Annotated in this window: 59 protein-coding genes (1 of these 59 running past the window's edge); 27 read left to right on the top strand and 32 right to left on the bottom strand. The window is 61.8% G+C overall.

Annotation, left to right across the window (positions count from 1 at the left end; genetic code table 11):
• Together ACTJJN_RS04810 and tldD are read left to right on the top strand one after the other, a co-directional pair.
• On the top strand, window positions 1-840 hold the 3' portion of the coding sequence (locus tag ACTJJN_RS04810; protein ID WP_012051308.1) for a carbon-nitrogen hydrolase family protein. The gene continues 12 nt to the left of window position 1, outside the view; 840 of the gene's 852 nt are visible here — the last part of the coding sequence; its start codon lies off the left edge, out of view; its stop codon occupies window positions 838-840.
• 2 nt (window positions 841-842) lie between these two features.
• Window positions 843-2,282: a metalloprotease TldD gene (gene tldD, locus ACTJJN_RS04805; protein ID WP_003255154.1), complete on the top strand. Its 1,440-nt coding sequence runs from the start codon at window positions 843-845 to the stop codon at window positions 2,280-2,282.
• Window positions 2,283-2,339: 57 nt separating this feature from the next.
• On the opposite strand, the gene yjgA is transcribed toward tldD, so the two are convergent.
• Entirely contained in the window at window positions 2,340-2,861 is a 522-nt protein-coding gene (gene yjgA, locus ACTJJN_RS04800) for a ribosome biogenesis factor YjgA (protein ID WP_003255152.1), read from the bottom strand.
• 109 nt (window positions 2,862-2,970) lie between these two features.
• On the opposite strand from yjgA, the gene pmbA reads away from it, so the two are divergent.
• The 6 genes from pmbA (at window position 2,971) to ACTJJN_RS04770 (ending at window position 8,340) form a co-directional block, all read left to right on the top strand.
• Window positions 2,971-4,317, top strand: coding sequence for a metalloprotease PmbA (gene pmbA / locus ACTJJN_RS04795; protein ID WP_012051309.1), 1,347 nt, complete (start codon window positions 2,971-2,973; stop codon window positions 4,315-4,317).
• Window positions 4,318-4,562: 245 nt separating this feature from the next.
• The gene (locus tag ACTJJN_RS04790; RefSeq protein ID WP_012051310.1) at window positions 4,563-4,964 is read left to right on the top strand and encodes a hypothetical protein; all 402 of its coding nucleotides are present in this window, start codon (window positions 4,563-4,565) and stop codon (window positions 4,962-4,964) included.
• On the top strand, window positions 4,957-6,333 hold the full coding sequence (locus ACTJJN_RS04785; protein WP_014755434.1) for a class II fumarate hydratase: 1,377 nt from the start codon (window positions 4,957-4,959) through the stop codon (window positions 6,331-6,333). The genes ACTJJN_RS04790 and ACTJJN_RS04785 overlap by 8 nt, the downstream gene beginning before the upstream one ends.
• A 27-nt stretch (window positions 6,334-6,360) precedes the next feature.
• Entirely contained in the window at window positions 6,361-6,822 is a 462-nt protein-coding gene (locus ACTJJN_RS04780) for a hypothetical protein (protein ID WP_019750558.1), read from the top strand.
• 1 nt (window position 6,823) lies between these two features.
• Window positions 6,824-7,435, top strand: a complete 612-nt coding sequence (locus tag ACTJJN_RS04775; RefSeq protein ID WP_003255144.1) for a superoxide dismutase — start codon at window positions 6,824-6,826, stop codon at window positions 7,433-7,435.
• 11 nt (window positions 7,436-7,446) lie between these two features.
• Entirely contained in the window at window positions 7,447-8,340 is an 894-nt protein-coding gene (locus ACTJJN_RS04770; protein WP_003255142.1) for a ZIP family metal transporter, read from the top strand.
• A 27-nt stretch (window positions 8,341-8,367) separates the two neighbouring features.
• Here ACTJJN_RS04770 and ACTJJN_RS04765 read toward each other — a convergent pair whose 3' ends face one another.
• The 10 genes from ACTJJN_RS04765 to ACTJJN_RS04720 form a co-directional block, all read right to left on the bottom strand.
• A complete protein-coding gene (locus tag ACTJJN_RS04765) occupies window positions 8,368-8,640 on the bottom strand; it encodes an HPr family phosphocarrier protein (protein WP_003255140.1) in 273 nt (90 codons plus the stop codon).
• 18 nt (window positions 8,641-8,658) lie between these two features.
• A complete protein-coding gene (gene rapZ / locus ACTJJN_RS04760) occupies window positions 8,659-9,513 on the bottom strand; it encodes an RNase adapter RapZ (RefSeq protein ID WP_003255139.1) in 855 nt (284 codons plus the stop codon).
• Between the two features lie 2 nt (window positions 9,514-9,515).
• Entirely contained in the window at window positions 9,516-9,980 is a 465-nt protein-coding gene (ptsN, locus tag ACTJJN_RS04755) for a PTS IIA-like nitrogen regulatory protein PtsN (RefSeq protein WP_003255137.1), read from the bottom strand.
• Window positions 9,981-9,992: 12 nt separating this feature from the next.
• Window positions 9,993-10,301, bottom strand: coding sequence for a ribosome hibernation-promoting factor, HPF/YfiA family (hpf, locus tag ACTJJN_RS04750; protein ID WP_003255135.1), 309 nt, complete (start codon window positions 10,299-10,301; stop codon window positions 9,993-9,995).
• A 79-nt stretch (window positions 10,302-10,380) separates the two neighbouring features.
• Window positions 10,381-11,874 carry an RNA polymerase factor sigma-54 gene (locus ACTJJN_RS04745; protein WP_003255133.1) on the bottom strand — a complete coding sequence of 498 codons (1,494 nt, stop codon included), beginning with the start codon at window positions 11,872-11,874 and terminating at the stop codon, window positions 10,381-10,383.
• 175 nt (window positions 11,875-12,049) lie between these two features.
• Window positions 12,050-12,775 carry an LPS export ABC transporter ATP-binding protein gene (gene lptB / locus ACTJJN_RS04740; protein ID WP_003255132.1) on the bottom strand — a complete coding sequence of 242 codons (726 nt, stop codon included), beginning with the start codon at window positions 12,773-12,775 and terminating at the stop codon, window positions 12,050-12,052.
• Window positions 12,776-13,300, bottom strand: coding sequence for a lipopolysaccharide transport periplasmic protein LptA (lptA, locus tag ACTJJN_RS04735; RefSeq protein ID WP_003255131.1), 525 nt, complete (start codon window positions 13,298-13,300; stop codon window positions 12,776-12,778).
• Window positions 13,287-13,859 (bottom strand): LPS export ABC transporter periplasmic protein LptC, encoded by a 573-nt coding sequence (gene lptC, locus ACTJJN_RS04730; RefSeq protein WP_012051313.1) that lies wholly within the window; start codon window positions 13,857-13,859, stop codon window positions 13,287-13,289. The genes lptA and lptC overlap by 14 nt, the downstream gene beginning before the upstream one ends.
• An 8-nt stretch (window positions 13,860-13,867) precedes the next feature.
• A complete protein-coding gene (locus tag ACTJJN_RS04725) occupies window positions 13,868-14,392 on the bottom strand; it encodes a KdsC family phosphatase (protein WP_161773543.1) in 525 nt (174 codons plus the stop codon).
• Window positions 14,393-14,404: 12 nt separating this feature from the next.
• Complete coding sequence (locus ACTJJN_RS04720; RefSeq protein WP_088512971.1) at window positions 14,405-15,379, bottom strand: KpsF/GutQ family sugar-phosphate isomerase; 975 nt, start codon at window positions 15,377-15,379, stop codon at window positions 14,405-14,407.
• Between the two features lie 248 nt (window positions 15,380-15,627).
• Between ACTJJN_RS04720 and ACTJJN_RS04715 the strand changes: the two genes are divergently transcribed.
• The 10 genes from ACTJJN_RS04715 to hisC all read left to right on the top strand — a co-directional run bounded on the left by ACTJJN_RS04715 (window position 15,628) and on the right by hisC (window position 23,709).
• Window positions 15,628-16,437, top strand: a complete 810-nt coding sequence (locus ACTJJN_RS04715) for an ATP-binding cassette domain-containing protein (protein WP_003255127.1) — start codon at window positions 15,628-15,630, stop codon at window positions 16,435-16,437.
• On the top strand, window positions 16,437-17,234 hold the full coding sequence (mlaE, locus tag ACTJJN_RS04710; protein ID WP_003255125.1) for a lipid asymmetry maintenance ABC transporter permease subunit MlaE: 798 nt from the start codon (window positions 16,437-16,439) through the stop codon (window positions 17,232-17,234). Before ACTJJN_RS04715 ends, mlaE begins: the two co-directional genes overlap by 1 nt.
• The gene (mlaD, locus tag ACTJJN_RS04705) at window positions 17,234-17,719 is read left to right on the top strand and encodes an outer membrane lipid asymmetry maintenance protein MlaD (protein ID WP_014755441.1); all 486 of its coding nucleotides are present in this window, start codon (window positions 17,234-17,236) and stop codon (window positions 17,717-17,719) included. The genes mlaE and mlaD overlap by 1 nt, the downstream gene beginning before the upstream one ends.
• Before the next feature lie 9 nt (window positions 17,720-17,728).
• Window positions 17,729-18,376, top strand: coding sequence for an MlaC/ttg2D family ABC transporter substrate-binding protein (locus tag ACTJJN_RS04700; protein ID WP_003255123.1), 648 nt, complete (start codon window positions 17,729-17,731; stop codon window positions 18,374-18,376).
• The gene (locus ACTJJN_RS04695) at window positions 18,373-18,675 is read left to right on the top strand and encodes an STAS domain-containing protein (protein WP_003255122.1); all 303 of its coding nucleotides are present in this window, start codon (window positions 18,373-18,375) and stop codon (window positions 18,673-18,675) included. The genes ACTJJN_RS04700 and ACTJJN_RS04695 overlap by 4 nt, the downstream gene beginning before the upstream one ends.
• Window positions 18,676-18,792: 117 nt before the next feature.
• On the top strand, window positions 18,793-19,032 hold the full coding sequence (locus tag ACTJJN_RS04690) for a BolA family protein (protein WP_003255121.1): 240 nt from the start codon (window positions 18,793-18,795) through the stop codon (window positions 19,030-19,032).
• A 23-nt stretch (window positions 19,033-19,055) separates the two neighbouring features.
• Window positions 19,056-20,321 carry a UDP-N-acetylglucosamine 1-carboxyvinyltransferase gene (gene murA / locus ACTJJN_RS04685; RefSeq protein ID WP_003255119.1) on the top strand — a complete coding sequence of 422 codons (1,266 nt, stop codon included), beginning with the start codon at window positions 19,056-19,058 and terminating at the stop codon, window positions 20,319-20,321.
• 91 nt (window positions 20,322-20,412) lie between these two features.
• Window positions 20,413-21,048 carry an ATP phosphoribosyltransferase gene (hisG, locus tag ACTJJN_RS04680; RefSeq protein WP_003255118.1) on the top strand — a complete coding sequence of 212 codons (636 nt, stop codon included), beginning with the start codon at window positions 20,413-20,415 and terminating at the stop codon, window positions 21,046-21,048.
• A gap of 286 nt (window positions 21,049-21,334) precedes the next feature.
• The gene (gene hisD / locus ACTJJN_RS04675) at window positions 21,335-22,660 is read left to right on the top strand and encodes a histidinol dehydrogenase (protein ID WP_003255117.1); all 1,326 of its coding nucleotides are present in this window, start codon (window positions 21,335-21,337) and stop codon (window positions 22,658-22,660) included.
• A 2-nt stretch (window positions 22,661-22,662) separates the two neighbouring features.
• A complete protein-coding gene (gene hisC, locus ACTJJN_RS04670) occupies window positions 22,663-23,709 on the top strand; it encodes a histidinol-phosphate transaminase (RefSeq protein ID WP_004574500.1) in 1,047 nt (348 codons plus the stop codon).
• Between the two features lie 283 nt (window positions 23,710-23,992).
• Here hisC and ACTJJN_RS04665 read toward each other — a convergent pair whose 3' ends face one another.
• Complete coding sequence (locus ACTJJN_RS04665; protein ID WP_014755444.1) at window positions 23,993-25,177, bottom strand: alkaline phosphatase family protein; 1,185 nt, start codon at window positions 25,175-25,177, stop codon at window positions 23,993-23,995.
• Between the two features lie 139 nt (window positions 25,178-25,316).
• Between ACTJJN_RS04665 and ACTJJN_RS04660 the strand changes: the two genes are divergently transcribed.
• The 4 genes from ACTJJN_RS04660 (at window position 25,317) to ACTJJN_RS04645 (ending at window position 28,181) form a co-directional block, all read left to right on the top strand.
• Complete coding sequence (locus ACTJJN_RS04660) at window positions 25,317-25,967, top strand: FadR/GntR family transcriptional regulator (protein ID WP_004575660.1); 651 nt, start codon at window positions 25,317-25,319, stop codon at window positions 25,965-25,967.
• 13 nt (window positions 25,968-25,980) lie between these two features.
• Window positions 25,981-27,261, top strand: a complete 1,281-nt coding sequence (locus tag ACTJJN_RS04655) for a CynX/NimT family MFS transporter (protein WP_088512970.1) — start codon at window positions 25,981-25,983, stop codon at window positions 27,259-27,261.
• 109 nt (window positions 27,262-27,370) lie between these two features.
• Window positions 27,371-27,847: a nuclear transport factor 2 family protein gene (locus tag ACTJJN_RS04650; protein ID WP_012051322.1), complete on the top strand. Its 477-nt coding sequence runs from the start codon at window positions 27,371-27,373 to the stop codon at window positions 27,845-27,847.
• Window positions 27,840-28,181, top strand: coding sequence for a GIY-YIG nuclease family protein (locus ACTJJN_RS04645; RefSeq protein ID WP_012051323.1), 342 nt, complete (start codon window positions 27,840-27,842; stop codon window positions 28,179-28,181). The genes ACTJJN_RS04650 and ACTJJN_RS04645 overlap by 8 nt, the downstream gene beginning before the upstream one ends.
• Here ACTJJN_RS04645 and yejK read toward each other — a convergent pair.
• Complete coding sequence (gene yejK, locus ACTJJN_RS04640) at window positions 28,129-29,136, bottom strand: nucleoid-associated protein YejK (protein WP_012270676.1); 1,008 nt, start codon at window positions 29,134-29,136, stop codon at window positions 28,129-28,131. The two genes, ACTJJN_RS04645 and yejK, sit on opposite strands and share 53 nt — an antisense overlap.
• A gap of 369 nt (window positions 29,137-29,505) precedes the next feature.
• Here yejK and ACTJJN_RS04635 point away from each other — a divergent pair, with 369 nt between their 5' ends.
• Window positions 29,506-29,787 (top strand): HU family DNA-binding protein, encoded by a 282-nt coding sequence (locus tag ACTJJN_RS04635; protein WP_003255106.1) that lies wholly within the window; start codon window positions 29,506-29,508, stop codon window positions 29,785-29,787.
• Between the two features lie 26 nt (window positions 29,788-29,813).
• Here ACTJJN_RS04635 and rlmF read toward each other — a convergent pair whose 3' ends face one another.
• The 5 genes from rlmF to ACTJJN_RS04610 all read right to left on the bottom strand — a co-directional run bounded on the left by rlmF (window position 29,814) and on the right by ACTJJN_RS04610 (window position 36,249).
• Window positions 29,814-30,767, bottom strand: a complete 954-nt coding sequence (gene rlmF, locus ACTJJN_RS04630; RefSeq protein WP_012051325.1) for a 23S rRNA (adenine(1618)-N(6))-methyltransferase RlmF — start codon at window positions 30,765-30,767, stop codon at window positions 29,814-29,816.
• A gap of 120 nt (window positions 30,768-30,887) precedes the next feature.
• Window positions 30,888-33,734, bottom strand: coding sequence for a valine--tRNA ligase (locus tag ACTJJN_RS04625; protein WP_003255103.1), 2,847 nt, complete (start codon window positions 33,732-33,734; stop codon window positions 30,888-30,890).
• Window positions 33,735-33,905: 171 nt separating this feature from the next.
• Entirely contained in the window at window positions 33,906-34,271 is a 366-nt protein-coding gene (locus tag ACTJJN_RS04620; RefSeq protein WP_003255102.1) for a hypothetical protein, read from the bottom strand.
• Window positions 34,272-34,276: 5 nt separating this feature from the next.
• A complete protein-coding gene (locus tag ACTJJN_RS04615; protein WP_010952168.1) occupies window positions 34,277-34,705 on the bottom strand; it encodes a DNA polymerase III subunit chi in 429 nt (142 codons plus the stop codon).
• Between the two features lie 50 nt (window positions 34,706-34,755).
• A complete protein-coding gene (locus tag ACTJJN_RS04610; RefSeq protein WP_012051326.1) occupies window positions 34,756-36,249 on the bottom strand; it encodes a leucyl aminopeptidase in 1,494 nt (497 codons plus the stop codon).
• Window positions 36,250-36,550: 301 nt separating this feature from the next.
• Between ACTJJN_RS04610 and lptF the strand changes: the two genes are divergently transcribed.
• Both lptF and lptG read left to right on the top strand, forming a co-directional pair.
• Complete coding sequence (gene lptF / locus ACTJJN_RS04605; RefSeq protein WP_004575655.1) at window positions 36,551-37,666, top strand: LPS export ABC transporter permease LptF; 1,116 nt, start codon at window positions 36,551-36,553, stop codon at window positions 37,664-37,666.
• Window positions 37,659-38,720, top strand: coding sequence for an LPS export ABC transporter permease LptG (gene lptG / locus ACTJJN_RS04600; RefSeq protein ID WP_012051328.1), 1,062 nt, complete (start codon window positions 37,659-37,661; stop codon window positions 38,718-38,720). The genes lptF and lptG overlap by 8 nt, the downstream gene beginning before the upstream one ends.
• Before the next feature lie 148 nt (window positions 38,721-38,868).
• Here the strand turns inward: lptG and ACTJJN_RS04595 are convergent, their stop codons facing one another.
• The 10 genes from ACTJJN_RS04595 to ACTJJN_RS04550 form a co-directional block, all read right to left on the bottom strand.
• Window positions 38,869-39,357 (bottom strand): RDD family protein, encoded by a 489-nt coding sequence (locus ACTJJN_RS04595; RefSeq protein ID WP_012051329.1) that lies wholly within the window; start codon window positions 39,355-39,357, stop codon window positions 38,869-38,871.
• Between the two features lie 90 nt (window positions 39,358-39,447).
• Window positions 39,448-39,657 (bottom strand): cold-shock protein, encoded by a 210-nt coding sequence (locus ACTJJN_RS04590; RefSeq protein ID WP_003255093.1) that lies wholly within the window; start codon window positions 39,655-39,657, stop codon window positions 39,448-39,450.
• A 357-nt stretch (window positions 39,658-40,014) separates the two neighbouring features.
• Window positions 40,015-41,136: a glycine cleavage system aminomethyltransferase GcvT gene (gcvT, locus tag ACTJJN_RS04585; protein WP_012051330.1), complete on the bottom strand. Its 1,122-nt coding sequence runs from the start codon at window positions 41,134-41,136 to the stop codon at window positions 40,015-40,017.
• 27 nt (window positions 41,137-41,163) lie between these two features.
• The gene (locus ACTJJN_RS04580) at window positions 41,164-42,540 is read right to left on the bottom strand and encodes an L-serine ammonia-lyase (RefSeq protein ID WP_004575653.1); all 1,377 of its coding nucleotides are present in this window, start codon (window positions 42,538-42,540) and stop codon (window positions 41,164-41,166) included.
• Between the two features lie 106 nt (window positions 42,541-42,646).
• A complete protein-coding gene (gcvP, locus tag ACTJJN_RS04575; RefSeq protein WP_012051331.1) occupies window positions 42,647-45,502 on the bottom strand; it encodes an aminomethyl-transferring glycine dehydrogenase in 2,856 nt (951 codons plus the stop codon).
• Window positions 45,503-45,513: 11 nt separating this feature from the next.
• The gene (gene gcvH / locus ACTJJN_RS04570; protein ID WP_003255087.1) at window positions 45,514-45,897 is read right to left on the bottom strand and encodes a glycine cleavage system protein GcvH; all 384 of its coding nucleotides are present in this window, start codon (window positions 45,895-45,897) and stop codon (window positions 45,514-45,516) included.
• Between the two features lie 305 nt (window positions 45,898-46,202).
• Complete coding sequence (locus ACTJJN_RS04565) at window positions 46,203-46,670, bottom strand: DoxX family protein (protein WP_012051332.1); 468 nt, start codon at window positions 46,668-46,670, stop codon at window positions 46,203-46,205.
• The gene (locus ACTJJN_RS04560; protein WP_012051333.1) at window positions 46,663-47,436 is read right to left on the bottom strand and encodes an HvfC/BufC N-terminal domain-containing protein; all 774 of its coding nucleotides are present in this window, start codon (window positions 47,434-47,436) and stop codon (window positions 46,663-46,665) included. Before ACTJJN_RS04560 ends, ACTJJN_RS04565 begins: the two co-directional genes overlap by 8 nt.
• Window positions 47,433-48,266, bottom strand: coding sequence for an MNIO family bufferin maturase (gene bufB / locus ACTJJN_RS04555; protein WP_012051334.1), 834 nt, complete (start codon window positions 48,264-48,266; stop codon window positions 47,433-47,435). The genes ACTJJN_RS04560 and bufB overlap by 4 nt, the downstream gene beginning before the upstream one ends.
• A gap of 16 nt (window positions 48,267-48,282) precedes the next feature.
• Complete coding sequence (locus ACTJJN_RS04550; RefSeq protein ID WP_012051335.1) at window positions 48,283-48,570, bottom strand: BufA1 family periplasmic bufferin-type metallophore; 288 nt, start codon at window positions 48,568-48,570, stop codon at window positions 48,283-48,285.
• Window positions 48,571-48,794: 224 nt separating this feature from the next.
• Here ACTJJN_RS04550 and ACTJJN_RS04545 point away from each other — a divergent pair, with 224 nt between their 5' ends.
• Complete coding sequence (locus ACTJJN_RS04545; RefSeq protein ID WP_012051336.1) at window positions 48,795-49,379, top strand: sigma-70 family RNA polymerase sigma factor; 585 nt, start codon at window positions 48,795-48,797, stop codon at window positions 49,377-49,379.
• Window positions 49,369-50,010, top strand: a complete 642-nt coding sequence (locus ACTJJN_RS04540; protein ID WP_012051337.1) for a DUF1109 domain-containing protein — start codon at window positions 49,369-49,371, stop codon at window positions 50,008-50,010. The genes ACTJJN_RS04545 and ACTJJN_RS04540 overlap by 11 nt, the downstream gene beginning before the upstream one ends.
• 61 nt (window positions 50,011-50,071) lie before the next feature.
• Here ACTJJN_RS04540 and gltS read toward each other — a convergent pair whose 3' ends face one another.
• The 4 genes from gltS to arcC form a co-directional block, all read right to left on the bottom strand.
• The gene (gene gltS / locus ACTJJN_RS04535; RefSeq protein WP_012051338.1) at window positions 50,072-51,277 is read right to left on the bottom strand and encodes a sodium/glutamate symporter; all 1,206 of its coding nucleotides are present in this window, start codon (window positions 51,275-51,277) and stop codon (window positions 50,072-50,074) included.
• A 127-nt stretch (window positions 51,278-51,404) separates the two neighbouring features.
• Window positions 51,405-52,913 (bottom strand): sigma-54-dependent transcriptional regulator, encoded by a 1,509-nt coding sequence (locus ACTJJN_RS04530; protein ID WP_012051339.1) that lies wholly within the window; start codon window positions 52,911-52,913, stop codon window positions 51,405-51,407.
• Window positions 52,914-53,065: 152 nt separating this feature from the next.
• Window positions 53,066-53,434, bottom strand: coding sequence for a DUF5064 family protein (locus ACTJJN_RS04525; protein WP_012051340.1), 369 nt, complete (start codon window positions 53,432-53,434; stop codon window positions 53,066-53,068).
• Window positions 53,435-53,490: 56 nt separating this feature from the next.
• Window positions 53,491-54,420, bottom strand: a complete 930-nt coding sequence (arcC, locus tag ACTJJN_RS04520) for a carbamate kinase (RefSeq protein ID WP_012051341.1) — start codon at window positions 54,418-54,420, stop codon at window positions 53,491-53,493.
• Window positions 54,421-54,472 lie beyond the last annotated feature (52 nt).

The following is a 54,472-nucleotide window of genomic DNA, read 5'->3' as shown; positions in this document are numbered from 1 at the left end:
GTAATCCAGATGGTCAGCCAGGACGACGTGCAGACCAACCTGCAGCGTGCCGGTGCCCTGTTGGAGCAGGCCGCATTGGGCGGCGCACGGTTGGCGGTGCTGCCGGAAAACTTTGCCGCCATGGGGCGCAAGGACGCTGCTGCCATCGGCCGTGCCGAAGCCTTGGGGGAAGGGCCCATTCTGCCGTGGTTGAAACGCACCGCCCGCGACCTCAAGTTATGGATTGTTGCCGGTACTTTGCCCTTGCCACCGTTCGGCCAGCCCGATGCCAAGGCCCATGCGTGCTCGCTGCTGGTCGATGAACACGGCGAGGTGGCGGCAAGGTATGACAAGCTGCACTTGTTTGATGTGGACGTGGCCGACAACCGGGGCCGTTACCGCGAGTCGGATGACTACGCGCAGGGTGCTCAGGTGGTGGTGGCTGATACGCCGGTCGGGCGGCTGGGGCTGAGCGTGTGTTACGACCTGCGCTTTCCCGAACTGTACAGCGCGCTGCGCGCTGCCGGCGCGGAGCTGATCACAGCGCCAGCAGCTTTTACCGCTGTGACCGGTGCAGCACATTGGGAGGTGCTGGTGCGTGCGCGGGCCATCGAAACCCAGTGTTACCTGCTGGCTGCGGCACAGGGCGGCGCCCATCCTGGCCCACGGGAAACCCATGGCCATGCGGCGATCGTCGACCCTTGGGGACGCATTCTCGCAGAACAGGCGCAAGGTGAAGCGGTACTGCTTGCCGAGCGCGACATTGAAGAACAAGCGTCCATTCGGGCGCGCATGCCGGTGGTATCGCACCGGCGCTTTTTTTCGCAGGGCGCGTTGCGACCTGCGCATACCTCGGAGTGACTATGAGCCAGATGTTATCCACCGTCAGTGAGCAGCTCCTGGCCCCAGGCGGCTTGACCCTGGACAGCCTGCAGAGCGTGCTGGGTGAGTTGGCTGGCCCCGGCATCGACGCCGCCGACCTGTATTTCCAGGGCCAGATCTCGGAAACCTGGGCGCTGGAAGACGGTATCGTCAAAGAGGGCAGCTTCAACCTCGACCAGGGCGTGGGCGTGCGTGCCCAGTCCGGCGAAAAAACCGGCTTCGCCTACAGCAACGCGATCAACCTTGAAGCGCTGACCTCGGCAGCCCGTGCCGCCCGTTCGATTTCCCGTGCCGGGCAAAACGGCACGGTGCAAGCCTTCCGCAGCCAGGAGGTGGCCGCTCTGTATACCGCGGACAACCCGCTGGACGTGCTCAGCCGTGCCGAAAAGGTCGAGCTGCTTAAGCGTGTCGATGCCGCCACCCGTGCCCTGGACCCGCGCATTCAGCAAGTCAGCGTGAGCATGGCCGGGGTCTGGGAACGCATTCTGATTGCCGCGGCCGATGGCAGCCTGGCTGCCGACGTACGCCCGCTGGTGCGCTTCAATGTCAGCGTCATCGTCGAGCAGAACGGCCGTCGTGAACGCGGTGGGCAGGGCGGTGGCGGGCGTACCGATTACCGCTACTTCACCGAAGAGCGGGTGATGGGCTATGCCCGCGAGGCCCTGCGCCAGGCCCTGGTGAATCTGGAAGCGATCCCGGCACCGGCCGGAACCTTGCCGGTAGTGCTGGGCTCGGGCTGGTCGGGCGTGCTGTTGCACGAAGCGGTCGGCCATGGCCTGGAAGGCGACTTCAACCGCAAGGGCAGTTCGGCGTTCAGTGGCCGCATTGGCGAGAAAGTGGCGTCGAGCCTGTGCACCATCGTTGACGATGGCACCCTTGAAGGCCGCCGCGGCTCGTTGAGCGTGGACGACGAAGGTACCCCGACCGAGTGCACCACGCTGATCGAGAATGGCGTGCTCAAGGGTTACATGCAGGACAAGCTGAACGCGCGCCTGATGGGCATGGCCGTGACCGGCAACGGCCGCCGTGAATCCTACGCGCACCTGCCGATGCCACGCATGACCAACACCTACATGCGAGCCGGCGAAAGCGACCCACAGGAGATTATCGCGTCGGTGAAGAAGGGTATCTACTGCGCCAACCTCGGTGGTGGGCAGGTGGATATCACCAGCGGCAAGTTCGTGTTCTCCACCAGTGAGGCCTACCTGATCGAAGACGGCAAGATTACCGCACCAGTGAAGGGCGCAACCCTGATCGGCAATGGTCCCGAGGCGATGAGCCGGGTTTCGATGGTCGGTAACGACCTGGCACTGGACAGCGGAGTAGGGACGTGCGGCAAGGACGGGCAGTCGGTGCCGGTTGGGGTGGGGCAGCCTACCTTGAAACTGGATGCGATTACCGTGGGCGGTACCGGGGCTTGATGGCTTCGGGAGCCATTGTAGGAGCGGGCACGCCCGCTCCCACAAGGCCCCGGTCCGTCAGCGCAACCCGCGCTGCAACTCGTCGAGGTCGCGGATGTACTTGAACACCTTGCGCGCGGCGGCAGGCGGCTTGTTCCGCGCCTTCTCGTGCTGGGCATGGCGCACCAGCGAGCGTAGCTGCTGGCGGTCGGTGTCGGGGTACTCGTTGACGAAGCGCTCGAGGTCTTCGTCGTTACCGTCGATCAACCGGTCACGCCAGCGCTCCAGGCTGTGGAAACGTTCGTTGTACTGGCGAGTCGAGCTGTCCATCTGTTCGAGCAAGGCGTGGATGGCATCGAGGTCTTGCACGCGCATGAGCTTGCCGACGAACGACATGTGGCGTTTACGGGCGCCATGAGCAGTGTGCTTGCTGGCCTCGGCCAGTGCCTTGCGCAGCTCGTCGGTCAAAGGCAGGCGCGCCAAGGTATCGGCCTTGAGGGTGGTAAGCCGCTCGCCGAGTTCGACCAGCGCATGCAGTTCGCGCTTGATCTGGGTTTTGCTTTTTTCGCCGTCGAAGGCGTCGTCGTTTGAATCAACCATGGTGGCAGTCCGCTAGAAATCGCCGCCATGATAACCAGTCGGGGGCCGCTTGTCCGGCCCGGTCGTAGAATGACCCCAAGCCGTACGCAGAATTTGAGTGGAGAGAACCATGAGTGCAGTCCAGAGCGTAGGTCCGAAAGACCTGCCAGCATTGCAGGAACAGGTCGAGGCGATCATCGCCGAGGCGCGTCGTCAGGGGGCCAGTGCCTGCGAAGTGGCGGTGTCGCTGGAGCAAGGGCTGTCCACCACCGTGCGCCAGCGTGAGGTCGAAACGGTCGAGTTCAACCGCGACCAAGGCTTTGGTATCACCCTTTATGTTGGCCAGCGCAAAGGTTCGGCCAGCACCTCGGCCAGTGGACCGGAGGCGATTCGCGAGACCGTCGCCGCAGCGTTGGCAATTGCCAGGCATACCTCCGAGGATGAATGCTCGGGCTTGGCCGACGCAGCGCTGATGGCGCGTGAAATCCCGGATCTGGACCTGTACCACGACTGGGATATCGAGCCCGAGAAGGCCATCGAAATGGCCCTGGCCTGCGAGGCAGCGGCGTTCGACGCCGACCCGCGCATCCTCAACGCCGATGGCACCACCCTCAATACCCACCAAGGCTGCCGCGTGTATGGCAACAGCCATGGATTCATCGGTGGTTACGCCTCGACCCGGCACAGCCTGAGCTGCGTGATGATTGCCGAAGGCGACGGGCAGATGCAGCGTGACTATTGGTACGACGTGAACCGCCAGGGCAACCTGCTGGCCGACCCGAGCAGCATCGGCATGCGCGCTGCCCAGCGTGCCGCTAGCCGCCTTGGCGCCCGACCGGTGCCGACTTGCGAGGTACCGGTGCTGTTCTCGGCCGAATTGGCCGGTGGCCTGTTCGGCAGCTTCCTGTCGGCTATTTCCGGCGGCAACCTGTACCGCAAGTCGTCGTTCCTGGAGGGTACCATTGGCCAGCGCCTGTTCCCTTCCTGGCTGACCCTCGACGAACGCCCGCATATTCCGCGCGCGTTGGGCAGCGCCGCCTTCGACGGTGATGGCCTGGCCACCTATGCCAAACCGTTTGTCGACAAAGGCGAGCTGGTGTCGTACTTGCTGGGTACCTATTCGGGGCGCAAGCTGGGTTTGCCGAGTACGGCCAATTCGGGTGGTGTGCACAACCTGTTCGTCAGCCACGGTGTCGAAGATCAGGCCGCGCTGATTCGCCGCATGGGGCGCGGGCTGCTGGTGACCGAACTGATGGGGCATGGCTTGAACATGGTGACGGGGGACTATTCCCGTGGTGCGGCGGGGTTCTGGGTCGAGAATGGCGAGATTCAGCATGCCGTACAGGAAGTCACCATCGCCGGAAACATGAAGGACATGTTCCAACAGATTGTCGCGATTGGCAGCGATCTTGAAACCCGTAGCAATATTCATACGGGCTCGGTGTTGATCGAGCGGATGACCGTTGCTGGTAGCTGATCTTTAGCCTGCGCCGGCCCTAGCGCGGATCCATCCGCTCCTACACGGTGGTAGACGCACATCGGGGCGGGGACACAGGCCGTTGTAGGAGCGGGTTTACCCGCGAAGAGGCCTACACAGCACTACACCTTTCTCTGCAAATCCGAAGACCCGGCCCTCGCGCCGGGTTTTTATTTCATCACCTTTTTCTTGAAGTGATTCTATTTATCACTTAATAATGAATATCATTATCCAGTAACCCGGCGATGATGTTCATGAAATCCGTCCTCCGCGAACTGCCCTACCTGGAAAACTGGCGCTGGCTCAGCCGGCGCATTCGCTGTGCGCTCGACCCCGACGAGCCGCGCCTGATCGAGCATTACCTGGCCGAAGGCCGCTATCTGGTGTGCTGCACCGAAACCTCGCCATGGACGGTGGCGCTGACAGCGTTTCGCCTGCTGCTGGATACCGCCTGCGATCGCATGCTCCCCTGGCATTGGCGTTGTCTGTGCCTGGACCAGGCCTGGCGTCCTCTGCTGGACCTGCGCAACCTCGACCGCCAGGAACAGAACCAACGCTGGCAACCCTATGCCCTGCAGTTGGCCAATTGCCGTCTGCTGCCTTCGATTTCTCCCGATGAACTGATGCAAGGATTTGATGATGAGTGATACCCGTATCGAGCGTGACAGCATGGGTGAGCTGCAGGTGCCGGCCCAGGCCCTCTACGGCGCCCAGACCCAGCGCGCGGTCGACAACTTCCCGATCAGCGGCCAACGTATGCCGGCCCAGTTCATTCGTGCCTTGTTGCTGGCCAAGGCCGCTGCGGCCAAGGCCAACGTCGAACTGGAGCAACTGTCTGCCGGGCGGGGCCAGGCTATCGTCAAGGCTGTCGAGCAATTGCTGGCCGAGGACTTCATCCAGCACTTCCCGGTGGATGTGTTCCAGACAGGCTCTGGCACCAGTTCGAACATGAACGCCAATGAGGTGATCGCCACCTTGGCTACCCATGTACTGGGTGAGGCGGTCAACGCCAATGACCACGTCAACTGTGGCCAGAGCAGCAATGACATCATTCCGACCACCATCCACGTCAGCGCCGCGCTGGCCCTGCACGAGCAGTTGCTGCCAGCCCTGGCGCACCTGGTACAGGTGATCGAGGTCAAGTCGGCACAAGTACATCAATTCGTGAAGACCGGTCGTACTCACCTGATGGACGCGATGCCCGTGCGTATGAGTCAGGTGCTGGATGGCTGGGCAGCGCAAATCAATGCTGCCAAGGCGCACATCGAAGGTGTGCTGCCGCGCTTGCAGGCGCTGGCCCAGGGCGGAACCGCCGTGGGTACCGGCATCAATGCCCATCCGCAGTTCGCTGTCGGTTTCGCTCGCCAGCTCAGTGGCCTGACCAAGATCGAGTTCACGCCCGGCCAGAACCTGTTCGCACTGATCGGCTCGCAGGACACTGCCGTGGCTTTGTCTGGCCAGCTCAAGACCACCGCGGTGGCGTTGATGAAAATCGCCAACGATCTGCGCTGGATGAACTCCGGCCCGCTGGCCGGTCTGGGCGAAATCGAGCTGCAAGCTCTGCAGCCGGGCTCTTCGATCATGCCAGGCAAGGTCAACCCGGTGATCCCGGAGGCCACTGCCATGGTCGCCGCCCAAGTGATTGGCAACGACGCGACCATCGCCGTCGCAGGCCAAGCCGGTAACTTCGAGCTGAACGTGATGCTGCCGGTGATCGCCCGCAACCTGCTGGAAAGCATCGAGCTGATGGCCAATGTCAGCCGCTTGCTGGCCGACAAAGCCATCGCCAGCTTCAAGGTCAACGAAGACAAACTCAAGGAAGCGCTCGCGCGCAACCCGATTCTGGTCACGGCGTTGAATCCGATCATCGGCTACCTCAAGGCCGCCGAAATCGCCAAGACCGCCTACAAGCAGGGTCGTCCAATCATCGATGTGGCGCTGGAGCACACCGACCTGTCCCGCGACCAGCTTGAAGCGCTGCTGGACCCGGAAAAACTCACCGCCGGCGGTATCTGACACTGCGTCACCGCCCAGGAGACAACCATGCAGCACTGGAAACGCACCACGGAAACCGCCAACCGCCTATTCGAACAAGGCGAACTGGTGGACGCCCGGGAACACTACCTGCAAGCCTTGGCGTTGGCCCAGGTGCTGTTCGAGCGCTGGCATGACGTGGATGAAGCGGTGGCTGCATTCGTCATCGCCCACCACAACCTGGCTGACCTGCACCTGCGCCTTAACCAGCCGCATGAAAGTGCCGACTACCTGTGCGCGGCTCATCAGCGACTGCTGCAGGCCTGCCAGGAAGCGCGCCTGCCTCAGGCACTGCGTGATGCCGCCTTGCGCCACAGTGCGCGCACTTACACCGAGCTGCTGAGTTTCATTGCCGAGTATGGCCAGTACCCGCGTACCGAGCGCTTGCTCAACCGCCACAGCGCCGGGGCCAGCGAGCTCGCTGCCCAGCCGGATGTGGCACCCAGAACCCATGCCTACGGAATTCACTGACATGCCCCATACCTTGCCTGCATTGCCATACGCCTACGATGCGCTGGAACCACACATTGATGCCCAGACAATGGAAATCCACCACACCAAGCATCACCAGACCTACGTGAACGGCCTCAATGCCGCCCTCGAAGGTACCGAGTGGGCCGAATGGCCGGTGGAAAAACTGGTCGCTGCCGTCAAGCAACTGCCGGAGAACCTGCGTGGCGCTGTGACCAACCACGGCGGCGGTCACGCCAACCACAGCCTGTTCTGGACTGTCATGTCACCTCAGGGCGGTGGCGAGCCTGTGGGCCAGCTGGCGCAAGCCGTCACAGCACAACTTGGCGGCTTCGAGGCTTTCAAGGAGGCTTTCACCAAAGCCGCGTTGACCCGCTTCGGCAGCGGTTGGGCCTGGCTCAGCGTCACGCCGCAAAAAACGTTGGTGGTGGAGAGTAGCGGCAACCAGGACAGCCCGCTGATGCACGGCAATGCGCCGATCCTGGGCCTGGACGTGTGGGAGCACGCTTACTACCTCAAGTACCAGAACCGTCGTCCGGAATACATCGGTGCCTTCTACAACGTCATTGACTGGGTGGAAGTTGAACGTCGTTACCTTGAAGCCCTGAAGTGAGTCGGACCGGTATGCGCTCTGAGGTGATGTCTGTCAGCAGTGTGCGCCTGTTCCGCCTGGCGCTTGGGACTTTGCTTTTGCTGGCTGGCGCCGCGTTACTGGTGGCACGGGGCCTCGCCTGGCTAGACCTCGACCCGCGCATGCTGCGCGCCCTGGAGGGCGGTGCTTTATGCGCGCTGGGTACGGCACTGGGCGCAGTACCGGTACTGGTCATTCGCAATATGCCCGTGGCGCTGGCGGATACGCTGCTGGGCTTCGGTGCTGGCGTGATGCTGGCGGCCACCGCGTTTTCCCTGATCATGCCGGGCCTGGCGGCGGCTCAGTCGATTGGCTTCAGCCCTTGGGGGGCAGGTGGCCTGGTCAGTTTTGGCCTGATGTTCGGGGCGTTGTGCCTGTTCCTGGTCGACCTCAAGGTATCCTGGGCTTCGCCTGAAGCGTTGGTGGGCACAGCAAACCAGCCGGTGATTGCAGCGCGCATCTGGCTGTTCGTGATTGCCATCATTGCCCACAACATCCCCGAAGGTATGGCCATTGGTGTGTCGGCCGGGGGAGGTATGGCCGACGCCGACAGCCTGGCCATGGGCATTGCCTTGCAGGATGTGCCTGAGGGGCTGGTGATCGCGCTGGTGCTGGCAGGGGCGGGCATGCCGCGCTTCAAGGCCTTCCTGATCGGCGCAGCCTCAGGCTTGGTCGAGCCGGTAGCGGCGTTGATCTGTGCCTGGCTGGTGAATGTTGCCGAACTGCTGCTGCCGCTGGGGCTGGCCTGTGCAGCAGGGGCGATGTTGCTGGTGGTCACCCAGGAAATCATCCCCGAATCGCGCAGCAACGGCCATCATCGTCTGGCCAGCCTTGGGCTGTGTACAGGCTTCTGTCTGATGATGGTGATGGATACCGCGATGTCCTGATCTTGTGCAAGCGCAGGTTTGCGAGGCCTATTCGCCTTCGTCAAAGAAATTGTTGATCAGTTCGACCAGTGCATCCATGGCGTCGTTGTCCTGCTCACCCTCGGTATGCAGGTGCACCTGGGTGCCTTTGCCTGCGGCCAGCATCATCACCGCCATGATGCTCTTGCCATCCACCAGCTTGTCCGGGGCGCGACCCACCCGTACCTGGCAGGGGAAGCGGCCGGCCACACCGACGAACTTGGCTGCCGCCCGGGCATGCAGACCCAGCTTGTTGATGATGGTGATTTCGCGGGCGGGCATCTGGGGTGGATCCTTGGGCTAGAGGTCGCGATGACGGACCTGGACGTTTTTCAGGGTTTGCTGCAGCTGTTGACCAAGGCGCTCGGTGATGTACACCGAACGGTGATGGCCGCCAGTGCAGCCGATGGCAATGGTTACGTAGGCGCGGTTGCTGGCAGCGAAGCGGGGCAACCATTTGAGCAGGTAGCTGGAGATGTCGTTGTACATGTCTTCGACATCCGGTTGTGCGGCCAGGTAGTCGATCACGGGTTGATCGAGACCTGAGTGCTCACGCAGTTCTGGTTTCCAGTAGGGGTTGGGCAGGCAGCGCACGTCAAAAACCAGGTCGGCGTCGACCGGCATGCCCCGTTTGAACCCGAACGACTCGACCAGAAACGCTGTGCCAGGCTCGGGTTGGTTGAGCAGACGCAGTTTGATCGAGTCACGCAACTGGTACAGGTTCAGGTTGGTGGTGTCGATCTTCAGGTCGGCCAGGTCGGCAATGGGGCCCAACAAGTCGCTTTCCACGCGGATCGCTTCCGCGAGCGAGCGGTTGGCGTTGGTCAGGGGGTGCCGCCTGCGGGTTTCCGAGAAACGCTTGAGAAGGACCTCTTCATCGGCATCCAGGTACAACACGTCGCACTGGATGTGCCGTGCGCGGGCTTCTTCAAGCAGCTCGGGAAAACGCATCAGGTGGCTGGGCAGGTTGCGTGCGTCGATCGAAACCGCCACCTTGGGCTGCAGCAATTCGGTGTTGATCAGTGCATTTTCCGCCAACTGCGGCAATAGCCCGGCTGGCAGATTGTCGATGCAATAGAAACCGCTGTCTTCCAGGACATCGAGGGCGGTGCTCTTGCCGGAGCCGGACCGGCCGCTGACGATGATCAGGCGCATGTTCAGTGCTCGTTCTGTACGTCCAGGACAACCTGGAACAGGGCCTCGTTGCTGGTGGCCGCACGCAGTCGATCACGGACCTCCTTGCGATCGAGCATGCTGGCGATCTGACGCAGAAGTTCAAGGTGGGCATCGGTGGCCGCTTCGGGCACCAGCAGCACAAACAGCAGGTCCACCGGCGCGCCATCGATGGCGTCGTAATCGATAGGCGCTTCCAGGTGCAGCAGGGCGCTGACTGGCGCGGAGCATCCTTCAAGCCGGCAGTGTGGGATGGCGATGCCATTGCCGAAACCGGTAGAACCGAGCTTTTCCCGGGCTACCAGTTTTTCGAAGACGTCCTGCATCTCCAGTTCTGGCACTTGGTCGGCGATGACAGTGGCGACCTTTTCCAGGGCGCGCTTCTTGCTGCCGCCCGGCACGTTCACGAGGGAACGGCCGGGGGTCAGGATGGTTTCAAGTCGGATCATGGATGAGGGGGATCAGCGGGCAGCTGCACCTTGCAGCAGGCTTTGCTGTTTTTCCTTGTGTTTTTTCAGTTGGCGGTCGAGCTTGTCGGCCAAGGCGTCGATCGCTGCATACATGTCTTCGTGTTCGGCGTTGGCTACCACTTCGCCGCCGGGAATCTGCAGGGTCGCCTCGACCTTCTGCTGAAGCTTCTCGACTTTCATGATTACCTGCACGTTGGTGATCTTGTCGAAGTGACTCTCCACGCGGGCGAGCTTTTCAAGCACGTAATCGCGCAGTGGCTGGGTGACTTCTACATGCTGTCCACTGATATTGACTTGCATACAGCTTCTCCTTTGTTGCCCGTGCATAAAGAGGCAGGTCTTGCACCTGCCACGAAAACGCTGTGGCACATCTCAGGGGCTACATCAGTCGCTTGCGTTCGCTCGACGGTGCGATGCCGAGGGACTCGCGGTACTTGGCGACGGTGCGACGGGCTACCTGGATGCCTTGTGCCTCCAGTAAACCAGCGATCTTGCTGTCACTCAATGGCTTTTTCTGATTTTCCGCCGCAACCAGTTTCTTGATGATCGCGCGGATCGCCGTGGACGAGCATTCTCCGCCTTCGGAGGTGCTGACATGGCTGGAGAAAAAGTATTTCAGTTCGTAGATGCCACGCGGGGTGTGCATGTATTTCTGCGTGGTAACCCGCGAGATGGTCGATTCGTGCATGCCTACGGCTTCGGCAATGTCATGCAGTACCAACGGCTTCATCGCTTCGTCGCCGTGGTCGAGGAAGCCGCGCTGGTGCTCGACGATCTGCGTGGCAACCTTCATCAGGGTTTCGTTACGGCTTTGCAGGCTCTTGATGAACCAGCGCGCTTCCTGCAGCTGGTTGCGCATGAAGGTGTTGTCGGCGCTGGTGTCGGCACGGCGTACGAAGCCGGCGTATTGTGGGTTGACGCGCAGGCGTGGGATGGCTTCCTGGTTCAGTTCTACCAGCCAACGGTCGCTGTCCTTGCGCACGATGACGTCGGGCACCACGTACTCGGGCTCGCTGGACTCGATCTGCGAACCAGGGCGCGGGTTAAGGCTTTGCACCAGTTCGATGACCTGGCGCAGCTCGTCTTCCTTGATTTTCATCCGCCGCATCAGCTGGCTGTAGTCACGGCTGCCGAGCAGGTCGATGAAATCGGTGACCAGGCGCTTGGCTTCGGTCATCCACGGGGTTGTAGCGGGCAGTTGGCGCAGTTGCAGCAACAGGCATTCGCCCAGATTGCGGGCGCCGACGCCAGCCGGCTCGAACTGCTGGATGCGGTGCAGTACGGCTTCGACCTCGTCCAGCTCGATATCCAGCTCCGGGTCGAACCCTGCGCAGATTTCTTCGAGTGTGTCTTCCAGGTAGCCCTGGCCGTTGATGCTGTCGATCAGGGTCACGGCAATCAAGCGGTCGGTGTCGGACATCGGCGCCAGGTTCAACTGCCACAGCAGGTGGCTTTGCAGGCTTTCGCCGGCCGATGTGCGCGTGGTGAAGTCCCATTCGTCATCATCGTTGCTCGGCAGGCTGCTGGCGCTGGTCTGGTAGATGTCTTCCCAGGCTGTATCGACCGGGAGCTCGTTGGGGATGCGCTCGCTCCACTCACCGTCTTCCAGGTTGTCGGCGCTGACGGTGCTTTCCTGGAAACTGTTGTCCTGAACTTCGGCGGCCGGCTTGTTCTCGGCGTTGTCGGCCATCGGGTCGCTGTTGTCGAAGTCCTCGCCGTCTTCCTGACGTTCGAGCATCGGGTTCGACTCCAGCGCTTCCTGGATTTCCTGTTGGAGGTCCAGGGTAGAGAGCTGGAGCAGGCGGATGGCCTGTTGCAACTGAGGTGTCATCGTCAGTTGCTGGCCCATTTTTAGGACGAGCGATGGTTTCATGGCAGGGGCTTAATACCTTGTTCGCCGGCGCGCATGCGCCATCCACTACACGAGGGCGCCGAAGCGCCAGATCAAGCAAGTTTTATGCCTTAAATTGTAGCGTTTGCCTAGAGTACCGTAACAACTTTACCCGCAGTCTCAGGGCTGTTTGCCAGTACTTCAGGCGCGTGCCGGGTCAGAGGCGGAACTCGTGGCCCAGGTAAACTTCTTTGACCAAGTCGTTTGCCAGGATGGTTTCAGCGTCGCCTTCGGCGATCAATCGGCCATCGTTGACGATATAAGCGGTTTCGCAGATATCCAGGGTTTCACGCACGTTGTGGTCGGTAATCAGTACGCCGATACCTTTGGCCTTGAGGTGATGGATGATCTGCTTGATGTCGCCGACCGAAATCGGGTCGACACCGGCGAACGGTTCGTCCAGCAGGATGAACTTGGGTGCGGTCGCCAGGGCGCGCGCAATTTCGACGCGGCGGCGTTCACCACCGGACAGGCTCATGCCGAGGTTGTCCCGGATGTGGCTGATGTGGAACTCCTGCAGCAGGCTTTCCAGCTCTTTGCGGCGGCCGTCCCGGTCGAGGTCCTTGCGGGTCTCGAGGATGGCCATGATGTTGTCGGCGACCGACAGCTTGCGGAAGATCGAGGCTTCCTGCGGCAGGTAGCCGATACCGGCGCGAGCGCGGCCGTGCATGGGCTGGTGGCTGACATCGAGGTTGTCGATCAGTACGCGGCCCTGTTCGGCCTGGACCAGCCCGACAATCATGTAGAAGCAGGTGGTCTTGCCGGCGCCGTTGGGGCCGAGCAGGCCGACGATCTGGCCGCTGTCGATAGACAGGCTGACATCACGTACTACCTGCCGCCCCTTGTAGCTCTTTGCCAGGTGCTGGGCTTTGAGGGTTGCCATTTACTCGGCCTTCTTCTTGGGCTGGATCACCATGTCGATGCGCTGACGGGGTGTTGTCACATTGCCGCCACGGCCGGCGGTCGCCACCTGGGTCTGAGTGTTGTAGACGATCTTTTCGCCTTCGGTGGTATTGCCTTCGCTCTCGACCTTGGCGCGGTCGGTGAGAATGACCAAGTCCTTCTGCGACTGGTACTGGATGGTTACGCCCCAGCCTTTCATCTTGTCCGGCTTGGCTGCGCTCTGCTGCTGCTCGAAGTAGGCCAGGTTGCCCACCGAGGTCACTACGTCGATATCGCCAGAGGCGGAGCGGGTAATGGTCACGGTGTTGCCTTTGATCATCATCGAACCCTGAGTGATGATCACGTCGCCGGTGTAAGTGGCCACGCCTTGCTTGTCATCCAGGTGAGCGTTGTCGGCCTGGATGCGGATAGGCTGGTCACGGTCGTTCGGCAGGGCGAGGGCGCTCGCGCTTCCCAGTGCTGCGCTCAGGCTGAGCAAAAGGGGGAGGGTTTTAACGAGCCTCATACTGTCCTCTTACGTTAGAGAGCAAGTCCATCTTGCCTTCTTTCAAATACGCTTTCATGCCTTTGCCCGTAGTGGTGCCTCCGGCGCCGTCGATTCTAACGGCTTGCTCGGTCTGCGCATATTGCTTCTGCGGGAACACGGTCATGCGTGAGCTGGTAATGATGGTTTCACGCTGCTTTTCATCGGTGCGGGCAATCCGTACCTTGTCGATCAGTTCGACCTCGGTACCGTCAGGATTGACCTCGGCGCGTGTGCTCTGCACATGCCACGGGTACTCGGTGCCGCGGTACAGGTGCAGGTCCGGTGTGGTCACCTGGGTGACTTCGCTGGTCTTGAGGTGTTCGATCCTGTCGGCGGTCATTTCGTATTGCAGCTTGCCGTCGGGCAGGAACTGCACGCTGTGGGCGTTGATCGCGTAGTAATCGATGGCGCTTTCGTCGACTTGGGCCACGGGCTTGTCGAGGAAGCTTTCCGGGCTGACATTCCAGTAGCCAATGGCTACCAACAGGGCGGCTATCGCCCCCAGCAGCACAATGTTTCGGGCTTTCTTGCTGAGCATGGGCAGCCTTACAGGTAGTTGGCGTTGGCAGCGTCCAGGGTGCCCTGGGCCTGCATGATCAATTCGCAGAATTCACGGGCCGCGCCTTCGCCGCCACGTGCCTGGGTCACGCCGTGGGCGTGCTGGCGTACGAACGGTGCGGCGCTGGCTACGGCCATGCCCAGAGCCACCCGGCGAATCACCGGCAGGTCGGGCAGGTCGTCGCCCAGGTAAGCCACTTGATCATAGCTTAGGCCCAGTTCGGCGAGCAGGCCGTCAAGCACCACCAATTTGTCCTCCCGGCCTTGGTAGAGGTGCGGGATACCGAGGTTACTGGCCCGGCGTTCGACCACTGGGGTCTTGCGCCCGCTGATAATTGCGGTGGTCACGCCCGAGGCCATGAGCATCTTGATGCCCTGGCCGTCGAGGGTATTGAACGTCTTGAATTCGCTGCCATCCTCGAGGAAGTACAGGCGCCCGTCGGTGAGCACGCCGTCCACGTCGAAGACTGCCAGCTTGATGCCTTTGCCGCGTTGCATGAGGTCCTGGTTCATTCCATCGCTCCTTTACATTACGCCGGCGCGCAGCAGGTCATGCATGTTCAGGGCGCCAGTCGGGCGGTCTTCACGGTCCACCACCACCAGGGCGTTGATCTTGTGGTCTTCCATTATCTTCAGGGCTTCGGCGGCGAGCATGTCGGCACGCGCAGTCTTGCCGTGAACGGTCATGACCTGGTCGATCAGGGTGGTGTGCACATCGATATTGCGGTCCAGGCTGCGGCGCAGGTCACCGTCGGTGAAGATCCCGGCCAGTTTGCCATCGGCTTCGACGATCACGGTCATGCCCAAACCTTTGTGGGACATTTCCAGCAGCGCGTCCTTGAGCAGGGTGCCGCGGGGTACTTGAGGCAGGTCGTCGCCGGCGTGCATCACGTTCTCGACCTTCAGCAGCAGGCGGCGGCCCAGCGCGCCTCCCGGGTGCGAGAAGGCGAAGTCCTCGGCGGTGAAACCGCGGGCTTCGAGCAAGGCGATGGCCAGGGCGTCGCCCAGTACCAGCGCTGCCGTGGTGGAGGAGGTGGGGGCCAGGTTCAGCGGGCAGGCCTCTTGTGCGACACGTGCGTCAAGGTTGACCTCGGCGGCCTGGGCCAGCGGCGAGTCCGGGTTGCCGGTCAGGCTGATCAGCTTGATGCCAAGGCGTTTGATGAACGGCAGCAGGGTGACGATTTCGGCGGTGCTGCCGGAGTTCGACAGCGCAAGGATGACATCATCCCGGGTGATCATGCCCATGTCGCCATGGCTGGCTTCGGCCGGATGCACGAAAAACGCCGGTGTGCCGGTGCTGGCCAGGGTCGCGGCGATCTTGTTGCCGATGTGCCCGGACTTGCCCATGCCGACCACGACGACCCGGCCCTTGCTGGTCAGAATCAGTTCGCAGGCTTTGACGAAATTGTCGTCGATGCGCGCCAAAAGGGCCTCTACGGCCTCGAGTTCCAGGCGCAGAGTGCGTTGGGCGGATTGGATCAGCTCGCTGGATTGGCTCATGTCGAAAAAGCAATGCCTGATGAAAGGGCGACGATTATACGCGCAATGATGAAAACCCTCACCTCCTCGATTGCTGCAGTGAATACCACCAAAGCCTGTCCCTGGGCTGAACGACTGCTTGCCCGGCCTTGGGGCGGGGCTGTCAGCGGTGCTATAGTTCGCCGCTATTCGGCCTGTCAGGGGTGCGTGTGCCTTCCAGATGGAGGCCGGCGTCCATTAGGACGAGGCTGCATTAGCAAGGAGTCTAGATGAGTGTGGATAGCGCCTACGCGGTCGAGTTGAAGGGTGTAACCTTCAAACGTGGTTCGCGCAGCATTTTCAGCAACGTGGACATCAGCATCCCGCGCGGCAAGGTCACCGGCATCATGGGGCCATCGGGGTGCGGCAAGACCACGTTGCTCCGCCTGATGGGCGCACAGTTGCGCCCCGCGAGCGGTGAGGTATGGGTTGCCGGGCAGAACCTGCCGACGCTGTCGCGCAGCGACCTGTTCGACGCCCGCAAGCAGATGGGCGTGCTGTTCCAGAGCGGCGCGTTGTTCACCGACCTCGATGTGTTCGAGAACGTCGCGTTCCCGCTGCGCGTGCATACTCAGCTGTCGGACGAAATGATCCGTGACATCGTGTTGATGAAGCTGCAGGCCGTGGGCCTGCGCGGTGCCATCGACCTGATGCCCGACGAGCTGTCCGGTGGCATGAAGCGCCGTGTGGCATTGGCCCGGGCGATTGCCCTGGACCCGCAGATCCTCATGTACGACGAACCGTTCGTCGGCCAGGACCCGATTGCCATGGGGGTACTGGTGCGCCTGATTCGCCTGCTCAACGATGCCCTGGGCATCACCAGCATCGTGGTTTCCCATGACCTGGCAGAAACCGCCAGCATCGCCGACTACATTTACGTGGTAGGTGACGGCCAAGTGCTGGGCCAGGGGACGCCTGATGAGCTGATGGGTTCGGACAATCCACGGATCCGCCAATTCATGAAAGGCGACCCGGATGGCCCGGTTCCCTTCCACTTTCCCGCGCCTGACTACCGCGCCGACCTGCTGGGGGCGCGTTGATGCGCAGAAAATCCTTACTCGAACGTGTCCGCCTGCTGGGCCGCTCGGCAATCGACGTGCTGGCCGTGCTCGGGCGTTCGTGCCTGTTCCTGTTCCATGCGCTGGTCGGTCGCGGTGGTATTGGCGGCGGCTTCCAGCTGCTGACCAAGCAGTTGTACTCGGTGGGTGTGCTGTCGCTGGCGATCGTCGTCGTGTCCGGTGTGTTCATCGGCATGGTGCTGGCGCTGCAGGGCTACAGCATCCTGACCAAGTACGGCTCGGAGCAGGCGGTAGGGCAGATGGTCGCCCTGACCCTGCTGCGTGAACTTGGCCCGGTGGTAACGGCGTTGCTGTTTGCCGGGCGTGCCGGTTCCGCGCTGACCGCCGAAATCGGCAACATGAAGTCCACCGAGCAGTTGTCGAGCCTGGAAATGATCGGTGTCGACCCGCTCAAGTACATCGTTGCGCCACGCCTGTGGGCCGGTTTCATCTCGCTGCCGCTGTTGGCGCTGATCTTCAGCGTGGTCGGTATCTGGGGTGGCTCGTGGGTGGCGGTGGACTGGCTGGGTGTCTACGAGGGCTCGTTCTGGGCCAACATGCAGAACAGTGTTTCTTTCACTGACGACGTGCTCAACGGGCTGGTCAAGAGCCTGGTGTTTGCTTTCGTCTCGACCTGGATCGCCGTATTCCAGGGGTACGACTGTGAGCCCACCTCAGAAGGGATCAGTCGTGCAACCACCAAGACCGTGGTCTATGCCTCGTTGGCAGTGCTGGGTCTGGACTTTATTCTGACCGCCTTGATGTTTGGAGATTTCTGATGCAAAACCGCACCCTGGAAATCGGTGTCGGCCTGTTCCTCCTGGCCGGGATCCTGGCGCTGCTGCTGCTGGCCCTGCGTGTCAGCGGGCTGTCGGCCAGCCCGAGCAGCGATACCTATAAAGTTTATGCTTACTTCGACAATATCGCCGGTTTGACGGTCAGAGCTAAAGTGACCATGGCCGGGGTGACCATCGGCAAGGTCACCGCCATCGATCTGGACCGTGATTCCTACACCGGTCGGGTGACGTTGCAGCTGGACAAGTCGGTCGATAACCTGCCGACCGACTCCACTGCCTCGATCCTGACCGCCGGTTTGCTTGGTGAGAAGTACATCGGCATCAGCGTTGGCGGTGAAGACGACGTTCTCAAGGATGGTGCAACCATCCATGACACTCAGTCGGCACTGGTGCTGGAGGATCTGATTGGCAAGTTCCTGCTCAACTCTGTTGGCAAGGAACCGAAAGAAGCGCAACCGGCTAATTAAGGAGTACCCATGATTTCGATCCTGCGACGTGGCTTGCTGGTGCTGCTGGCGGCCTTCCCCCTGCTGGCCCTGGCTGTGCAGACACCGCACGAAGTGGTTCAAAGCACCACCAATGAACTGCTCGGCGACCTCAAGGCCAACAAGGAACAGTACAAGTCCAACCCCAACGCCTTCTATGACTCGCTCAACCGCATTCTCGGCCCGGTGGTGGATGCCGACGGTATCTCGCGTAGCATCATGACCGTGAAGTACTCGCGCAAGGCGACCCCGGAGCAGATGCAGCGCTTCCAGGAAAACTTCAAGCGCAGCCTGATGCAGTTTTATGGCAATGCCTTGCTCGAGTACAACAACCAGGGCATCACTGTCGACCCGGCTAAAGCCGATGACGGCAAGCGCGCCAGTGTCGGCATGAAGGTTACCGGCAACAACGGTGCCGTGTACCCCGTGCAGTACACCCTGGAGAACATTGGCGGCGAGTGGAAGGTGCGTAACGTGATCGTCAACGGCATCAACATCGGCAAGCTGTTCCGTGACCAGTTCGCCGATGCCATGCAGCGCAACGGCAATGACCTGGACAAGACCATCGACGGCTGGGCTGGCGAAGTGGCCAAGGCCAAGCAGGCTGCCGACAACTCGCCAGAGAAGACCGTCAAATGAGCGAGGCCGCTGTAAGCATGGCAGAGCCGGGCGTGCTGCGTCTGGCTGGCGTGTTGGATTACCGCAGCGGCCCGGCCTTGCGCAAGCAAGGCAAGGTGCTGATCGATGGCTCGCGCGAGCCGCGACTGGTGCTTGATTGCTCGGCTGTCGAGAAGTCGTCGAGTGTCGGCTTGTCGTTATTGCTTGCGTACATGCGTGATGCTCAGGCCACTGGCAAGGCGTGCGAAGTGCGTGGCATGCCTGACGACATGCGGGAAATTGCCGAGGTCTATGATCTCGATGAAGTGCTGGCAAGCTAGTGGCCAGGCACGGATGATGGCCCCTCGGTCAGCGAAGCCTTCGTTGGGCTTCGCAGGCGAGGGGCTTTTTTGTATGATGGCCGACCCGTGCGCATCGGGCGCCGATTGAGGTTGAGCATGCAGGCCGTAGAAGTTAAAAGCTTCCTTGAAGAGAAATTGCCGGGTTCCCGGGTCGAAGTTGAAGGCGAAGGCTGCAACTTCCAGTTGAACGTGATCAGCGACGAGTTGGCTGGCCTGAGTCCGGTCAAACGCCAGCAGGCGATCTATGCTCACCTGAATCCGTGGATCGCCAATGGCAGCATCCATGCGGTAACCATGAAATTTTTCAGCAGCGCAGCCTGGGCTGAGCGCACCTGAGCCAACTTGGCGGCGAGACTCCAATGGACAAACTGATTATTACTGGCGGCGCTCGCCTTGACGGCGAGATCCGCATTTCGGGCGCGAAAAACGCAGCCCTGCCGATTCTGGCAGCGACCCTGCTGGCCGATGGCCCGGTCACCGTGGGCAACCTGCCGCACCTGCACGACATCACCACCATGATCGAGCTGTTCGGGCGCATGGGCATCGAGCCTGTGATCGACGAAAAGCTGTCGGTGGAGATCGATCCACGCACCATCAAGACCCTGGTCGCGCCGTACGAGCTGGTCAAGACCATGCGCGCCTCGATCCTGGTGCTGGGCCCGATGGTTGCCCGTTTCGGCGAAGCCGAAGTGGCCCTGCCTGGCGGTTGCGCCATTGGCTCGCGCCCGGTCGATCTGCACATCCGTGGCCTTGAGGCCATGGGGGCGAAGATCGAAGTGGAAGGCGGCTACATCAAGGCCAAGGCGCCTGAAGGTGGCCTGCGTGGCGCGCACTTCTTCTTCGACACCGTCAGCGTGACCGGTACCGAGAACATCATGATGGCCGCTGCCTTGGCCAAGGGCCGCAGCGTGTTGCAGAACGCCGCGCGTGAGCCTGAAGTGGTCGATCTGGCCAACTTCATCAACGCCATGGGCGGGAACATTCAGGGCGCAGGTACCGACACCATCACCATCGACGGTGTCGAACGACTGGATTCGGCCAACTACCGCGTCATGCCGGACCGCATCGAGACCGGTACCTACCTGGTTGCCGCTGCCGTGACCGGTGGCCGCGTCAAGGTCAAGGACACCGACCCTACCATCCTTGAAGCCGTGCTTGAAAAACTCAAGGAAGCGGGTGCCGACATCAACACCGGCGAGGACTGGATCGAACTGGACATGCATGGCAAGCGGCCGAAAGCCGTGAACCTGCGTACTGCCCCGTATCCGGCGTTCCCGACCGACATGCAGGCGCAGTTCATCTCGCTGAACGCCATTGCCGAAGGCACTGGCGCGGTAATCGAGACCATCTTCGAAAACCGCTTCATGCATGTTTACGAAATGCACCGCATGGGCGCGCAGATCCAGGTCGAAGGCAACACCGCCATCGTCACTGGCGTCAAGGCGCTGAAGGGTGCCCCGGTCATGGCCACCGACCTGCGTGCTTCCGCCAGCCTGGTGCTGTCGGCGCTGGTTGCCGAAGGCGATACCCTGATCGACCGCATCTACCACATCGACCGTGGTTACGAGTGCATCGAGGAAAAACTGCAGATGCTCGGCGCGAAAATCCGCCGCGTACCGGGCTAGTACCCCGCGGGTGCAAGGACGCACCTTTTGAATTGAATGCGGCCAGGTCGATGACCTGGCCGGCAGCAGCCGCTTAAGGACCGACGTTCCAATGTTGACCATCGCGCTTTCCAAAGGCCGTATTCTCGACGATACCTTGCCGTTGCTCGCCGAGGCCGGCATCGTGCCGACCGAAAACCCGGACAAGAGCCGCAAACTGATCATCCCCACCACGCAGGACGATGTGCGCCTGCTGATCGTGCGTGCCACCGACGTGCCGACCTATGTCGAGCATGGTGCTGCCGACCTGGGTGTGGCCGGCAAGGACGTGCTGATGGAGTACGGCGGCCAGGGCCTGTATGAGCCCCTGGACCTGCAGATTGCTCAATGCAAGCTGATGACTGCGGGCGTAGTCGGCGCAGCCGAGCCCAAGGGCCGCCTGCGTGTGGCCACCAAGTTCGTCAACGTAGCCAAGCGTTACTATGCCGAACAAGGTCGCCAGGTCGACATCATCAAGCTGTATGGCTCGATGGAGCTGGCGCCGCTGATCAACCTTGCCGACAAGATCATCGACGTGGTCGACACCGGCAATACCCTGCGTGCCAACGGCCTGGAACCTCAGGAACTGATCGCCACGATCAGCTCGCGCCTGGTGGTCAACAAAGCCTCCATGAAAATGCAGCACGCCCGTATCCAGAGCCTGATCGACACGCTGCGTCAAGCGGTCGAATCGCGACACCGCGGTTGACTCCTGCGCGCGACCTTCGCTGTCGCGCCCGTCTATCCGCGTCATAGCCATTTTTCTCGGGTGCCCGCGCGGATGGACTGGTAGCTTGGGATTGTGCGAAAAGTCGCCGAGCGGCGATCATGCAAGAACGAAAACAGGCGAGGAACGGCCGGGGTCGCGCCCCACTTTGCTGGTTGCAAATGAGCATTCCGAGCCTGTTTTTAACGTAGCATGATCGTCGCGCAGGCACTTTTCGCACAATCCCCTAGGGCGCCTGAGCATTCGCTAATATTACGAGGCCCTCGCCATGACCGTGTCCACTGCAATTGCCCGTCTCAACGCCGCTGATCCGGATTTCGCCCGACATCTGGATCATCTGCTGAGCTGGGAAAGTGTGTCCGATGACGCGGTCAATCAGCGCGTGCTCGACATCATCAAGGCCGTGCGTGAACGCGGTGATGCGGCGCTGGTGGAATTCACCCAGCGCTTCGATGGTGTTGACGCCAAGTCGATTGACGACCTGATCCTCAATCGCGCGCGCCTGGAACTGGCGCTGACCCGTATTACCCCGGTCCAGCGCGAGGCCCTGGAAAAGGCCGCCAACCGTGTGCGCATTTATCACGAGCGGCAGAAGCAGGATTCCTGGCAGTACACCGAGGCCGACGGCACCGTGCTCGGCCAGAAGGTCACCCCGCTGGACCGTGCTGGCCTGTATGTGCCGGGCGGCAAGGCGTCGTACCCGTCGTCGGTGCTGATGAACGCCATCCCGGCCAAGGTTGCCGGCGTGGCTGAAGTGGTGATGGTGGTACCGACCCCGCGTGGTGAGGTCAACGAGCTGGTGCTGGCGGCTGCCTGCATCGCCGGTGTCGACCGGGTGTTCACCGTCGGTGGTGCCCAGGCCGTGGCTGCGCTGGCCTACGGTACTGAAAGCGTGCCGCAGGTGGACAAGATCGTCGGCCCGGGCAACATCTACGTTGCCACCGCCAAACGCCACGTGTTCGGCCAGGTCGGCATTGACATGATCGCCGGCCCCTCGGAAATTCTCGTGGTGTGCGACGGTCAGACCGACCCGGACTGGATTGCCATGGACCTGTTCTCCCAGGCCGAGCACGACGAAGACGCCCAGGCCATCCTGGTCAGCCCGGATGCCGCCTTCCTCGATCGTGTGGCTGCCAGCATCGACAAGCTGATGCCGACCATGGAACGTGCCGATATCATCGAGAAGTCGATCAATGGCCGTGGTGCGCTGATCCAGGTGCGTGACATGCAGCAGGCCATGGACGTGGCCAACCGCATTGCACCGGAGCACCTGGAGCTGTCGGTGGCCGACCCGCAAGCCTGGCTGCCACACATTCGCCACGCTGGCGCGATCTTCATGGGCCGCCACACCAGCGAAGCGCTGGGCGATTACTGCGCTGGCCCTAACCACGTGCTGCCCACTTCAGGTACCGCGCGTTTTTCGTCGCCGCTGGGGGTGTATGACTTCCAGAAGCGTTCGTCGATCATCTTCTGCTCCGAACAGGGCGCGTCCGAACTGGGCCACACTGCCTCGGTCCTGGCTCGTGGCGAGTCGCTGACCGCCCACGCCCGCAGCGCTGAATACCGTATCCTGACCCAAGAGAAGGGGAACTGAGCATGAGTCGATTCTGGAGCCCCTTCGTCAAGGACCTGGTGCCTTACGTGCCGGGCGAGCAACCCAAGCTGGCCCGCCTGGTCAAACTGAACACCAACGAAAACCCCTATGGCCCGTCGCCCAAGGCCCTGGAGGCCATGCGCGGCGAGCTGAACGATAACCTGCGCCTGTACCCGGACCCGAACGGTGACCGTCTCAAGCAAGCGGTGGCCGAGTACTACGGCGTGACCCCGGCGCAAGTGTTTGTCGGCAACGGCTCGGACGAGGTGCTGGCGCACATCTTCCACGGCCTGTTCCAGCACGATGCGCCCCTGCTGTTCCCGGACATCAGCTACAGCTTCTACCCGGTGTACTGCGGCCTGTACGGCATTGCCTTCGAACAGGTGGCGCTGGATGAGCAGTTCCAGATCCGCATTGAGGACTACAAAAAGCCCAACGCTGGCATCATCTTCCCCAACCCCAACGCGCCGACCGGTTGCCTGATGCCGTTGCAGGTGGTGGAGCAGCTGCTGCAGGCCAACCGTGATTCGGTGGTGGTGGTGGATGAGGCCTACATCGATTTCGGTGGTGAAACGGCGATCAGCCTGGTGGACCGCTACGATAACCTGCTGGTTACCCAGACGCTGTCGAAGTCGCGCTCGCTGGCGGGGCTGCGAGTGGGCCTGGCGGTGGGGCACCCGGACCTGATCGAGGCCTTGGAGCGGATCAAGAACAGCTTCAACTCCTATCCGCTTGACCGTGCAGCTATCGTCGGAGCGGCGGTGGCGTTCGAAGACCGTGAGTACTTCGAGGACACCTGCCGCAAGGTGATAGACAGCCGGGAGGTGTTGGTTGGTCAGCTGCAGGCCAAGGGCTTTGAGGTGCTGCCGTCGGCTGCCAACTTCATCTTCGCCCGCCACCCGCAGCAGGATGCCGGCGAGCTGGCGGCACGCTTGCGCGAGCAGGGCGTGATCGTGCGTCACTTCAAGCAGCCGCGTATTGCCCAGTTCCTGCGGATCACCATCGGTACGCCGGAAATGAACCAGGCACTGCTGGATGCGTTGAGCTGACGTGTAGGAGCGGGTTTACCCGCGAATACGGTAGCGGCGGCAACGGTGAACGGCGGGTGGAAACTGGCCAGCAGGCCCGGCCCATTCGCGGGTGAACCCGCTCCTACAACAGCCTGTGCGCGTCCAATGTAGGAGCGGGTTTACCCGCGAATACGGGAGCGGCGGCAGCGGCGAACGGCGGGTGGAAACTGGCCAGCAGGGCCGGCCCTTTCGCGGGTGAACCCGCTCCTGCGGGGATCGCGCCAGCCCTTGAGGAACGACAGAACTGTTGCTTCTCAAGGGCTTAATAGCGTCGGTCTTCGATCACAAATGGCTTGGCTGCCGGCCTGTTGCGCACCGCCGCCGGTGTACCATCCAGCACCAGTACATAATCGTTCTGCTTTTCCATCCCCTCCGGATCGATCCATTGGTCGTCTCTGGCCGCAACCTGGGCAACCACATGGCCGTTCTTGATAATGGTCAGATAACCCTTGGCGTTACTGTTCCAGCGTAGTCGTCCTTTGTTTTCATCGGCCCGCGCCTTGCGCACGCCGGTATCACCCAGTAAAGGCGTGCCGTCCAATAGCCATTGCGGCTGCAGCTTGAGGCCCATGTGGCGCAGCACCGTGGGCGCTACCGAGGTCTGCGCAGGAAGCCCGTACAGGCCGCCGGGCCCAGGCATCTCCACAGGAATGCTCAGCTCGGTCAGTTCCTGATTCAACGGCTTGTTGCTGGCGATGAAGATACTCTTTTCCTGCTCCGAAGCGCCGCCATGGCCTTTCCCCCAATAGTCCCGGCCATGGTTGGTACTGACGAGTACCAGCCAGTCTTCCTGTGGGAACATGCGATGCCGCTGGTCTACCTTGTCCAATAGCCGCCCGATCTCGCTGTCGGCCTTGCGCAACGCCTGCGCATAGTGCTCACCATAACCCCTTTGATGGCCGATCTGGTCAGGTTCGTCCAGTTGAATGAACGTGAAGTCGGCGGGTGTGTCACCCAGGATCTGCAACGTACGCTCAATCACCTGTTCATCTGGCAAACCACTTTCGCGTACATCGGCGTCATGGGCGTCCTCCAGCAGAAATGCCGTGTTGATGGGTGACCAGTTAACGATGCTGGAGAGGTAGGCATTGGGGTAGGCCAGGCGTAGCCGCTTGAACAGGCTGGGAAACGCCGGGTTTACCCGTTGCGAGTCGTCGTCCGATTCAACGCCATGCTTGTTGCTCCACACGCCGGTCAGCAAAGTGATCCAGCCAGGGCCGCTCAACGTGAGCTGCTCGCTGGCTTTACCATTGATACCCCCGGCGTAAGCCTTGCCGTAGTAAAGCCGCTGCTTCAGGTTGGTTGCATCGCCCAGTTGCAAATACTGCTGCAGTTGCACGCCATCAAGGCCGATGAGCAAGGTCTTGGGGCGGCTCGGGTGCCGGGCCGGGTCACAGCCTGGCTGCAGGGCCAGGAACAGCAGTAACAGCAAACTCGCCATTCGCATGTGGGCGCATCCTTGAAAGCACGCAACGAGCGTTGCAGCAAAGTGGCATGCCCACAACTGGCAGAAATACCAGGTGGTTTACGTCTTTGCCTGCAATCCAGTAAGCTGCAGCAATTCATCGGATGATTGGTTGAGTGGCATGAATACAGAGCTGACCAAGCGTTCCCTGGTGGAATTGGCGGTAGAGCGCATGCGCGAATGCATCGTGCTGGGCGATTGGCAGGTCGGTCAGCGCCTGCCTACCGAGCCCGAGCTTGCCTTGCAACTGGGCATTAGCCGTAACACGGTGCGTGAGGCCATGCGCGTGCTGGCGTTCAGTGGCCTGGTGGAAATTCGCCAGGGAGACGGCAGCTACCTGCGCACTGCCCAGGACCCGCTGCAGGCGGTGCACGCGATGTCCCGATGTACGCTCGAGCAGGCTCGCGAGACCCGCCATATCCTCGAGGCGGAAGCCATCGGCCTGGCGGCTTTGCGTCGTAACGATGCCGACCTGCAAGCGCTGAAGGATGCCCTGGAAGGCAGTGCCGGGCACTTTCATGGCGATGTTGATGCCTATGTCGCCTGCGATCTGGTCTTCCACCAGCGGCTGGTCGATGCCGCCCACAACCCGGCATTGAGCGAGCTGTACCGTTACTTCTCCGGGGTTGTGGCTGCCGCTCTGCAACACAATATGGCCACCGTTCCGCGCTGCCAGGCCACGTTCGACTTGCATGGGCAGATCCTCGACGCCATCGAGCAACGTGACGCTGAACGGGCCAAGCGCCTGAGCCGTACCCTAATTGAATCCTGATACCGAGAAGGCCATGGCTGAATCCATCACCCGTAATACCCCATCGAACGAGCGGGATCTCGATGAGCTGCTGATCGACGCTGAAGCTGACGACGAACAGGTCCAGCAGCAGGCTGTGGTGTTGCGGCGGCCATGGCTGTTGCTGCTGGGCCTGGTTCTGGTGGCCCTGAACCTGCGCCCGGCATTGTCGAGCATGGCGCCGGTGCTCGGCCAAGTATCTGAAGGCTTGGGGCTGAATGCTTCGCAGGCGGGCTTGCTGACCACCTTGCCGGTGCTCTGCCTGGGCCTGTTTGCTCCCTTGGCGCCAGTGCTGGCGCGGCGCTTTGGCAGCGAGCGGGTGATTCTTGGCATCCTCGTCACCCTGGCGCTTGGCCTCGTGGTACGAAGTACCGTTGGGGCTGTCGGGGTGTTCCTCGGCAGCCTGATGGCAGGGGCCAGCATCGGCATTATCGGCGTATTGTTGCCAGGTATCGTCAAGCGCGACTTTCCGCAGCACGCTGGCACGCTGACCGGTGTATACACCATGGCATTATGCCTGGGCGCGGCCATGGCCGCCGGTGCCACCGTGCCTTTGGCCCAGCATTTCGACGGCAGCTGGGCACTGGGGTTGGGCTTCTGGGTGCTGCCGGCTTTGCTGGCCATGCTGGTTTGGCTGCCACAGGCCCGTCAGGGGCATGGGCTGCACAAGGTGGCCTATCGCGTGCGAGGCTTGTGGCGTGACCCACTGGCCTGGCAGGTGACCCTGTATATGGGCCTGCAGTCATCACTGGCTTACATCGTGTTCGGTTGGTTGCCATCGATCCTGATCGGTCGCGGCCTCAGCCCTACCGAGGCAGGGCTGGTGCTGTCGGGGTCGGTAATCGTGCAGTTGATCAGCTCGCTCAGTGCCCCCTGGCTGGCCACCCGCGGCAAGGACCAGCGGCTGGCAATCGTGCTGGTCATGTCAGGTACGCTGGCGGGGCTGTTCGGTTGCCTGTATGCGCCACTTTCCGGGTTGTGGGGGTGGGCCATTGTGCTGGGCCTGGGGCAGGGCGGTACCTTTGCCCTGGCGCTGACCTTGATCGTGCTGCGCTCGAAAGATGCCCATGTGGCGGCGAACTTGTCGAGCATGGCCCAAGGGGTGGGTTATACCCTGGCCTCGATGGGGCCTTTCGCGGTGGGCCTGGTGCATGACCTGACCGGCGGCTGGGCGGCATTGGGTTGGATTTTTGCGGTACTGGGCCTTGGCGCCGTCGTGTTCGGGCTGGGTGCCGGGCGGGCACTGCAGGTGCAGGTGACCTGCGAAAAAGTCTGAAGCATGTTTTTGCAGTACCGTCCTCTTGCCTGCCAAGAGGACGGTACTGGCATAAGCCATCGGGGCAGATTATCGTGCAGTTTTCGAACCTAGGACGGACAAGCCCACAATGAGCGATGCCAACCGCGCCCTGATTACCCGTTTCTACCAGGCTTTCCAGCGCCTGGATGCCGACGCCATGCTGGCCTGCTACAGCAGCGATATCGTTTTCAGCGACCCGGTGTTCGGCACCCTGCGCGGCAAGGACGCAGGCGATATGTGGCGGATGCTCACCACCCGCGCCAAGAACTTCACCCTGACATTCGACAGCATACGTGCAGATGAGCACAGTGGCAGCGCGCACTGGGTGGCTACCTACCTGTTCAGCCAGACCGGCCGTGTTGTGGTCAACGATATCCGGGCACGCTTTGTCATGCGTGATGGGCTGATTTGCCAGCATGACGACACCTTTGACCTGTGGCGCTGGTCGCGGCAAGCGTTGGGTGTTCCTGGAATGCTGCTGGGATGGTCGCCGCTGATGCAGAACAAGGTCCGCCTGCAGGCATTCAAGGGGTTGCGCGCATTCCAGCAGGCCCAGGGTGAGTGACGTCGTTGAACCTGCTGTTGGTAAGCCCTGGTTTGTCTATCTGGTAAGGGCAGCCAATGGCTCGTTGTATTGCGGCATCAGCGATGACCCGCAGCGTCGGTTCGCCGCGCATCAGAAAGGGCAGGGCGCCCGCTATTTCAAGACCAGCCCGGCCCAGGCGCTGGTGTACGTGGAGCAGTGGCCGGACAAGGGCGCGGCGCTGCGCCAGGAGCGGTTGGTGAAGCGGCTGCGCAAGTCGGCGAAGGAGGCACTGGTGGCCTCCTTTGACGGCTTGGGGGAAATCAGTCCTTGCGACGCTTCAGCTGATCCACCAAGGTTGTCGGCAGCCCCTTGATGATCAAGGTCCCCGCCGCTTCGTCATACTCCACCTTGTCCCCCAGCAGATGCGCCTCGAAGCTGATCGACAGCCCCTCGGCACGCCCGGTGAAACGGCGGAACTGGTTGAGGGTGCGTTTGTCCGCCGGGATTTCCGGCGACAGACCGTAGTCCTTGTTGCGGATGTGGTCGTAGAACGCTTTGGGGCGGTCCTCGTCGATCAGGCTGGACAGCTCTTCGAGCGTCACTGGCTCGCCCAGCTTGGTCTGGGTGGTGGCGTACTCGACCAGGGTCTGGGTCTTTTCGCGGGCGGATTCTTCCGGCAGGTCTTCGCTTTCGACGAAATCGCTGAAGGCCTTGAGCAGGGTACGGGTTTCGCCCGGGCCGTCGACGCCTTCCTGGCAGCCGATGAAGTCGCGGAAGTAATCCGACACCTTCTTGCCGTTCTTGCCCTTGATGAACGAAATATACTGCTTGGAGTTCTGGTTGTTCTTCCACTCCGACAGGTTGATGCGTGCTGCCAGGTGCAGCTGGCCAAGGTCGAGGTGACGGGAAGGGGTCACGTCGAGCTCGGCATTCACCGCCACGCCTTCGCTATGGTGCAGCAGGGCGATCGCCAGGTACTCGGTCATGCCTTGCTGATAGTGGGCAAACAGGATGTGGCCGCCGGTGGACAGGTTGGACTCTTCCATCAGCTTCTGCAGATGCTCGACAGCCACGCGGCTGAAGGCGGTGAAATCTTTTTCTTCATCCAGGTACTGCTTCAGCCAGCCGCTCAGCGGGTAGGCGCCCGATTCGCCGTGGAAAAAACCCCAGGCCTTGCCTTGCTTGGCGTTGTAGCTGTCATTGAGGTCGGCCAGGAGGTTTTCGATGGCATCGGAGGCAGCCAGTTCGGAGTCGCGAGCATGCAGCACGGCGGGGCTGCCATCGGGCTTTTTGTCGATCAGGTGAACGATGCAATGACGGATTGGCATGGAATTCTCGGCGAGCTGCAAAAGTTGCCAAGTTTAACCTAGACCTGAGGTGATGCAGTGGCCGTATGTTGGCAGATATGTCGGTTGTTCGTTTTTTGTTCAATTTTGTGTGTTTTCAGCTGAAACCCCCGAAAAACCTGCATTTAATCAAAGTGCGAAGCGGATATTTATCCATTCCTGTGGTAGTTTTGCGCGGTCTTGCGCCCCTCGTGTGCGCATTGCTGGCAGCATGCTGTCGTCGTGTCGAACCAAACGCCGATTTTCGTATCTACATACGCAATTGGCGCGGCCCTCCATTTCAAGGGGCTGGCCCGATAACGTCGTAGTCCGCTGCATAACCATCGAATTTGATAGGGAAGGAACACCACCATGGCATTGACCAAAGACCAACTGATTGCCGACATCGCCGAATCGATCGCCGCGCCAAAAGCCACCGCCAAGAACGCTCTGGAGCAACTGGGCCAGATCGTTGCCGACCAACTGGAAAACGGCGCTGAAATCACTCTGCCAGGCATCGGCAAGCTGAAAGTCTCCGAGCGTCCTGCCCGTACCGGCCGCAACCCTTCGACTGGCGCTGCCATCGAAATCGCTGCCAAGAAAGTCGTCAAGTTCGTTCCAGCCAAAGTGCTGACCGACGCTATCAACAAGTAATTGTTGTTTTGACGAAACCGCGCCCNTCATGCCTGTGATTTACGCTGGGCGTGCCAGGCCTGGCGTGCGGCGTCGTCATGGAAGCTCCAGGCGACCATGCGGCTCTGTTTCTGACCCTGGCCCATCTCGATGATGCGCACGGCCTTGGCGCCGGACTTCTTCAACGCGGCCTCGATGCCAGGCAGGTTGCTGGCCTTGGACACCAGGCTGGTGAACCACAGCACCCGTTCGGCGTACTGCACGCTTTCGCCAATCAACTGGGTGACAAAGCGGATTTCGCCACCCTCGCACCACAGTTCATTGTTCTGGCCACCGAAGTTCAGCACCGGCAGCTTGCGCTTGGGGTCCTGCTTGCCGAGGTTCTTCCATTTGCGCTGGCTGCCGCGGGTGGCTTCGTCGCGTGAGGCATGGAAGGGCGGGTTGCACAGGGTCAGGTCAAAGCGTTCGCCCTCCTGCAGCAGGCCGCTGAGGATGTGCGCTCGGTTGGCCTGCTGGCGCAGGGTAATGGCTTTGCCCAGGCCATTGGCCTGGACGATAGCCTTGGCCGAGGCCAGAGCCACGGGGTCGATGTCTGAACCGAGGAAGCGCCAGCGGTAGTCGCTGTGGCCCAGCAGTGGATAGATGCAGTTGGCCCCCACGCCGACGTCCAGCGCGCGCACTTGGGTGCCCCTTGGGACGTCGCCAGCATTGTCATCGGCCAGCAGATCGGCGGCTACGTGGATGTAGTCGGCACGGCCAGGAATGGGCGGGCACAGGTAATCGGCTGGGATGTCCCAGTGCTGGATGCCGTACTGGGCCTTGAGCAGTGCACGGTTGAACACGCGGACGGCTTCGGGGTTGGCAAAATCGATGCTGGGCTTGCCGTGGGGGTTGGTGATGGTGAAACGGGCCAGGTCAGGGTGGGCCTTGATCAGGCTGGGGAAGTCGTAGCGACCCTGGTGGCGGTTGCGCGGGTGCAGGGTGGGTTTGTTCGGGGTCATGGCAGTGTCCAGCCCTATACGAGCGGTGGCTTGAAGAACCTGGGGCTGCTACGCAGCCCTTTCGCGACACAAGNGTGTCGCGAAAGGGCCGTGCAGCGGCCCCAACGGTCTCTCTAGTGATTACAGCGCTGCAATCCGCGCATGCTGCTCGGTGAAGTTGGCCAGGGCCTGTTCGGACTCGGCCAGCTTGGCGCGTTCCTTCTCGATCACCGCAGGCGGGGCCTTGTCGACGAAGGCTGCGTTGGACAGCTTGCCGCCAACACGTTGCACTTCACCTTGCAGACGCTGGATTTCCTTGTTCAGGCGCGCCAGCTCGGCATCCTTGTCGATCAGCCCGGCCATTGGCACCAGCACTTGCAGGTCACCGACCAGGGCGGTAGCGGACAGCGGCGCTTCGTCGGCATCACCCAGTACGGTGAACGACTCGACCTTGGCCAGCTTCTTCAGCAGCGCTTCGTTTTCCTGCAGGCGGCGCTGGTCGTCGGCGTTGGCGTTCTTCAGGAACAGCGGCAGCGGCTTGCCGGGGCCGATGTTCATTTCGGCGCGAATATTACGCAGGCCGACCATCAACTCTTTCAGCCACTCGATGTCGCCTTCGGCGGCGGCGTCAATGCGTGCTTCGTTGGCCACTGGCCATGGCTGCAGCATGATGGTCTTGCCGTCGATGCCGGCCAGCGGCGCAATGCGCTGCCAGATTTCTTCGGTGATGAACGGCATGAACGGATGCGCAAGACGCAGTGCCACTTCCAGCACGCGCACCAAGGTGCGGCGGGTGCCACGGGCGCGCTCTACCGGGGCGTTTTCGTCCCACAGTACCGGTTTGGACAGCTCCAGGTACCAGTCGCAGTACTGGTTCCAGATGAACTCGTACAGCGCCTGGCTGGCCAGGTCGAAGCGGAACTGCTCCAGCTGGCGGGTTACTTCGGCTTCGGTACGCTGAAGTTGCGAGATGATCCAGCGGTCTGCCAGCGACAGCTCGTAGGCTTCGCCGTTCTGGCCGCAGTCTTCACCCTTGTCCAGCACGTAGCGGGCAGCGTTCCAGATCTTGTTGCAGAAGTTGCGGTAGCCTTCGACGCGGCCCATGTCGAACTTGATGTCGCGGCCTGTCGAGGCCAGCGAGCAGAAGGTGAAGCGCAGGGCGTCGGTGCCGTAGCTGGCAATACCTTCGGGGAACTCGGCCTTGGTCTGCTTGGCGATCTTCTCGGCAAGCTTGGGCTGCATCATGCCGCTGGTGCGTTTTTCCAGCAGGGCGTCGAGGGTGATGCCGTCGACGATGTCCAGCGGGTCCAGCACGTTGCCCTTGGACTTGGACATCTTCTGGCCCTGGCCGTCACGTACCAGGCCGTGCACGTACACGGTCTTGAACGGTACCTGCGGGGTGCCGTCTTCGTTCTTGATCAGGTGCATGGTCAGCATGATCATGCGCGCAACCCAGAAGAAGATGATGTCGAAGCCAGTCACCAGCACGTCGGTGGAGTGGAACTTCTTGAGGAATTCGGTCTGTTCCGGCCAGCCCAGGGTGGAGAATGTCCACAGGCCCGAGCTGAACCAGGTGTCGAGTACGTCGTCATCCTGACGCAGGACCACGTCGGCGCCCAGCTTGTGCTTGGCGCGCACTTCTTCCTCGTTGCGGCCAACGTAGACCTGGCCGGCCTCGTCGTACCACGCAGGAATGCGGTGGCCCCACCACAGTTGGCGGCTGATGCACCAGTCCTGGATATCGCGCATCCAGGAGAAGTACATGTTCTCGTATTGCTTGGGCACGAACTGGATGCGGCCATCTTCCACGGCGGCGATGGCAGGCTCTGCCAGCGGCTTGGTGGAAACGTACCACTGGTCGGTCAGCCACGGCTCGATGACCGTGCCGGAACGGTCGCCTTTCGGCACTTTCAGGGCGTGGTCGTCGATGCTGACCAGCAGGCCCTGGGCGTCCAGGTCGGCGACGATCTGCTTGCGCGCGACAAAGCGGTCAAGGTTGGCGTACTGGGCCGGCAATTGGGTGTCGACCTGCTCGTTAACGCTGCCGTCGAGGTTGAAGGCCTGGGCGCTGGCCAGCACGAAGGCGTTCTTGTCGAAGATGTTCAGCAGTGGCAGGTTGTGGCGCTTGCCGACTTCGTAGTCGTTGAAGTCGTGGGCCGGGGTGATCTTCACGCAACCGGTACCGAACTCGGGGTCGCAGTAGTCATCGGCGATGATCGGGATGCGGCGGCCGACCAATGGCAGTTCGACGAATTTGCCGATCAATGCCTGGTAGCGTTCGTCGTTCGGGTTGACTGCTACGGCAGCGTCACCCAGCAGGGTTTCCGGACGCGTGGTGGCAACTACCAGGTAGTCCTGGCCTTCGGCAGTCTTGGCGCCGTCGGCCAGTGGGTAGCGCAGGTTCCACAGGTGGCCTTTCTCGTCGTGGTTTTCCACTTCGAGGTCGGAGATGGCCGTGTGCAGCTTGGTGTCCCAGTTGACCAGGCGCTTGCCGCGGTAGATAAGGCCGTCTTCATGCAGGCGCACGAACGCTTCTTTAACCGCTTCGGAGAGGCCGTCGTCCATGGTGAAGCGCTCGCGGCTCCAGTCTACCGATGAGCCCAGGCGGCGAATCTGGCGGCTGATGTTGCCGCCGGACTGATCCTTCCATTCCCAGACTTTTTCCAGGAACTTTTCGCGGCCCAGGTCATGACGGTTCTGGCCTTTGGCTTCAAGTTGGCGCTCGACCAGCATCTGCGTGGCGATACCCGCGTGATCGGTACCCGGCTGCCACAGGGTGTCGCGGCCTTGCATGCGGCGGAAACGGATCAGGGCGTCCATGATCGCGTTGTTGAACCCGTGGCCCATGTGCAGGCTGCCGGTTACGTTCGGCGGCGGGATCATGATGGTGTAGGACTCGCCTGCACCTTGTGGAGCGAAATAGTTCTCGGACTCCCAGGTGTTGTACCAGGAAGTTTCGATTGCGTGCGGCTGGTAGGTCTTATCCATGCGCGGCGGGACCCTGTGCATTTATTCGGGAAAGCCGGGAAGTATAACCAAGCTGGGGGCCGCAGGCGACAAGCTGCTGACAACTGTGGGAACAGAGTCGCCTGCTTCGCGGGCAAGTCCGCTCTTACGGGCAAAGCGCAGGCTCAGAACCTNCGACACCGTTGCCCGGTTCTACTCGGAACGCTTGATCAGCCGCTCGATCCGCGCATCCAGCCGGCGCTTGATTTCGTTCTCGATATGCGGGGTAAAGTCGTTGATCACGTCCTGCATGATCATCTGCGCTGCGGCGCGCAGCTCGCTTTCCAGGTGCAGCAGGGTGTCCTGGCGGCGGGTCTGCGGGTCGTCCTCGGGTTCGGCAGCTACAGGTTCGGCGGGCGCCGCGGGGTCGCTGGCGGCTTCGTCCAGCAGCAACGGAATCTGCTCTACCGTCTCGGTGAGCAGCGGCGGTTGCAGGTCGGCGTCGCCAAGCAGCTGACGGATCGACTCGAGGTCATCGAGCAGATGGGCGGAATCGGGCAAAGGGGAGGGCTTGTCCATCGTCGTCAAAGTCGCTGTAAGCGGTGGTCTTGCAGAGCATAGCCCTGTTCACGGTAGAAACGGAATCGCTCACGGGCTGATTGGCGGATAGCCGGCTCTTCAACAACGATTTCGGCCACCCGCTCGAACTGCCCGACAAAGCCCGGCACGCTGGCGCCGAGGTTGATCAGCAGGCCGTGGTGCTCGCCGGCGTTGTCAGCCAGGCCCAGAACCACGTCAGCATCGGCATGCACCTCGGCGAGGTCGTGGGGCACGAAGGCCTCGCCCTTGAAGCGCCACAAGCGTTGGTCCAGTTCACTGCGCTGTTCTGCATCCTGGCAGTGCAGATAGACCCGGTGGCCGAGGCGCCAGGCCTTCTCGCACAGCTTGCAGGCGAAATCGAGCCGCGCCGACAGCGAGTCGGTGGGCAGAATGTAGAAGTCGACTTTGCTCATGGTGGGAATCGCCGGCCGGTGGCGCGCAAGGCACCACCGGCTTCACGGCTTCAGGCGCCAGCGCGGTCCAGCAGGTACTGGGTCAGCAGAGGTACCGGGCGGCCAGTGGCGCCTTTGTCCTTGCCGCCACTGACCCAGGCGGTACCGGCAATGTCCATGTGCGCCCAGTTGTAGGCTTTGGCGAAGCGCGACAGGAAGCAACCCGCGGTGATCGTACCGGCCTTCGGCCCACCGATGTTGCCCATGTCGGCGAACGGGCTGTCCAGCTGCTCCTGGTATTCATCGAACAGCGGCAGCTGCCAGGCACGGTCGTCGGCGCGCTTGCCGGCATCGAGCAACTGCCCGACCAGGTCGTCGTTATTGCCCATCAGGCCGGAGGTGTGGCTGCCCAGGGCGACGATGCAGGCGCCGGTCAGGGTGGCGATGTCGATCACCGCCTGCGGCTTGAAGCGCTCGGCGTAGGTCAGGGTGTCGCACAGCACCAGGCGGCCTTCAGCGTCGGTGTTGAGGATTTCCACGGTCTGACCGCTCATGGTGGTGACGATGTCACCTGGGCGGGTGGCGCCGCCGCTTGGCATGTTCTCGGCGCAGGCCAGCAGGCACACCAGGTTGATCGGCAGTTGCAGCTCGAGCACTGCACGCAGGGTGCCGAACACGCTGGCGGCGCCGCACATGTCGTACTTCATTTCATCCATGCCGGCGCCTGGCTTGAGGCTGATGCCACCGGTGTCGAAGGTAATGCCTTTACCCACCAGCACGAATGGCTTGTCGGCCTTTTTGCCGCCCTGGTAATTGAGCATGATCAGGCGTGGCGGCTGGTCGCTGCCCTGGCCCACGGCGTAGAACGCGCCCATGCCCAGGTCCTTGATCTTTTTCTCGTCCAGCACTTCAACCTTGAGGGCCTTGTGCGCCTTGCCCAGTTCCTTGGCCTGTTCGGCCAGGAAGCTTGGGTGGCAAAGGTTGGGTGGCAGGTTGCCGAGGTCACGGGTGAAGGCCATGCCGCTGGCGATGGCGCTGGCATGCTTGACCGCACGCTCGACTTCGGCCTGTCCGGCTTTGTCGGCCAGCAGGGTGACCTTTTTCAGCGCACGCGGCTCGGCTTTCTGGCTTTTGAATCGGTCGAACACATATTCGCCGTCCAGCAGGGTTTCGGCCAGCAGGCGGTATTTGCCGTAATGGGCGTCGCGGTTGCTGACTGCGATATCGTCCAGGGCCAGTACTGCGTCAGTGCCGTTCAGGCCCTTGAGCACGCCAGCGACACTGGCCACCAGTTTGCGCCAGGCACGGTCGCCCAAGGCTTCTTCCTTGCCGCTGCCCACCAGCAGCACGCGCTCGGCCTTCAGGCCCGGGAGGTTCTGTAGCAGCAGGGTCTGGCCCGGCTTGCCGGCCAGGTCGCCGCGCTTGAGCACGGCGCTGATGGCGCCTTCGCTGGCCTGGTCGACAGCCTTGGCAACAGCGCCGAGCTTGCGGTTTTCACCTACCGGAAGGACCAGTGTGGCGGTTTTTACGGATGCAGCAGCTACGCTTTTTACAACCAGTTCCATGTCAGGATCCCCGAATGATCGATACGAATGGCGCTGTGTGTTCCAGCGCTCTGGACGGGCCTGGCCGCGTCGTCGCGCACCAGCGGAAAAGCTGCCAGTTTGAGCCTGTGGCAAGCGTGCTGACAACCCCGTTGTGCACCTTCGTACGCGGCCAAGTGACAGGGGCGGTCAATCACAGGATAATGCGCGCACTTTACATGGAGGTTCGCCTTTGGCGAACCGGCATTGGTCTTGGATGTACTAAGTCATTGTTTGGCGCCATTGCATGGCAGTCCGCCCTGACAACCCAGGAGTGTCTGGTTTGATCGTCTTTCGTTATCTGTCCCGCGAGGTCCTGGTCACCTTGAGCGCCGTCAGCGCTGTGCTGTTGGTGATCATCATGAGCGGGCGCTTCATCAAGTACCTGGCCCAGGCTGCCCAGGGCGTGCTCGACCCTGGCGTGTTGTTCCTGATCATGGGCTTCCGCTTGCCAGGCTTCCTGCAACTGATCCTGCCTCTGGGGCTGTTCCTCGGCATCCTCCTGGCTTACGGGCGCCTGTACCTGGAAAGTGAGATGACCGTGCTGTCGGCCACTGGCATGAGCCAGCAGCGCCTGCTGGGCATGACCATGGCGCCGGCTGCCCTGGTTGCCCTGCTGGTGGCCTGGCTGAGCCTGAGCCTGGCCCCGCTGGGCGTGGCCCAGGTGCAGCAGATCATCAGCCAGCAGGATGCCCTGACCGAGTTCGACACCTTGGTCCCGGGCCGCTTCCAGACCTTGCGTGATGGCTCGCGGGTAACCTATACCGAGCAACTGTCGGATGACCGCATCAACCTGGGCGGGGTGTTCATCTCCGAGAAGCGCTTCAACCAAGACAAGACCAAGGATCGCGCCCCGTCGGTGCTGGTCGCCGAGAAAGGCCACCAGGAAATCCAGGCCGACGGCAACCGCTATCTGGTGCTGGAAAACGGTTACCGCTACGACGGCAACCCGGGCCAGGCCGACTACCGCGCCATCAAGTACGACACCTACGGTGTGCTGCTGCCCAAGCCGGAAGTCGCCGAGGAAGTGACCGAGCGCGAAGCGCTTCCCACCTCCGAACTGATCGGCAAGGAGGGCCTGCGTGAGCGCGCCGAGCTGCAATGGCGGCTGTCGCTGCCGATCCTGGTGTTCGTCGTCACCCTGCTGGCGGTGCCACTGTCGCGGGTCAACCCGCGCCAGGGCCGTTTCCTCAAGCTGCTGCCGGCAATTCTTCTGTACATGGCCTACCTGACAATGCTGATTTCCGTACGCGGCGCCCTCGAGAAGGGCAAACTGCCGATCGCCCTGGGCATGTGGTGGGTACACGGTCTGTTCCTGCTGATTGGCCTTGGCCTGATGTATTGGGAGCCGCTGCGCCTCAAACGCGCCGCCCGCCGTGCGGAGGTGGCCCATGGCTAAGCTCGATCGATACATCGGCCAGAGCGTGCTGCTGGCCATCCTGGCCGTGCTGGGGATCATCCTCGGCCTGGCTTCGCTTTTCGCCTTCATCGATGAGATGGGCGACCTGAGTGACACCTACACGGTGCTGGAGGCAGGCAACTTTGTCCTGCTTACTGCACCTCGGCGGCTGTATGAAATGCTGCCAATGGCCGCCCTGATCGGTTGCCTGATCGGCCTGGGCAGTCTGGCCAGCAGCAGCGAGCTGACCATCATGCGTGCGGCTGGCGTGTCCATCGGCCGTATCGTCTGGGCGGTGATGAAGCCGATGCTGGTGCTGATGCTGGTGGGGCTGCTGATTGGCGAATATGTGGCACCGGTGACCGAGAACAAGGCCCAGGCCGACCGTTCCCTGGCCCAGGGTGGTGGTGAAGCACAGAGCTCCAAACGTGGCATGTGGCACCGCCAGGGCGAGGAGTATGTGCACATCAACGCCGTACAGCCCGATGGCCTGCTGCTGGGCGTGACCCGCTACCGCTTCGACAGCGAGCGCAAGATTGTCACCTCGAGCTTTGCCCGCCGTGCGCAGTACCAGAACGACCACTGGCTGCTCGCCGATGTGCGTACCACCTACTTCCGTGGCGACCACACCGAGGTGGTCAACGCGCCGGAGGAGCGCTGGGATGTTTCGCTCACGCCAGAACTGCTCAATACCGTGATCCTCGCGCCGGAGTCGCTTTCGATTACCGGGTTGTGGGATTACATCCACTACTTGTCTGATCAGGGCCTGAACAACTCCCGCTACTGGCTGGCGTTCTGGACCAAGGTGCTGCAGCCGATGGTAACGGCGGCCCTGGTGCTGATGGCGATCTCGTTCATCTTTGGCCCGCTGCGTTCGGTTACCCTTGGTCAGCGCGTGTTCACGGGTGTGCTGGTGGGCTTCGTGTTTCGCATTGGCCAGGACCTGCTCGGGCCTTCGAGCCAGGTATTCGGCTTCCCGCCGCTGCTGGCGGTGGTGATACCGGCGGGCATCTGTGCCTTGGCCGGTGTGTGGTTGTTGCGCCGGGCAGGGTAATAGCCAGAGCTGCACAAGAAAGCCGACCTCAGGGTCGGCTTTTTCATGGGTGTTTATCTGGCCCGGCCCGTTCGCGGGTAAACCCGCGCCTACAGGTATCGCGCAGGCATCAGGAAAGGGCCCGAACCGGCAACGCCAATCCTCTGGCTCATTTCTTCTGTTTAGGTACCCGCACCAGCTGGCTTTCCGAATAGATGTCATGCCAACCACGCTTGCGCTTGTCGATCAGCACCCAGAAAAAACCCAGCCCCAGGCACAGCCACGAGGCAATCGACACGACGAACCGCAAGAGCGCCTGCCACAGGCTGATGGCCGAGCCATCGGCATTCTGCACCCGAACGCCCCATACCTGCATACCCAGCGTCTGCCCACCGTGGGTCCAGAACTTGGCAAAGAAGCCGAACAGGGCAAACAGCAGTACCGTAGACAGCAATGGGTCGCCATCCAGTGCACCGGCCTCGGTCAGCTCGCGCATACGTGCTTCGCCGATGATCGACATCTGAATTATCTTGTAGGCGCCGGCGGTCACGATCAGCAGCGCGGTGCACAGTAGAAAGTCATAGAACATCGCTGCCAGGCGCCGGCCCAGGCCGACCGGCGGAAAATCACCCTGGGGTGTGAGCAGAGGCTTGGACATGCAGGACAGCTCCAGAAGACGAGCCTGCTATTCTACGGGCAAAAAAAAACCCCTGCACTTGGCAGGGGCTTTTCAAAGTCTGGCGCTGGATCAGACAGGTTGAACCTTGTCAGCCTGCATGCCTTTCTGGCCCTGAACTGCTTCAAAGGTAACCTTCTGGCCTTCTTTCAGGCTTTTGAAGCCGCTACCTTCGATAGCGCGGAAGTGCACGAACAGATCCGGACCGCTTTCTGGGGTGATGAAGCCGTAACCTTTTTCGTCATTGAACCACTTGACGGTACCGTTCTGACGCTCAGCCATTGTCTTATTTCCTATGAAGCTTAAATTTTGATGACAGTTTCTTTCGCACTTTTTTGTAAGCGAAAGATTACTGGGCTGGGTTGCAGGAAGTAAGAGACGTCGAACGGGTTGTAGCAAATCTCGGCTACTGGCCCAGGTCACGAACTGTTGCGACCCATGCAAACACAGTGCAGTGACTCTACGCCAACTCCCGAGCGAAAAACAAGCCCTTGGTCGTATGGAAAACTGGCCGCTTGCCGATAACCGACCGATTTGTCGGAAACGGCATGGCGCCTGGCCTGGCGCCATGTTCAAAAGTTATTGGGCAGGTTCGAAAACGAATATGTCGACGCTGCCCAAAACCTTCACAAAGCTGTTTCAGCCACGGTAGTAACGTGGTGTCACGAAAGGCATTTTGCTGACTTTCAAGGCCACCTTCTTTCCACGCACCACGGCAAACAGTGCGGTGTCGAGTGCTGCATGTTCACTATCGATATAACCCATGGCGACAGGTGCGGCGAGTGTCGGGCCAAAGCCCCCGCTGCACACTTTGCCTACCGGTTTATCGTTTGCGTCGACAATGTCCGCACCTTCACGAACAGGCGTACGCTCCTGCGGCAACAGGCCGACACGTTTGCGCGCAACACCATCGCGCACGTGGGCGAAGATCGTCTCGGCACCCGGGAAGCTGGCAGCCCGTGCACCCTCGGCACGGCGCACCTTGGAAATTGCCCACAGCAGGCTGGCTTCGATCGGCGTAGTCTCGCTGTTCATGTCGTGGCCATACAGGCACAGGCCAGCTTCCAGGCGCAGCGAGTCGCGTGCGCCCAAGCCGATCGGCTGTACTTCCGGCTCGGCCAGCAGGCGGCGAGCCAGGGCGTCGGCAGCGTTGACCGGTACCGAGATCTCGTAGCCGTCTTCGCCGGTGTAGCCCGAGCGGCTGACGAAGCAGTCCACACCCAGCAGTGTTACTCGGCGGAACTGCATGAAGGTCATGCCGGCCACTTCTGGAGCCAGGCGTTCCAGCACCTTGACTGCAGCCGGGCCTTGCAGGGCGAGCAGGGCACGCTCCTCGAACAGCGGCTGCACCTCGCAACGGTTGCCAATGTGGGATTGCAGGTGAGCCAGGTCCTGCTCCTTGCAGGCGGCGTTGACTACCAGGAACAGGGTGTCCTCGCCCAGGTTGGCCACCATCAGGTCGTCGAGAATGCCGCCTTGCTCATTGGTGAACATGGCATAACGCTGCATGCCCACCGGCAGGTCGATGATGTCCACCGGTACCAGGCTTTCCAGCGCCTTGGCGGCGTCAGCGCCACGCAGAACGATCTGGCCCATGTGCGAGACGTCGAACAGGCCGGCCTGCTCGCGGGTGTGCAGGTGTTCCTTGAGCACGCCCAGCGGGTACTGCACCGGCATGTCGTAGCCGGCGAACGGCACCATGCGTGCACCCAGTTCCAGGTGCAAGGCATGCAGTGGGGTCTTGAGCAGTGTTTCGGACATCGATGACTCCTTGCTGTCATTGTTGGGTCAACATTCGATGATGTTGACGGCCAGGCCGCCACGGGCGGTCTCTTTGTATTTGCTTTTCATGTCGGCGCCGGTCTGGCGCATGGTGCGGATGACCTTGTCCAGCGACACGTAGTGCTGCCCGTCGCCGCGCAGGGCCATGCGTACCGCGTTGATGGCCTTCACCGAGCCCATGGCATTGCGCTCGATACAGGGCACCTGTACGAGGCCGCCTATCGGGTCGCAGGTCAGGCCCAGGTTGTGTTCCATGCCTATTTCGGCTGCGTTCTCCACCTGCTGCACGCTACCGCCCATCACTTCGCACAGCGCCCCAGCGGCCATCGAACAGGCAACGCCGACCTCGCCCTGACAGCCCACTTCGGCCCCGGAGATGGAGGCGTTTTCCTTGTACAGGATGCCGATGGCTGCGGCGGTGAGCAGAAAGCGCACCACCCCGTCCTCGCTGGCACCGGGGACGAAGCGCATGTAGTAGTGAAGGACTGCCGGGACGATGCCCGCTGCACCATTGGTAGGGGCGGTGACCACACGACCGCCGTAGGCGTTTTCCTCGTTCACCGCCAAGGCGTAGAGGTTGACCCAGTCGAGCACTGACAGGGCATCACGCAGGCTGGCTTCCGGGTGGCCGCTCAGTTGGCGGTACAGGGCCGGTGCGCGGCGTTTGACCTTGAGCCCTCCCGGTAATATGCCCTCATGCTGGCAACCTGCCGCGACGCAATCTTGCATCACCTGCCAGATGCGCAGCAGCCCGGCTCGGGTTTCTGCTTCAGGGCGCCAGGCGGTCTCGTTGGCCAGCATGACCTGGCTCACCGACAGGTCATGCGCGGTGCAGTGGCCGAGGAGCGCCTTGGCGGTCTTGAACGGATAGGCCAGCACCGTGGTGTCTTCGACGATGCGGTCATGGCCGGCAGCGTCCTCGTCGACCACGAAACCACCGCCTACCGAGTAATACTCGCGGCTTCGGATTTGCAGGCCTGCGTCGTCGAAGGCGCGAAATATCATGCCGTTGGGGTGGTAGTCCAACGGCTTGCGGATCATCGCCAGGTGCTGCTTTTCGATGAACGCAATGCTGTGTTCGCCCAGCAGGTTGATGCGTCCGCTGTCGCGGATGACCTGCAGGCGGGCGGGAATGCTGTCGGTGTCGATAATGTCCGGGTGTTCGCCTTCAAGGCCCAGCAGCACGGCTTTGTCACTGCCGTGGCCTTTGCCTGTGGCGCCCAGTGAGCCATACAGCTCGGCTTTGACGCTGGCGGTGCGGGCCAGCAGGCCGTCACGGCGCAGCCCTTCGGCAAACCGCGCAGCGGCGCGCATCGGGCCGACCGTGTGGGAGCTGGAGGGGCCGATGCCGATCTTGAACAGGTCGAAGACGCTCAGTGACATGTTGACCTCCTGCCAGTTTGTTGGGCGGACGTTGAGCCCTGTAGGCGCGGGTGAACCCGCGCCTACACAGAGTCCGCCACCCAAGCCAGGTGGCGGGGAAGGGCTATCAGGCGTCCTGATAGCTCTCGATCGACGGGCAGGCGCACACCAGGTTGCGGTCGCCGAACACGTTGTCGACCCGGCCGACCGGCGGCCAGTACTTGCCTTCCACCAGGCTCGCCAAGGGGTATACCGCCTGCTCGCGGCTGTAGCCATGGGTCCATTCGCCAACCAGCTCAGCCGCAGTGTGCGGTGCGTTTTTCAGCGGGTTGTCGTCCTTGTCCAGGCTACCGTCCTCCACCGCGCGGATTTCTTCGCGGATCTGGATCATCGCGTTGCAGAAGCGGTCCAGTTCTTCTTTGGACTCGCTTTCGGTCGGTTCGATCATCAGCGTGCCAGCCACCGGGAAGGACATGGTCGGGGCGTGGAAGCCAAAGTCGATCAACCGCTTGGCCACGTCGTCGACACTGATGCCGCTGGTGTCCTTCAGTGGGCGCAGGTCGAGAATGCACTCGTGAGCCACCAGGCCGTTACCGCCGGTATACAGAACAGGATAGTGCTCTTCCAGGCGGCGGGCGATGTAGTTGGCGTTGAGGATTGCCATCTGCGAGGCACGTTTGAGGCCGGCACCGCCCATCATGCGGATATACATCCATGTGATCGGCAGGATGCTGGCGCTACCGAACGGCGCAGCGCATACCGCGCCTTGGGTGTTTTCCAGCTGTGCATGGCCTGGCAGGAACGGCGCCAGGTGCGACTTGACGCCAATCGGGCCTACGCCCGGGCCACCACCACCGTGCGGGATGCAGAAGGTCTTGTGCAGGTTCAGGTGGGAAACGTCGCCGCCGAACTTGCCGGGTGCGCACAGTCCGACCATGGCGTTCATGTTGGCGCCGTCGATGTACACCTGGCCACCGTTGTCGTGGATGATCGCGCAGATTTCGCCGATCGCTTCCTCGAACACGCCGTGGGTCGACGGGTAGGTGATCATGATTGCGGCCAGGCGCTCGCGGTGCTCGATGGCTTTGGCGCGCAGGTCCTCGACATCGACGTTGCCACGGGCGTCACAGGCGGTAACCACGACACGCATGCCAGCCATGTGTGCGGTGGCCGGGTTGGTGCCATGGGCCGACGACGGGATCAGGCAGATATCGCGGTGGCCTTCACCCCGGCTGCGGTGGTAGGCGCGGATCGCCAACAGCCCGGCGTATTCGCCCTGCGAGCCGGCGTTGGGCTGCAGCGATACGGCATCATAGCCAGTGGCCGCGCACAGCATGGCCTCCAGTTCGGTGGTCATCTGCAGGTAGCCCTGGCTCTGCTCGGCCGGGGCAAATGGGTGCAGGTTGCCGAACTCGGCCCAGGTGACCGGGATCATCTCGCTGGCGGCGTTCAGCTTCATGGTGCACGAGCCCAGCGGGATCATGCTGCGGTCCAGCGCCAGGTCCTTGTCGGCCAGGCGGCGCAGGTAGCGCATCAGCTCCGTTTCGCTGTGGTAGCGGTTGAACACCGGGTGTTCGAGGATGGCCGACTGGCGCAGCAGGGCGGCAGGCAGCAGGGAACCGGTGCTGGCTACCAGTGCGGTGAAATCAGGCTGTGCCTGCTCGCCACCCAACAGCTGCCACAGCGATTCGACGTCAGCCTGAGTGCTGGTTTCGTCCAGAGACAGGCCCACATGGGCGGCATCGATCTGGCGCAGGTTGATGCCCTGGGCGCGTGCCTTGTCATGCAGGCTGGCGGTGGCAGTGCCGGTGGCCAGGGTCAGGGTATCGAAGGCGCTGGCGCCCACCACTTGTACGCCAAGCGCCTTCAGGCCGGCGGCGAGGATCGCGGTCAGGGCATGGGTGCGCTCGGCAATGCGCTTGAGGCCGGCAGGGCCGTGGTACACGGCGAACATGCTGGCGATGTTGGCCAGCAGCACCTGGGCGGTGCAGATGTTGCTGGTAGCCTTTTCGCGGCGGATGTGTTGCTCGCGGGTCTGCATGGCCAGACGCAGGGCGGTTTTGCCGAAGCGGTCGATCGACACGCCGACCAAGCGGCCAGGCATATCGCGCTTGAACGCGTCGCGGGTGGCGAAGTAAGCCGCGTGCGGGCCACCGAAGCCCAGTGGCACGCCGAAGCGCTGGGCGCTGCCGATGGCCACGTCGGCGTCGAACTCGCCCGGTGGGGTCAGCAGGGTCAGGGCCAGCAGGTCTGCCGCTACGGCGACCAGGGCGTTGGCCGCGTGGAAGCGCTGCACGACCTCGCGGTAGTCGAACACTTCACCGTTGCTGGCCGGGTATTGCAGCAGGGCGCCGAAGAAGGCGCTGACGTCGCCCAGCTCGCGTTCGTCGCCAACCACAACCTCGATACCCAACGGCTCGGCACGGGTGCGCAGCACGTCGAGGGTTTGCGGGTGACAATGCACGGAGGCGAAGAAGGCATGGCTGGATTTGTTCTTCGACAGGCGCTTGCAGAAGGTCATGGCCTCGGCCGCAGCCGTGGCTTCGTCGAGCAAGGAGGCGTTGGCGATCGGCAGGCCGGTGAGGTCGCTGATCAGGGTCTGGAAGTTCAGCAGCGCTTCCAGGCGGCCTTGGGAAATTTCTGGTTGATACGGGGTGTAGGCGGTGTACCAGGCCGGGTTTTCCAGCAGGTTGCGCAGGATCGGTGCCGGGGTGTGGGTGTTGTAGTAGCCCTGGCCGATGTAGCTTTTGAACAGCTGGTTCTTGCCGGCGATGGCCTTGAGTGCGGCGAGTGCGTCGGCCTCGCTCTGGCCGTCGTGCGAGCCAAGCACGCTGGTGCCTTTGATGCTGTCGGGGATGACCGCAGCGGTCATGGCGTCCAGCGAGTCGAAGCCCAGTGCAGTGAGCATGGCCTGTTCGTCAGCGGCGCGCGGGCCTATGTGACGGGCGATGAATTCGTTGGCGGTGCCGAGGTTGATGGTCATGGTGGGGTTCCTCAGGCGTCGTCGTTGGCTTTGAGCAGGCGGTCGTAGGCGTCCTGGTCGAGCAGAGCGGTTACGGCTTCTGCATCGGCAGGGATGAAGCGGAAGAACCAGCCTTCGCCCATCGGGTCTTCGTTGACCAGTTCCGGGCTGTCTTCAAGCTGGCCGTTGACCTCGACCACTTCACCCGTCAGTGGCATGTACACGCCGCTGGCGGCCTTGACCGATTCGACGGTGGACGCTTCGCTGCCTTTCTCATACTGCTGCAACTCTGGCAGTTGCACGAAAACCACGTCGCCCAGGGCATTCTGGGCGTAGGCGGTGATGCCCACGGTGACGCTGCCATCGGCTTCGACGCGCAGCCATTCGTGATCTTCAGTGAAACGCAACTCGCTCATGGGGAATCCTCGGGAAGCAGGGCGTTGGGGGGGGCGCGGTGGCGCCGCGCTCTTAGGGTAGGATTCCCTTAGCAATAATGCAGCCAACCTATAAAACTTCTTATTTATCAATAGATTACGTAAATAGGCAGAGAAGCCGTATTTTTCGTATGGAATGATATCGTTACAGGTGCTCATGGGAGGAAAAGGGTTTGAGCATCAAACCCTTGTGCACCCACGTCGAGGAGGGTATGTATCGTTTTCGTTACGACGTATTGAAAACGATACATATGGTGCCCGACAGGCCTGGTGCCAATGGCCTCCGGTCATCTCACTTTCAGCAAATGATCCAGCGAAAACGCGCCGGCGCCACGGGCGACCAGGAGCAGCAAGAGCCCTGCCCAGGTCAGGTGGGTAGGCCACGCATCGGGGTAGACGAACACTTCGATCACCAACGTCATGCCCAGCAGTGCCAGCGCTGATAGCCGGGTCATCAGCCCGAGCACCAGCAATAGCGGGAACAAGTGCTCAGCGTAGGCGGCCAGGTGCGCTGCAAGCCAGGGCGAGAGTAGCGGCAGCGCGTACTCGGTGCGGAACAGCTCATAGGTGCCGGGTGTGAGGGTAAGTAAACCTTCCACTTTGGTGCGCCCGGAAAGAAAGAATACCGAGGCGATCCCGAACCGGGCGACCATGCATAATAAGTCATCGCTCAAACGGTGCTCGAGGCTCTGTGCAATGTGGTTCCAGGCGCGCCGCAGGCTGCTGGCCGGGGGCGTGAAGTCGGCACTAGCCATGATGGTGTTCTCCTGTGAAGGCAAGTGGGCGAAAAGCCTGGGCTGTCATCAGGCGCCCGAGCATCTCGGTGAAATCCAGGTCGGTTTCAGCGTGTCGCGCCAGTTCCGAGGCCTGCATCAGCGACTGTCCGGCAGCACAGGCCCTGAGAAACGCATGGCCACCTTTTCCCAGTGGCTGGTGGCATACGCCATCAGCGGTGCCGACAAACAGCACCCCTTCGCCCACCCATGGCTGGTCATCGGGCCAGGCAACCTGCTCGCGGGCGCAGCGCCACAGGGTGTACACAGGGTGCGCCTCGCACCAGTACCAGCGAGCACTGGCACGGGGGGGCAAGCAACCGTGATCAAGGTCGCTGGGGGTCATGCCTGCCAGGTCGACAAGGTTCAGGCACGTTTCGTACGGCGCGCTGAAGGCTTCTGTCCAATGCAGGTCCAGGCGGGCGACATCCGCCAGATACGGCACAGCGTGCTGTGACTGAATGTCTTCGAGGAAATCCGGGAAGGTTGCGCCATAGCAGATCAGCCGGGGATCGCTGGGGGGAAATTGCCGCGCATAAATTGCCGCGGTCTCATCCATCCAGGCGCGCCCGACGAGTGTGCACACGCTCGGAAAGTTAGCGCGCAGCGCATCCACGCAGCCGGCCAACACCGTGTTGCGATAAACCGCGAACGCCGCTTGTTCGGTCACTCCTGAAAGCTCGGGAGCAGGACGGGAATAGAGCGCCTCGATGAACGCTTGCTGGAACTGACCAAGGGAAAGGTTCATGGCAATACACCTGGGCAAGACATGATCGACTGTGCGATGGACCGTTCAGCAAGCAGCTCGGTGAACGGGGGAAGCTTGTCGTCACGTTCAATGAGTGTCGGGCGCGGGCCGACACGGGAAACCAGTTGGCGGTACAGCGCCCACACAGGCTCGGCCACCAGCGCATCATGAGAGTCGATCAACAGGCTGCCTTGGTCATCATCGCTGTGCCCGGCCAGATGAACTTCTGTGATGGCTTGCGCTGGAAAGCGGTCCAGGTAGGCAGTTGCCGAAAACCCCAGATTGTGAGCACTCACATAGACGTTGTTGATGTCCAGCAGCAGGCCACAACCGGTGCGACGTGTCAGTTCGTCAAGAAAGTCGATCTCGTCCCAGTCATGGCCCTGCAGCTGCAAGTAATGACTGGGGTTTTCGATGGATATACGCCGGCCCAATACCTCCTGGCATCGCTGGATGTTTTCAGCGATGCGCTGCAGGGCTTCGTTGCTGCGGGGAAATGGCAGCAGGTCTGGATGGTAGTGCCCCTGCCAGGTGGACCAGGCCAGGTGCTCTGACACAAGTACCGGTTCGATCTGATCGCACAGTGCGCGCAGACGCTGCAAATGGTCCTGATCGGGGGGCGCGTCAGCCGCAAGCGAAAGTGCTACACCATGCAATGAGACCGGGTGAAGTGTTGCGATTCGGTTCAGCCAGGCAAGGCGAGGGCCACCGACCATGTAGTTCTCCGGGTGAACCTCAAACCAGAGCCCTTCGAGATTGCACGCCAGCGCCTGGTCGTAGTACTCGGCCTTCAGGCTGATTCCGGCGCCCATTCGTGCGTCTGCGTTCATGGTCGGTTTCCCCTGATCAAGACTTGATAGGTGTCAGCGAGCCCATGCCGGCGGGTGTCTTGATCGATGTGCAGGTGCCGGCGGGGACGTTTTTCCAGTGCATGCCGTCGTAGTCCTTCTTCGCACTGCCGGCGCAACTGGTGCCGGCGCCGGCCTTGCAATCGTTCTTTCCTGCCATGGCGACGCCGTAGCATTTTTCCATGGCAGCGCCACTGCCTGCGGGTTGCGTGCTGTCGGCCGCCATGGCAACGCCTGCAAGCGAGGCGAGCGCGAGTGCAGCAGTGGTGAGGGCGAGGGTTTTCATGGGTCAATCTCCTGGGCGTGTGGCCGTGGTCTTTACCGGCGGCTCATGGAGTAATTCGTGCCTTGCGTAAAACGGGTTACAGCCTTGGAAGAAATTTTTTCAGGGCGTGTCTTCACGACCTGATGTTGAAGCCAAGGGCGTGGCATATTTGCAGCACCTGCGTGCCACACGCCGGGAGCGGATGAATCAAGTCAATTGTATTCAGGGTGTAACCCAGGCGACCCATGCAGCGAACTAACTCACAGGATGAGCTCGAGGCTCGCGAGGCCCGGTTGAAAGCACTGTTGCTTCGTGGGCTGACAGGCGACCAGCTGGCCTATCAGGATTTTCTTGGCACGCTTGCGCTGCATGTACGTGCGTTTCTGCGCAGCCGTCTGAGCAGGCGCCCGGCCGAGATAGAGGACATGGTGCAGGATGTGCTGCTGGCGGTGCATAACGCGCGCCACACTTACCAGTCGCAGCAGCCGTTGACCGCCTGGGTGCAGGCGATCGCCCGTTACAAGCTGGCGGATCATCTGCGAAGTGTTTCACGTCGCGACGCCCGGCATGATGTGCTGGACGATGATGCGCAACTGTTTGCCGTCTCGGAGGTTGAATCAGTCGAGGCCAGCCGAGACCTGACCAAGCTGCTCAAGCAACTGCCAGAGCGGCAACGACTGCCGATTGTTCATGTCAAGCTGGAGGGGTTGTCCGTCGAAGAGACGGCACAACTTACCGGGCTTTCCAGTTCAGCGGTAAAGGTGGGGATACATCGAGGTCTGAAAGCGCTATCCAGGCTGATTGGAGGAGCCAACAACCATGAAGACTGACGATTTGATCGCCTTGCTGGCCGCAGGCGAAGGGCCAGTACCGCGCCACGCCGTTTGCAGGCGGATGGCAGTGGCTGTGCTGGGCGGGCTGACCGCCGCACTGCTGCTGACAATTACCCTTTACGGTGTACGCAGTGATATCACAGAGGTCGCACAAACCCCGTTGTTCTGGGGCAAAGTCGCCTTTCCAACCAGCTTGGCGTTGATCGGGCTGTGGTTGACGAGCCGCTTGGCCAGGCCAGGAGGGAAGGGCGCTGCAGGCTGGAAGATGCTTGGCTTGCCACTGCTGCTGGTCTGGTGCGGGGCGGCGGTCAGCATCGCCGGGGCGCCTGTGGAGGCGCGCGCCGAACTGTTGTTCGGGCGCACATGGCGTACCTGCGCACTGAATATCACGTTGCTGTCGGTGCCGGCCTTTGTCACCGTGTTCTGGGCGCTGAAAGGTCTGGCGCCCACTCGGTTACGGCAAGCGGGCGCTGCCGGTGGCCTGCTGGCGGGCTCGACCGCAACGGTTGCCTACTGCCTGCATTGTCCGGAAATGGGCGTACCGTTCTGGGGTGTGTGGTATGTCCTGGGCATGCTCCTGCCGACGGTATTCGGTGCCTGGTGGGGCCCCCGCATGCTGCGTTGGTAGGCTGTACCGGCAGGCCCCACGCCACTCAGAACGATGTCATTCAAGGGGAGCGTGAGATCGCTTAACCCGCAACAAACCAGGGCAATGCCAGGTACAGCTTGATCACGATGACATTGATGATGTCGATGAAGAACGCCCCCACCATCGGCACCACGAGGAAGGCGAGGTGCGAGGCACCATAGCGTTGTGTCACCGCCTGCATGTTGGCGATGGCTGTCGGTGTAGCACCCAGGCCGAAGCCACAGTGGCCGGCAGCCAGGACTGCTGCATCGTAGTTGCGCCCCATTACCTTGAACGTCACGAAGATTGCGAACAGCGCCATGACCAGTGTCTGTGCGGCCAACAAGGTGAAGAAGGGTAACGCCAGGGCTGCCAGGTCCCACAACTTGAGCGACATCAAGGCAATGGCCAGGAACAGGGACAAACTCACATTGCCCAGTACCGACACTTCCCGTTCGAATACTTTGTAAACGCCTAAAGCCCGAAGCCCATTGCGCAACACTACACCGACGAAGAGTACGCAAACGAAGGTCGGTAGTTCGAATGCTGTGCCTTTCAACAAGCCATTAAGTAATGTGCCCGTCAGTAAGCTGACAGCAATAAGTGCCAAGGTTTCTATAAATGAAAACGATGTGATCAGGCGCTCTCTGTCGGGTTGTTCAAAGCCCTTGGGTAACTGCGGTGCCTCTTCTTGCACGCCAGGTGTTTCGACCCGTTTGATCAGCAACCGGGCGACTGGCCCACCGATCAAACCGCCCAACACCAGGCCGAAAGTGGCAGAGGCCATTGCCAGTTCCGAAGCCGAAGCCAGGCCGAACCGCTCAGTGAAGGTCGCGCCCCAGGCAGCGCCTGTACCGTGGCCACCCGACAAGCTGATCGAACCGGCCAGCAGGCCCATCAGCGGGTCGAGCCCCAACGCTGTTGCCAGGCCGATGCCCATGGCATTCTGAACCATTAGCAAACCCGTCACCACCAGAAGGAATACGGCGACCACGCGTCCACCCTTCTTCAGGCTTGCGAAGTCTGCACTCAAGCCGATGGTAGCGAAGAATGCCAGCATCAACGGTGTTTGCAACGAGGTATCGAATTGGACGTGTACATCGAAATTGCGCAATGCCAGGAGTAACAGGGCAACGACCAGGCCGCCTGCAACAGGCTCCGGGATATTGTATGCGCGCAGGAAACCAATGCGTGCAACCAGGCCGCGTCCCAGTAGCAGTACCAACGAGGCAGCTACCAGTGTCCCGTAAAAATCGAGTTCGAACATCAGGGTACTCTTCGTTCAGGGTGACAAGCAAAATTGCAATGTCGCCATTCTACGGGGAGCACTCCAGTTACATGTGGCTGAGCGGCTAGGAAAAGTCCGATTCAATTATGGGTTTTGACCACAGCCGTCATGGTTTCCCGGGTATTCCATATTTACGCAGCCTCTGCGCGATAGCCGTGTGCGAAGTTTGCAAGCGCCCGGCCAGTTGCCGTGTTGACGGGTAGCTGGCATACAAACGCTGTAACAGCTCGCGCTCGAAATCACCTACAGCCTGTTCCAGGCTGGCCACTTCGCCATCTTGCCCGCGTGCCACCGAGGTGCCGGCGATGTCCAGGTCGCCGATATCCACCAGGTTGCCCTCGCAGATAGCCGCGGCGCGGAAAATCACGTTCTGCAATTGGCGCACATTGCCCGGCCAAGGGTTGGCCAGCAGTGCCGAATGGGTGGAGGGGGTCAGCCGACAGGCTGGGCGCTGGATCTGCGTGCACGCCTGCTGCATGAAGAAGTGCGCCAGCATCAGGATGTCCTGGCCACGGTCGCGAAGCGGCGGTACCTCCAGGTTAAGCACGTTCAGGCGGTAGAACAGGTCTTCGCGAAAGCTGCCTTCGGCGACCATGCGCTCCAGATCGCGGTGGGTGGCGCTGATGATGCGCACATCCACCTTCACTTCACGGTCGCCACCCACCCGGCGGAAGCTGCCATCGCTGAGAAAACGCAGCAGCTTGGCCTGCAGGTAGGGCGACATTTCACCAATTTCATCGAGAAACACGGTGCCCTGGTTGGCCAGTTCCATCAGCCCAGGCTTGCCACCGCGTTGCGCGCCGGTAAAGGCCCCGGGCGCGTAGCCGAACAGCTCGCTTTCGGCCAGGCTCTCGGGCAGCGCGGCGCAGTTCAGCGCCAGGAACGGGGCCGCGTGGCGGCTGCTGACGGCATGGCAGGCGCGGGCGACCAGTTCTTTGCCGGTGCCGGTCTCGCCATGCACCAGCAGCGGTGCATCGAGCGCAGCCACGCGTAAGGCGCGGGCCTTGAGGGTGCGGATGGCCGGCGACTCGCCCAGCAAGGCATCGAAGCCTTCGGCGTGGTCGTGGTGCAAGGCCGACAGGCGTTCGCCCATGCGCGAGGGGGGGTACAGCGTCAGCAGGCCACCGGCGTTGGTAATCGGCATGGCGTCCAGCAGCAGGCTATGGCCGTTCAGCTGCATTTCGCGCATGGGCAGGTGGAAGTTGTTGTCCAGCAGCGCTTGCAGCAGCGCGGGGTCGCCAAACAGCTCACCCACCGAGCGCCCGGCAGATTCGCGGCCGCACAGTTCGATCAGCGCCGGGTTGGCCAACAGCACCAGGCCTGCGCTGTCTACCGCCAGCACCGGATCGCTCATGGCGGCCAGCAGGGCATCGAGCTGCAGGTGGCGGCGCTGGCCGGGGAGGATGTCGACCACGTCCACCGATTGCACACCCTGTACTTCGAACAGCGCGTCGTGCAGTTCTTCGAGTACGGCGGGGCTGAGGGTGGGGGCGTCGATGTAGACGTTCGGCGGGACCATCTCCACGGCGTCCAGGTTGAGGTTGCGGGCACCGAGCAGGGCGAGGACTTCCTGGGTGATGCCGACGCGGTCGATGAAGCTGACGTGGATGCGCATGGGGTTCGAACAGTTGGCGACGGAGGCCGCCAGTATGCCCTGAGACGGGGTTCAGGCCCAAGGTCGGCGGTGGCGCATTCGCGGGCGCGCCCGCTCCCACTCCCACAGGGTTGCTGCTGTCCATGCGGGGGCGGGCTTGCTCGCGAAAAGGGTCACTCCAGATGTTCAGGTTTGATCGGGTCGCCCGATTTCACCTCGAGCTTTTCGCGGATGTCCGCAAACATATGGTCATAGAGCTTGTGCGGCGAACTCAGGGTCTCGAACTTCTTCGGCGGCGCCAGATACGACTGCGCCTTGCGGGTCAGTAACATGAGGAAGCTGGGCAAGGCCTGGTCCTTGGCCAGGAAGAACTTTTCTTCCACCGTCTTGCCTTCGATGCTGCCATGCATGTGGAACTGAATGCCTCTGCCTTCCTTGGGGTCCGACACGGCCTCGTACTCGATGTTCAGGTCATAGCTGTGGTCGGCGTTGTTCAGCGCAGAGCGCTCGATGTGTACATGACCGGGCTGATACTGGGCCATGGCTATCTCCTTTGGAAGGTCGAAAATGGCGGGCCGCGTAAGCCCGCCGACTGCATTCAACGGTAGCTGATCCCCGGCTTCTCGGTGGAAACCCGAGTGCCGGCCGTGCCTTTGACGATGTCTTCGATGTTCTCCAGCGAACTGATCACCGCCACCTTGCCGGTGTTGCGGGCAAAGTCGCAGGCAGCCTGCACTTTCGGCCCCATGGAGCCGGCGGCAAACCCCAGCGTTTCCAACGCGTCCGGGTGGGCCTGGGCGATGGCCTTCTGCGTCGGCTTGCCCCAGTCAATGTAGGCTGCATCGACGTCGGTGGCGATAATCAGAAGGTCGGCTTCCAATTGCTCGGCCAGCAGCGCCGAGCACAGGTCTTTGTCGATCACCGCCTCGATGCCTTTGAGCTTGCCGTTTTCATCGTACAGGGTGGGGATGCCGCCACCGCCTGCGCAAATCACGATGCTGCTTTTTTCCAGCAGCCACTTGATCGGGCGAATTTCGAAGATACGCTTGGGTTTCGGGCTGGCTACCACGCGGCGGTACTTGTCGCCGTCGGCCTTGACCACCCAGCCCTTTTCCTTGGCCAGGCGCTCGGCCTCTTCCTTGCTGTAGACCGGGCCGATGAACTTGGTCGGGTCCTTGAAGGCCGGGTCGTTGGCGTCCACTTCCACCTGTGTCAGCAGGGTGGCGAACGGCACTTCAAAGTCCAGCAGGTTGCCCAGTTCCTGTTCGATCATGTAGCCGATCATGCCTTCGGTTTCGGCACCCAGCACGTCCAGCGGGTAGGCCTCGTCTGGCTTGTACGACAGGGCCTGAAGCGACAGCAGACCCACTTGCGGGCCGTTGCCGTGGGCGATGACCAGCTCGTTGCCAGGGTGAATCTTGGCGATCTGTTCGGTGGCGGTGCGGATATTGGCGCGCTGGTTGTCAGCGGTCATGGGCTCGCCGCGACGAAGCAGGGCGTTGCCGCCCAATGCAACAACGATACGCATGGTAATGTCCTTTGATGAAAGAGGGGACGCTGCGCTCGGACCGCCCCGCTCC

The organism is Pseudomonas sp. 22515 (assembly GCF_052044625.1).
Classification (GTDB): Bacteria; Pseudomonadota; Gammaproteobacteria; order Pseudomonadales; family Pseudomonadaceae; genus Aquipseudomonas; species Aquipseudomonas alloputida.
Note: the sequence above shows the minus strand (reverse complement) of the source record. Positions and strands in the feature narration are given on the sequence as shown.

Bases quoted from the DNA above. Each gene is read 5' to 3' on its own strand.
- tldD (WP_003255154.1), top strand. From the start codon at position 843: ATGAGCCAGATGTTATCCACCGTCAGTGAGCAGCTCCTGGCCCCAGGC.
- yjgA (WP_003255152.1), bottom strand. From the start codon at position 2,861: ATGGTTGATTCAAACGACGACGCCTTCGACGGCGAAAAAAGCAAAACC.
- pmbA (WP_012051309.1), top strand. From the start codon at position 2,971: ATGAGTGCAGTCCAGAGCGTAGGTCCGAAAGACCTGCCAGCATTGCAG.
- ACTJJN_RS04790 (WP_012051310.1), top strand. From the start codon at position 4,563: ATGATGTTCATGAAATCCGTCCTCCGCGAACTGCCCTACCTGGAAAAC.
- ACTJJN_RS04785 (WP_014755434.1), top strand. From the start codon at position 4,957: ATGAGTGATACCCGTATCGAGCGTGACAGCATGGGTGAGCTGCAGGTG.
- ACTJJN_RS04780 (WP_019750558.1), top strand. From the start codon at position 6,361: ATGCAGCACTGGAAACGCACCACGGAAACCGCCAACCGCCTATTCGAA.
- ACTJJN_RS04775 (WP_003255144.1), top strand. From the start codon at position 6,824: ATGCCCCATACCTTGCCTGCATTGCCATACGCCTACGATGCGCTGGAA.
- ACTJJN_RS04770 (WP_003255142.1), top strand. From the start codon at position 7,447: ATGCGCTCTGAGGTGATGTCTGTCAGCAGTGTGCGCCTGTTCCGCCTG.
- ACTJJN_RS04765 (WP_003255140.1), bottom strand. From the start codon at position 8,640: ATGCCCGCCCGCGAAATCACCATCATCAACAAGCTGGGTCTGCATGCC.
- rapZ (WP_003255139.1), bottom strand. From the start codon at position 9,513: ATGCGCCTGATCATCGTCAGCGGCCGGTCCGGCTCCGGCAAGAGCACC.
- ptsN (WP_003255137.1), bottom strand. From the start codon at position 9,980: ATGATCCGACTTGAAACCATCCTGACCCCCGGCCGTTCCCTCGTGAAC.
- hpf (WP_003255135.1), bottom strand. From the start codon at position 10,301: ATGCAAGTCAATATCAGTGGACAGCATGTAGAAGTCACCCAGCCACTG.
- ACTJJN_RS04745 (WP_003255133.1), bottom strand. From the start codon at position 11,874: ATGAAACCATCGCTCGTCCTAAAAATGGGCCAGCAACTGACGATGACA.
- lptB (WP_003255132.1), bottom strand. From the start codon at position 12,775: ATGGCAACCCTCAAAGCCCAGCACCTGGCAAAGAGCTACAAGGGGCGG.
- lptA (WP_003255131.1), bottom strand. From the start codon at position 13,300: ATGAGGCTCGTTAAAACCCTCCCCCTTTTGCTCAGCCTGAGCGCAGCA.
- lptC (WP_012051313.1), bottom strand. From the start codon at position 13,859: ATGCTCAGCAAGAAAGCCCGAAACATTGTGCTGCTGGGGGCGATAGCC.
- ACTJJN_RS04725 (WP_161773543.1), bottom strand. From the start codon at position 14,392: ATGAACCAGGACCTCATGCAACGCGGCAAAGGCATCAAGCTGGCAGTC.
- ACTJJN_RS04720 (WP_088512971.1), bottom strand. From the start codon at position 15,379: ATGAGCCAATCCAGCGAGCTGATCCAATCCGCCCAACGCACTCTGCGC.
- ACTJJN_RS04715 (WP_003255127.1), top strand. From the start codon at position 15,628: ATGAGTGTGGATAGCGCCTACGCGGTCGAGTTGAAGGGTGTAACCTTC.
- mlaE (WP_003255125.1), top strand. From the start codon at position 16,437: ATGCGCAGAAAATCCTTACTCGAACGTGTCCGCCTGCTGGGCCGCTCG.
- mlaD (WP_014755441.1), top strand. From the start codon at position 17,234: ATGCAAAACCGCACCCTGGAAATCGGTGTCGGCCTGTTCCTCCTGGCC.
- ACTJJN_RS04700 (WP_003255123.1), top strand. From the start codon at position 17,729: ATGATTTCGATCCTGCGACGTGGCTTGCTGGTGCTGCTGGCGGCCTTC.
- ACTJJN_RS04695 (WP_003255122.1), top strand. From the start codon at position 18,373: ATGAGCGAGGCCGCTGTAAGCATGGCAGAGCCGGGCGTGCTGCGTCTG.
- ACTJJN_RS04690 (WP_003255121.1), top strand. From the start codon at position 18,793: ATGCAGGCCGTAGAAGTTAAAAGCTTCCTTGAAGAGAAATTGCCGGGT.
- murA (WP_003255119.1), top strand. From the start codon at position 19,056: ATGGACAAACTGATTATTACTGGCGGCGCTCGCCTTGACGGCGAGATC.
- hisG (WP_003255118.1), top strand. From the start codon at position 20,413: ATGTTGACCATCGCGCTTTCCAAAGGCCGTATTCTCGACGATACCTTG.
- hisD (WP_003255117.1), top strand. From the start codon at position 21,335: ATGACCGTGTCCACTGCAATTGCCCGTCTCAACGCCGCTGATCCGGAT.
- hisC (WP_004574500.1), top strand. From the start codon at position 22,663: ATGAGTCGATTCTGGAGCCCCTTCGTCAAGGACCTGGTGCCTTACGTG.
- ACTJJN_RS04665 (WP_014755444.1), bottom strand. From the start codon at position 25,177: ATGCGAATGGCGAGTTTGCTGTTACTGCTGTTCCTGGCCCTGCAGCCA.
- ACTJJN_RS04660 (WP_004575660.1), top strand. From the start codon at position 25,317: ATGAATACAGAGCTGACCAAGCGTTCCCTGGTGGAATTGGCGGTAGAG.
- ACTJJN_RS04655 (WP_088512970.1), top strand. From the start codon at position 25,981: ATGGCTGAATCCATCACCCGTAATACCCCATCGAACGAGCGGGATCTC.
- ACTJJN_RS04650 (WP_012051322.1), top strand. From the start codon at position 27,371: ATGAGCGATGCCAACCGCGCCCTGATTACCCGTTTCTACCAGGCTTTC.
- yejK (WP_012270676.1), bottom strand. From the start codon at position 29,136: ATGCCAATCCGTCATTGCATCGTTCACCTGATCGACAAAAAGCCCGAT.
- ACTJJN_RS04635 (WP_003255106.1), top strand. From the start codon at position 29,506: ATGGCATTGACCAAAGACCAACTGATTGCCGACATCGCCGAATCGATC.
- rlmF (WP_012051325.1), bottom strand. From the start codon at position 30,767: ATGACCCCGAACAAACCCACCCTGCACCCGCGCAACCGCCACCAGGGT.
- ACTJJN_RS04625 (WP_003255103.1), bottom strand. From the start codon at position 33,734: ATGGATAAGACCTACCAGCCGCACGCAATCGAAACTTCCTGGTACAAC.
- ACTJJN_RS04620 (WP_003255102.1), bottom strand. From the start codon at position 34,271: ATGGACAAGCCCTCCCCTTTGCCCGATTCCGCCCATCTGCTCGATGAC.
- ACTJJN_RS04615 (WP_010952168.1), bottom strand. From the start codon at position 34,705: ATGAGCAAAGTCGACTTCTACATTCTGCCCACCGACTCGCTGTCGGCG.
- ACTJJN_RS04610 (WP_012051326.1), bottom strand. From the start codon at position 36,249: ATGGAACTGGTTGTAAAAAGCGTAGCTGCTGCATCCGTAAAAACCGCC.
- lptG (WP_012051328.1), top strand. From the start codon at position 37,659: ATGGCTAAGCTCGATCGATACATCGGCCAGAGCGTGCTGCTGGCCATC.
- ACTJJN_RS04595 (WP_012051329.1), bottom strand. From the start codon at position 39,357: ATGTCCAAGCCTCTGCTCACACCCCAGGGTGATTTTCCGCCGGTCGGC.
- ACTJJN_RS04590 (WP_003255093.1), bottom strand. From the start codon at position 39,657: ATGGCTGAGCGTCAGAACGGTACCGTCAAGTGGTTCAATGACGAAAAA.
- gcvT (WP_012051330.1), bottom strand. From the start codon at position 41,136: ATGTCCGAAACACTGCTCAAGACCCCACTGCATGCCTTGCACCTGGAA.
- ACTJJN_RS04580 (WP_004575653.1), bottom strand. From the start codon at position 42,540: ATGTCACTGAGCGTCTTCGACCTGTTCAAGATCGGCATCGGCCCCTCC.
- gcvP (WP_012051331.1), bottom strand. From the start codon at position 45,502: ATGACCATCAACCTCGGCACCGCCAACGAATTCATCGCCCGTCACATA.
- gcvH (WP_003255087.1), bottom strand. From the start codon at position 45,897: ATGAGCGAGTTGCGTTTCACTGAAGATCACGAATGGCTGCGCGTCGAA.
- ACTJJN_RS04565 (WP_012051332.1), bottom strand. From the start codon at position 46,670: ATGGCTAGTGCCGACTTCACGCCCCCGGCCAGCAGCCTGCGGCGCGCC.
- ACTJJN_RS04560 (WP_012051333.1), bottom strand. From the start codon at position 47,436: ATGAACCTTTCCCTTGGTCAGTTCCAGCAAGCGTTCATCGAGGCGCTC.
- bufB (WP_012051334.1), bottom strand. From the start codon at position 48,266: ATGAACGCAGACGCACGAATGGGCGCCGGAATCAGCCTGAAGGCCGAG.
- ACTJJN_RS04550 (WP_012051335.1), bottom strand. From the start codon at position 48,570: ATGAAAACCCTCGCCCTCACCACTGCTGCACTCGCGCTCGCCTCGCTT.
- ACTJJN_RS04545 (WP_012051336.1), top strand. From the start codon at position 48,795: ATGCAGCGAACTAACTCACAGGATGAGCTCGAGGCTCGCGAGGCCCGG.
- ACTJJN_RS04540 (WP_012051337.1), top strand. From the start codon at position 49,369: ATGAAGACTGACGATTTGATCGCCTTGCTGGCCGCAGGCGAAGGGCCA.
- gltS (WP_012051338.1), bottom strand. From the start codon at position 51,277: ATGTTCGAACTCGATTTTTACGGGACACTGGTAGCTGCCTCGTTGGTA.
- ACTJJN_RS04530 (WP_012051339.1), bottom strand. From the start codon at position 52,913: ATGCGCATCCACGTCAGCTTCATCGACCGCGTCGGCATCACCCAGGAA.
- ACTJJN_RS04525 (WP_012051340.1), bottom strand. From the start codon at position 53,434: ATGGCCCAGTATCAGCCCGGTCATGTACACATCGAGCGCTCTGCGCTG.
- arcC (WP_012051341.1), bottom strand. From the start codon at position 54,420: ATGCGTATCGTTGTTGCATTGGGCGGCAACGCCCTGCTTCGTCGCGGC.